Genomic DNA, 57671 nt, shown 5'->3' with positions numbered 1-57671 from the left:
TAGTACGCCAGCTATATCTCACTCTTTCTGCAGCGTCACTGTCAGTGAGAGACGGGCCATACTCACCCTAGTCAACCAGCAGTAAGATTCTGCATGACATCGACGATAAGCGGCCACACAACCTCGTTTCACTAGATCAATTAAGTGATTACGTTATTCCTACGTTAATTTCACCACATAACGCTTTTTCATTTAGTATGACCTCAATCAGTTAGGTTCATTACACCTTTTGAGAACAAGTTTAACATCCTGTTTTTTTATAATGACTGACTACTAGCACCGGGTGGGATTCTCTGCTGTAATCATAAAAGCCTGAGGGTACATCTTGGGCCTGATTTGAGTAAAAAGGCCATATAAATCAAATAGGGTGGCTTTATGCAATGGATGAGTAAACAAGCACTTCAGCTACCGGCCTATATCTTGGCGGGTATCGTAACCCTGTTAGCCATACTCGTAACCTACCCCTCACAAGTTCAAAATCGTATTGATGCGAAACAAGATGAGTTAGCATCAAAATTCAATACCGTTTTTATCGAGCTTGAGCACACCTTCAGCAGCTTGGAAGGCTTTTTTCGTCGCCAGGATAAACTCTCACTGAATTGTGATACGGATGTGTTGCACACGCTGCGTTCAGCCCATTTTGCCGTGCCCTTTGTGGCGGAGTTTGGCCTGGTGAGTAATATAGGTCAGTTACACTGTACCAGTTGGGGCAAAATTATCCCGTCACTTTCCGTTCAGAAACCGCCTGCGCAATACAATTTGCGCTTTCACGGTCCTGAATTGGTGAGCTTTATGCAGGAGTTTGCCTTGATTGTCGCCAAAACCCGCAGTGATGGCAGCGAAATCAACGCATTGGTTCCTCAGCCTGTGATGAACTTGATCTTGTCCAGTATTGGTCATGAGTCCGGCTATAACCATAGCCGTGGATGATTTTGGTACCGGTTATGCAGGTTTGCAGTATCTGCAGCAGCTGCCACTGGATATTCTGAAGATTGATCAAAGCTTTGTTTCTGCTATTGATACTGACTCACCACGCAGCAAGGTACTGGAAGCGATTATCTCGCTATCTCATAAGTTGAATCTGGTTATTATTGCGGAAGGCGTGGAGACTGAAGCTCAGGCTCAATACCTGAAGGAGAGTCAGGTGTTTATGCATCAGGGCTGGTTCTATGCCAAAGCAATGTCTGCAGAGCAGTTAATGGCTTTTGACTTGGAGCAGTTTGCGACTACCGCCAGTAACACAGTGTCTTAGCTACGATAAAAAAGTGGCCTGGCTATGATCCATGAGGCCGCAAACAAACCATTTCTTCATCATGGCTGAGGTGCTCTGCAGCTGCTGAGAAAGGGTTTTATTTAGTTGTTGCCCATTAAAGATGCTTGAGAGTATGGCATTAATGGCAAAAAGCACTTAAATTCAGTGGCCTGTATCCTTTTTGATTTGGCAATCGTTACAGTTATACCAAACCAGATAAACTGTTGTAGATCGGAAACACCGCAAGGTGCCCTCCGACAACAATCAGGTACCGGTGAAAGTGTCGGATGGCGCTTCGCTTATCCAAGCTACTCTGATATCAAGAAACTTATCGGGAATGGTATTAATTGTTTCCGCAGGAGTTATGATAATGAAATTGGTAGGTTCAACCCCATCCCCTTATGTGCGTCGTATTCGCCTGTGGTTGGCTGAGGCAGACTATGAGTTTGTCGATCTGAATATCTATAGCGAAGAAGGGCGGGAGGTGCTCAGAACCTATACTCCTGCTATGAAAATTCCGATGTTAGTGGATGGAGATCAGTCGGTATTTGATTCCCGTGTCATCTATCGATACCTGAACGATAAAATGCTGAAAGAGACCCTGACACTGGAGCAGGAAAATGCAATTAGTTTGGTGGATAGCCTGCAGGAGTCTTTTATTATTCAGCTGATGTCCCTTCGTTCAGGTATTGATATTGAGAGTAATATTCTGATTCTAAAGTTACAGGAAGAGCGTATCGACCAAACTCTGCCAGTATTAGAACAGATGGTAAGAGACGGTCTGTTTGATAACTGGCAGTATCCCGCCATATGCTTATTTGCACTGCTGGATTGGGTAACTTTCCGTGAGCTTTACGACTTTAGTGCTTACTCAGCTCTTGAGAACTTCCGTTTAGAACAGCTGCAACGTCCTATTGTCCAGAAGACCGACCCACGACAGGTAGCGTAGTCCTTATAAAAAGTTTTCTGCTCCCCGAACATAAAAAGAACTGAGACAAATAGAAAAAGGCGACTCAATGGCCCAGTTTAAAGAGCTATTAAGTTGCCTTTTTATTTGCGGACATGCAGCTGAACGTACTTAAAGGTACGGCTCAACTACACGGCTATATCATTGGCACTGTCTGAAGTAAAAATGCGTCAGGCCTGAACCTGAAAAGGTGGAGGGATCAAACCCGACGCTAAACAGCATAGACATACCGAGCGAAAAAATCGCTTTATCGCACTACCTTAAAAACGAAAGCCTATTTCTCGTCTTCTTTAGGCAGCTTAAAGGTCCAAACGGAACCACCCTGATTCAGGTGTTTCACACGCTTAGCCACTTCACCACCCCACAGAGGTACTGCACCACCCCAGCCAGACACGACAGAGATAAACTGCTCACCATCCTGCTCCCATGTGATTGGAGAACCTACGATGCCGGAACCAGTGTTAAACTTGTACTTCATCTCACCGGTTTTAGCGTCAAAGGCCATCAGATAACCTTCTGGGTTACCCGTGAAGACCAGATTACCTTTAGTAGCCAGTACGCCGCCCCACAGAGGTGCGTAGTTCTTATAACGCCACTTCTCTTCACCAGTTTTCGGATCGATTGCACGCAGAACACCGATGTACTCATCATTCGTAGGCCTAATGGTGAAACCCGCACCTAAGTACGCCGCACCTTTCTTATAGGCTGTTGGCTCATTCCAGATATCCATCGCCCATTCATTAGAGGGTACGTAGAACAGTTCGGTCTCCTGGCTGTATGCCATCGGCATCCAGTTCTTACCACCCAGGAAAGAAGGAATCGCTACGACAGCCTCACCTTTCTTGCCATCGGCGCTCTTACGTGGGTCACCTGGACGGCCATCAGCCGCATAGATCGGACGACCTGTTTTCTCATCCAGACCTGTGGCCCAGGTGATCTTATCAACAAATGGGAAACCACGGATAAAGTCGCCGTTTTCACGGTTCAGTACGTAGAAGAAGCCATTACGGTCAGCGGTTGCTGCTGCTTTAACCGTTTTACCGCCTTCTTTATAGTCAAAAGAGATCAGCTCGTTTACACCATCGTAATCCCAACCATCGTGTGGTGTGGTTTGGAAGTGCCAAACAATTTTGCCGTCATCTGGATCAATCGCCAGACGAGAGGAGGAGAAGAGGTTATCACCCGGACGCAGGTGAGAGTTCCATGGTGCAGGGTTACCCGTGCCGAAGAACATCAGATCGGTTTCAGCGTCATAAGTACCGCCTAACCAAGTCGCTGCACCGCCGGATTTCCACAGGTCACCAGGCCAGGTTTTGCCCGCTTCGCCACCGGAAATGCCATTTTCGGTTTTTTTGCCGTCTTTCCACACGTAACCCATGTGACCTTCAACGGTCGGACGGCTCCACTGAATTTTACCGGTTTTTGCATCATAGGCTTCAACCTTACCTACGATACCGAACTCACCACCGGAGACACCGGTAATCACCTTCCCTTTAACGACCATAGGTGCGGCAGAGATTGAGTAACCTTCTTTATAATCAGCGACTTTCTTCTTCCACTTCACTTTACCGGTCTTCTGATCCAGAGCAACCAGCTTGGCATCCAGTGTGGCAAAAATCACCAGATCATCATACAGAGCGGCACCACGGTTGATTACGTCACAGCATGGCATAATGCCATCTGGCAGACGTGCATCGTATTGCCACAGCTCGTCACCGGTACGGGCGTCGATAGCAAACAGGCGGGAGTAGGAACCGGTTACAAACATCACGCCATCTTTAACCAGAGGTTGAGATTCCTGACCACGCTGCTTTTCACCACCAAAAGAGAAAGACCAAACTGGGCGCAGATCTTTTACCGTATCGGTATCAATCTTATCCAGTGGCGAAAAACGCTGACCACGGTGCCCCATACCATTGGTCACTACGTCATTCGTGGTCGCCTGATCATTCAGGATATCTTGCTCGGTGACTTTGGCTGATGCTGTGCCTGCGATCGTCATGGCTGCGATCATGGCAGACAGTGCGAACTTCTTCATTGTACGCTCCTCTACGGATTGTTGTTATTGGCTTGCAGAGAGCCGGGAAAATTTCCCGAATCATGCATGTCATTGTTTTTCTTATGCCGTTTTGCAACAACTAACCGCCGGGAGTAGTTTTATAGTTACTTGGTAGTAATACCTCATTTAAGACACGGACTTTTATCCATGTTAATCAGTGCGATAAATAAGCCTCTCGCTACACATCAGGCTACAGGCCAGACAATACGGGGCCCGACAAAATACTGGACGACCAAGTGAGACACATGAGAAAAGCAAGCAAAATAGAAGCGAGATACAAGCGCGTTAGAAACAAGACTGGATGGAGATTGAACACGGGAATAAATCCCGATCTAAATCGGGCCAACCATCTTGATAAACACTACTATCGATAAAGTAAAAATATATAGAGCAGAATACACAAGAGCATGTATTAATCGCGGAATGCTGATAACACAGTCTGATCAGGCTATGTTGGCGAGACAACAAAACAAATGCGCCAGACAGACTGGCGCATTTGCGAGGTTTTAGCGTGCTACCACTGGGATAAGCACAGATAAAAAGCACTCATCCAGATCGTACAGATTATTCAGTTTCCGCACGGGTCTCCAACCATGCACGAATCGCCCACAGGGCTTCCTGGCTCAGGTGCTCCGCCATTTTCGGCATATAAACACGACCATCACGTACGGCACCGTTTACTACACGGTATTTGAACCACTCATCACCTTCAATTCCAGGCTCAAGGTAACGTAGGTCAGGGGCAATACCGCCAGAGATCGCATCCAGGCCGTGACAACGGGCGCAGTTCTGAGTATACGCAGACTCACCGATTTTTACCGCCAGGCCATGATTCTCATACTCGGTGGTATATGGGTTCTCATCCAGCCATTCTTCTCCCAGAAGCTGCAGACCTGTTACGTCGATTGCTTGAGGCACGACATCGCCGTGTGCCATAGCTTGTGAAGACAAAGCTGCCGTCAGCAGGCCAGCCGTTGTTAAACCTAAGAGCTTCTTACTAATAGACATCGTAAATTCACCACTTTGTTTTTATATTATTTGCCGCCAGCAGTTGCGTTTCTGCAAATCTGCACCTGTTACTCTCCGTCTTATGCCTTTATTTCGGAGCTTATTTGAGACTGCCATCGGCTCAAAATAGAGAACAGTAAACGCGGCTAAGCTTAATAACTAAGCTGAAGCCTCCACCTCAGCAGCGATGTCTATATGATATGCCTCACGCTTCAGGTCAGAATTGTACTTTGGAGCCCCCAAATAACTCCCTTGGTAGCATTTTCCAGCCGCATTACTACCTAAGTACGCCTTTATACCTATAGAAGCAGTACCCAAGCACTAATCCTCGTTAATTACTACGGGTTTTTTCCCTAATACTAACGGGAATATTTCCCCCATAAACGGGATCTGTACCCGAGATACCAGGGCATTCTGCCGTTGTCGTGCCTGACCTCAAGCCTAGAGAATGGAAGACGCAATTTGCTGATCACAGCGATGATTAAGAGCGTCTGGACAAAACGAATTCCGAGTGCAAGCTCAGAGTCATGTTGTCCAGACAGGTACAAACCATAGGGTTTATAAAAATGACAAAAAAAATGAACATCAAAGGCTTAAAACCTCTTTGCGCGGCTATCGGATTAAGCTTGGTTGCCGGTGCAGCAGTCGCTAAGCCTGTGACCTGGGACGACATTAAAAACGACGCGACCACACCTGAAGATGTACTGGGTTACGGTATCGGTCCTAAAGCTCAGCGCTGGAGCGATATGACCGAAATCAACGACAAGAACATTCACAAGTTGGTGCCGGCCTGGTCGTTCTCTTTTGGTGGTGAGAAACAACGTGGTCAGGAAACTCAAGCTCTGGTACATGATGGCGTAATCTATGTCACTGGCTCTTACTCACGTATGTTCGCGTTAGATGCAAAAACAGGTAAACGCCTATGGTCATACTCCTATCGTCTACCAGATGATATTCGCCCATGCTGTGATGTAGTAAACCGTGGTGCAGCTATCTTCGGTGATTATGTTTACTTCGGTACGCTGGATGCAGCGATTGTTGCTCTGGACAAGAAAACCGGTAAGCGTGTTTGGAAGAAGAAATTCGCAGATCACACTGCGGGCTACACCATGACAGGTGCCCCGACGATCGTTAAAGATCAGAAAACCGGTCGTGTACTGCTGATCCACGGTAGCTCTGGTGATGAGTTCGGCGTAGTGGGTAAACTGTTCGCCCGTGATCCTAAGACTGGTGAAGAAGTGTGGATGCGTCCATTTGTTGAAGGTCACTATGGCCGTCTGAATGGCAAGAAAAGTACCCCTACTGGTGATCCAAAAGCACCGTCCTGGCCTGATGATCCAAACTCCCCAACGGGTAAAGTGGAAGCTTGGAGCCACGGTGGTGGTGCACCTTGGCAGTCTGCCAGTTTCGACGTTGAAAACAACCGCATTATCGTAGGTGCTGGCAACCCTGCACCTTGGAATGGTTGGGCGCGTACTGCACCTGGCGGTGATCCTGCAGACTACGATAGCCTGTACACTTCTGGCCAGGTAGCGGTTGATCCAACCACAGGTGAAGTGGATTGGTTCTACCAGCACACGCCAAACGATGCCTGGGACTTCTCCGGTAACAACGAACTGGTACTGTTCGAGTACAAAGACAAAGGCAAAACTGTAAAAGCGACCGCTCACGCAGACCGTAACGGTTTCTTCTACGTTGTTGACCGTAAAAACGGTGACTTTATCCGTGGCTTCCCATTTGTAGATAACATCACCTGGGCCACACATATCGATGAGAAAACCGGCCGCCCGGTTGAAGTAGAGGGTCAGCGTCCTCCTCTGCCGGAAAAAGGCGAGAAGCGTGGTAAGTCTGTTGAAGTATCACCGCCATTCCTGGGCGGTAAGAACTGGAACCCTATGGCTTACAGCCAGGATACCGGCCTGTTCTACCTGGGCGCTAACCACTGGAAAGAAGACTACTGGACTGAAGAGGTACACTACAAGAAAGGTGCGGCTTACCTGGGGCAGGGCTTCCGTATCAAGAAAATGTACGATGACCACGTCGGTGTGCTGCGCGCGGTTGATCCGGTAAAAGGTGAAATTGTTTGGTCTCACAAAGAAAAGCTGCCTCTATGGGCAGGTGTTCTGGCCACTAAAGGTAACCTGATATTCACCGGTACCGGTGACGGTTATATCAAAGCCTTTAACGCCAAAAACGGTAAGGAGCTTTGGAAGTTCCAGACGGGCTCCGGCATCATCTCCTCCCCTATCACTTGGGAACAGGATGGTGATCAGTATATCGGTATTGCCAGTGGTTACGGTGGTGCAGTACCACTGTGGGGCGGCGACATGGCTGATTTGACCAAGCCTGTGTCACAGGGTGGTTCCTTCTGGGTATTCAAACTGCCTAAGTTCTAATTAATAGCAGTTGCCCCCTCTGTTTAGCCCGCACTTACTCCCCTCCTGTAACGTTTAAGTGCGGGCCTTTTTTAGAGCCACTTTGCTCTGGAGTTAATCATGAAAAAAGCACTATTGCTCAGCACCTGTCTTAGCGCCTGCTTGGGTACTATGCTAGCCTCTCAATTCGCTCTGGCGGAAGATGATCTGGTGATTAATGGCTGCACCATTGCTCCAGAAACACAATGCCCTGGAGTTGATCTGTCCGGTGCTGATTTAAAGAACCAAGATCTGACCGGTGCGGACCTGACCGGTGCTAATCTGGCAGGTGCCGACCTGCGCCACACCATTTTAAAGAATGCTAAAATCGAAAAAGCCAATCTGACCAAGGCTAATCTGGCCCGCGCGGATCTCAGGCATGCCTCGCTGCGTGGCTCTAATCTGACAGAAGCCAACCTAGAAGCTATTCAGGGTTGGGCGATGTTTGCTCAGGGAGCTAATTTCTACCGTGCGAACCTGCGTGGTGCTAATCTCGAATTCTCCCGCCTGAGTGCCGCAAAAATGCAGTATGCCGACTTACAGGCCGCCAACCTTGAAATAGCCTGGATGACCAAGGTTAATCTGAAAGGTGCTAACCTGAAAAATGCTAATCTTCAGGAAGCTAAACTCAATGCAGCAACGCTGGAGGATGCGGACTTTACCGGTGTAAGAAGACACTATGCGACTTTCCAGGCGACTTATATGAAGGGATGTAAAGGCTGTCCTTTTGACTGGGCCAAGAATGGCTTGGTTGAAAACCAGTAAAGTGTTTGTAGAGGCTTAATATACGGGCAACTGTACTAACCCCAACTTGATCTGACCGTTATTGGCTTTCAGGGCGGTGGCTTTCAGGCCATATTCAGTTTACAAGCTTAGCCCGCCAGATCTTTTTTCTTTCAATATTGGCATCGGTGTTCCGCAGTTTCGGATAATACCGCTTACTCTGATGAGAATGTATCTCTGGATACTCTCATCATCGTGCAGGCTTTAGAAGCGTTATCTCTGTTCAGCAAGATTGAGTAAGCCGGTTTTGTGTTGAGTGATTTTAACGTTAATATGAAGCATAAGAGTTACCTCGGTTGTATTTTGATTACAGGTTTGATCACCATCAATCAAGACAGGTAACTCTCACTTCTTCATTGAGCGGTGTCAGATTTGATCTGAACCAATACACTTAAGATAAGGAATAGGGATGTTAAAAGCCGCTCTGCTCACATGTTTAGCACTCACGGCACTGGCAGCCAACTCTGTATTGTGCCGATTAGCCCTGGGTGACGGCTCAGTTGACGCGATCAGCTTTACCCTGATCCGCCTAGGCTCAGGTATCGTGATGCTGTTATTAGTGGCTTGCTGGTTTCTAAAACGACAGACTTCTTCAGTTGACACATCTGTGACCGGTCCAGTTGTCATCGCTTCATCTGAAGCTTCGGCAAACCATCAGGCTGATAGCAACACATCGTCTGGTTCAAACAGCAACTTATTCGCCTTATTAAGTAGCAAAGGTAGCCTGAAAGCCGCCAGCATGCTATTTCTCTATGCCATCGCCTTCTCTATCGCCTACCTGGACCTGGATACCGGCACCGGCGCACTGATTCTATTTGGCGCGGTACAGCTGACTATGATTATTGTCGGTCTGCTCTCCGGTCAGAAACTACACACAATAGAGTGGGCGGGTGTGATTATCGCTTTTGTTGGTTTTATCTATCTGGTCTTACCGGGACTTACCACGCCATCTCTAATAGGCTTCATCCTTATGACTCTTGCAGGTATCGCCTGGGGCTTTTATACCCTGATGGGCCGGGGCTCTGAAAATCCTATGCTGGATACTGCTGCCAACTTCATGCGTACCTGGCCTATGCTGCTGGTGCTGACGTTATGGCTGCTATGGCAGGGTGCTGACATCAGTACACAAGGCTTTATGTTAGCGGTTACCTCTGGCGCGATCACCTCTGGCCTGGGCTACATTATCTGGTATGCAGTATTGAAATATTACTCCGCTACCCAAGCTGCTGTGCTCCAATTATCGGTACCTGTGATTGCTGCATTTGGTGGTGTGCTGTTTGTCGCAGAAGGTATCAGCCTAAATCTACTGTTATCGTCACTGATGATTCTGGGCGGTATCTTATTAGTCATTGGTGGCCGTTGGTATCTGGCAAGGAAAGCGGCAAGAGATTGATCTGTTACAGACTTTGGTGAGGCCTGAACCTCAGCGCGAATCTTGGGTGTTGTTGTCGCTTGTTTATGAAGCTTGTGTCCAACTTTATACTGCCGAATGACCATACTCAGAATATCTCTGGCAGCAAATAGAGGATAACTCTTTTTCGCGACCTGATCACCCGGGACCCGACATCGGATGTTAGTCCGGGTCAATCGCCTCTCATTACCGATCCGACATAAAACAGATTGCCCTGCTTAAAAGCATAAGCGGCGTTCTCGGGCATCTGTTTCATCATCTGCTTTTTCTCTTGGTTAAACCATTCAGGCACCTGCTGATTTTGGCTCACCAGGTCATAACGATTCATTACCAGACCTTTGCGGCTGTAGGTGCCATCCCGTTTCAGTTGGCGTTGGCCTTCGCTGAAGGCATCACCGGCTTTAAATAGGGTTTGTTCGCTGAGTTCGAGACCTTTTTCTTGCCATTTCTGTAGCTGTTGAAACCCACCGATAGCGGCAACCCCCAGGCGCAAGCGGGCTTCGTAGCCATCGGACTTTATGTAATCCAGCTCACCGGCGGCGGATTGTTGTTGCAGAATCTGCATGGCCATTTTAAAGCGGTGGCTATCTTCGCTCTGGCCTTCGACATAGAGGCTATGCTGCTGGCTCTGAAAACTCTCGTAACTAATCGATATACTATCATCGCGAACTTTAGGGACATCACTGCCTTGGTTCTTGTCTGTTTGGACAGCATTGCTCTCGCCCTTGTCTGCAGCGGGAGCCGCTGTAGATTGGGAATGGCGCATAAGGCCTGATGTATTAAATAGATCTGCGAGCATAGCTTATATCCGTAACCAAACTGACTTTGCAGCCCCTGTCTGCAAAATTAATCATTTATCCATCATCAATTAAGCATTTATTGTGCCTGTTTTGTTTTTTGTCAACATTTTCGTTGATCAGATGGCGATCTTCTTTTATCTAGCAGATTTTTACTGACCCAACCCTCTGTTTTACCGGTAGCTTAACTCGCTTTTAATATACTAAAAGGCGGAGCCTTGCCGAAAAAGAGGCAAGGGTTGTTGCTCCGTTTGCTGTGCCAGGGTAGCTGCTCCCCATAGAACAGTGTGCCTCGCTCAAAGACTAACCTTGCAGCTGATTCCTTTCAGCCCCCCGATAACAGTCTCATGATAGGCTCCCTGATATTCGAAATATGAATAAATATCATAAAATGATTTAATTTTTAGAATATCAAAACTTTCGCTACTATATTGCCTATTCTTTTTACAAATTAATGAACAAGGGCCTGAGCCGAAGTCGGCATCTATTGTCTAACCAAAACGAGCCACTTGTTTGAGGAAAAGGTATCCCATGATCGATCTTTATTACTGGACGACACCAAACGGCCACAAAATTACGCTATTTTTGGAAGAGGCGGGTTTAGAGTATAGCGTTAATCCGATCAATATCGGTAAGGGGGATCAGTTTGATCCTGAGTTTTTAAAGATTGCGCCCAATAATCGTATTCCAGCGATTGTTGATCATGTGCCAGCAGACGATGGGGAGCCAATCTCTCTGTTTGAGTCTGGTGCAATTCTGGAATATCTGGCAGATAAAACCGGTCAGTTCCTGAGTAAAGAAGCTCGTCAACGTTATGAAACCCTGCAATGGCTGTACTGGCAGATGGGAGGTTTAGGGCCGATGGCGGGTCAGAACCACCACTTTAGTCAATACGCCAATGAGAAGATCGATTACGCCATTAATCGTTATATCAACGAAACAGCGCGTTTATATGGTGTGCTGGATAAGCGTCTGGCGGATCGTACCTTTGTTTCCGGAGATGAATATACCATTGCGGATATGGCCTGTTACCCTTGGGTGGTGTCGCACAAGAAACAGTCGCAGGACCTGAATGACTTTCCTAACCTGAAGCGCTGGTTTGATACTATCTCTGAGCGCCCTGCCACGAAAAGAGCCTATGCCCTGGTGGATGAGGTTAATCCAACAACACGTCCCTATAGCGCTGAAGAAAAAGCACTCCTATTCGGCATCAAGCCCGAAGAGCAAGCTTAGTATTATTGGTAGTCGCCACGATAACTGACAATATTTCTTTATCCCTCAGTTCTAATACGGTTCAGCCTCTCGCTTAGTCTCCCTTAAAGGTCTGCCTCCAGGCTTTGGGAGACACGCCAAAAGCTTTGCGAAACTGCTGGCGCAGCGAGACCGGCGATCCGAAGCCTGCTAACTCAGCGATCTGTTCGATGGATTGATCTGTACTCTCCAATAGCCTTTGGCAAAAGGCCAGACGCTCATTAAGTAGCCATTGAGTGACGGTAGTGCCTGTCATTGCTTTAAAGTGTCGGGTAAAAGTACGACGGCTCATTAAGGCTTTTTCTGCCAACGAGTCCAGATCATGCGGCTGTTGCAAATTAGCCCTAACCCAGTCGATCAGTTCGGCCAACCTGGAATCCGAAGGCGTTGCCGGTAGCGGAAGATCGATAAACTGAGCTTGCCCTCCCTGTCGATGGGGCGGCATGACTAACAGCCTTGCAATACTATTAGCGGACTCTGCGCCATATTGCGCCCTGAGCATATGCAGACAGCAGTCGATTCCCGCCGTTGTACCTGCGGAGGTAATCAATTGCCCCAAATCGATATAGAGCACTTCTGCATTCAGCTCAATCTGGGGATAGCGCCTGGCAAAATCCTGCGCATAGGCCCAATGAGTCGTTGCGCTTAGACCATCCAGCAACCCAGCCTCAGCCAGTACATAGGCCCCTAAACACAAACCAACAATTTGAGCACCTCTGGCATGGGCTTGTTGCAGGGCGTCTAACAGTTCCTCTTCTGGTCGTTCGCCCGGGTTACGCCAGCTGGGTACGATGACGATATCCGCTTGCTGGATCGCCTCAATACCATAATCAAGATTTAGGCTAAAGCCTGCTGTCGTCGTTAATGGCCCTTTTTCTACACTGCACACTCTTAGATCAAAAGTGGGTAAGTGGGGCTTTTTATCACCAAAAACCACACAAGGTACGGAGAGGTGAAAAGGTGTGATCTGGTTAAATGCCACTACCGCGACAATAGGTAGCTTATTCTTAGTCAATTCTGAGTCACTGTAGACTTCTGGCTTCACTGTTGAATCCATTGCAGCATAAATAAGTTTAAATTGAATGATGTCAGCTTAGTTTGTAACAACAAGTCATATAAAAGCTTTTGGCCCAATAACAGCGCTTTTTGTCAATCAGGCCACTCACTGAGCTGACCTCCGATCAGCATAATAACTCCACGTTCAACGAAGGACTCGATCAAAGCAACACAGACTTCGCTTTGAAGACGCCTATTAAACCATTTGATCTGTTTTTGATTGGAGAAAAAGATGACTCACACCAATAAAACATTAATCGTAATTGACCTGCAAAATGACTACTTTCCTGATGGTCAATTCCCGCTGTGGAATACAGATACCGTGTTAAACAATATTAAGCAGGTCATGACAAAAGCCAATGAACTAAATATTCCTATTGTGCACGTTCAACATGTGGCGGATTCCAGTAAAGGTAAAGCACCTTTCTTTAATGAGGGCACGACGGGTGTAGCCATTCACAATGAGATAATGGCATTAGCACCAGATGCCCCTGTTGTTGTAAAGCATTTCGCAGACGGTTTTCTGCAAACTAATCTTGAACAGATTCTGCAGGAGATGGGTAGTGAAGAGCTGTTCATCTGCGGCATGATGACCCAAAATTGCGTAACCCATACAGCAATGTCTGATGATGCAAAAAAATATCAAGTGAATGTGCTGTCAGACTGCTGTACCACAGTGAATGAGATGATTCACCTAATCGCTCTAAATGCGATGGCGCCCAAAATTAATCTGTTGCCTTCAGCAGAAGCTCTGGCTTAACCCGGTTTCCCCTACTCTTGACGGGCTGCCTGATAAAATAAATCTGATCAGACAGCCTGATACACGGCATTGGCAATAATCCGTACACCTTGATCATTGATCAGGGCTTACCTCTCTTGCCATCAATATTCCATCACAAAGCTGATAACGGATACTTTTAGTTTGTCTCGGCAATGGCTTACCGCTCTGCCAGAAGAATATTGCCGTTTAAAGACCACCTCTCTGGAATATTTTCGCGTCAAGGCTGGCCTGAGCCCCCGTATTATCGGAATAACAGTTTCCTGGCACAGTTTTTTCATAACCCTATTCAACTTAGAGTAAGAACACTATGGAATAAAGCAATGTTAAGAATCAGCTCTTCGCAACTCGATACATCTATGCTTCACTCAACCAGCAATAGCCTGTTCAAGGCAACCAGCAACCGTAGTGTTGAGGAGGCGGGCTCTGCAGGTACAGCATCTGAAAATAAAAATGTCTCGCTTTCAGGCAGAGCTCTGAGTGTACAGAAGCTTAATCAGGAGTTTTTCTCTAATGGCACCCGAGGCTTCCAGATCACCTCTGACTTTGTTGCCAGACTTGAAGAGTACGGTTTAATCAACAGCACAGAAGCATCCCGTTTATCGCCGCTGATATCGCCCTTGTCTCGTTTTAAAAGCCAAGATGATAAAGGTGATCACAGCTCTCTGGATAAGGTCACTCAGTTTATTAACGACTTCCGCGACGAGTTAAAAGAAGAGAACCCTGAGAGCAGCCTGATCAATATCTTAAACAAAGCAGAAACCATCATTGATGACTTTGATGGCTCTCTGTCTGATACGACTAAAGCAGACATAAAATCGGTACTTGCAGAGCTAAACAGCTTTACTAAATCAGATGCCGCTGAAGGACTGTCGGAAGATAATAAAGAGTCGCTGAATCAGTTAGGGCTGACCTTAAGAATTGCAGACCGATTAAATCCATCAACTGTCACATCAGGTCGGGTTAATAGCTACCTGTCTGTGATGAATCGTTTTGCGTAATCTGAAATATATTTTGTCAGACTATGGCACTGGAGCCGGTGGCAATGTAAAAATAAAAACAAAAGCAAGCCGCCTATATCGCCTGTCGGTAATAACTGCTGTCCTTACCCGGTGAAATAGTTTGAGTTTGTGGTTTACTGTAAGTCACCAGGATTTTCCCTAAAGCCCGTGGAAATACCACCTGCAATGCAGATTGTTGCGCGGGATTATTATCACTGTTGATAAAGCCTGACAGCTCAGCTCTTAGATAATGTTTACGATCATCTCCGGTGTGTGTGTGATTGGCACTATTGTGCTTCGAAGACTGCTGTAATGCCTGCTCGGCCACCTCTGCCCGCACCAGCGCCTGTAAATCAGCCAGCGCAGGCAGTCTCAGGCGACGATTTTTTAGTGGATACTTGCCTGCCTGTACAGGAATCGGCTGTAACAGTTTAATAATGGCAGAGCGAAACTTCCCAAAAACCTGTTTATCTGCAGCCGCCAGATGCAATAAAGAAACAGGTTTCCCCGCCCAATCCATTTGTTGAAACAGATCATTAAGAGAAGTACGAATGGTGATCGTCAGATGATTATTGCGCCGAAGGGCGATCTCCGCCGTGGTCATGCGTAGGCCATGGGCCGTTGCCTCCAGGGAGATAAGCGACAGAATCAAGGTAAAAAATAAGATTAAACGTTTCATATTGGCGTGTACTTATTACTTGGATCAAAAAGCGATAAATCCTGAAACAGCAGTGACTCAACACAGTCGCAAGACAGAATCGGCTCGATAACTGCTTTGATACACACTGACACAAAAGTGTTTCGATATTCTTCGCCCACGGGCTGAAAATGAAGTCATCAGCTAAAGATAAACTTTTGCGTGGGCGCTTATAGCAGTTCGCAAAAGCGAGCATTTTCCAGTGTTGAGTCGGAAAATGCCCGGCGCTCTTGTTTAACTGTTTAACTGTTTAACTGTGTTTAACTGCTTGACCTTTGTTTGGCTTTGTTGATTTTTAGACGAATCCGTTAACGGCAATGAGTCGTCACTGTATCACCACTGCCATCTGTTTGAGTGGCATCAATACGATAGCGGAAGGTGTAACAATCCAACCCGGCCTGATAACCCTCTTCACCTTCTTCCAACAATCGGTAGATCAGCTGAGCGGTATTCTCCTGAGGGATATTCTTATTTTCAGGCTTGGGTTCTGCCGTTACAAACTGCCACGTTTTACTATTAAAGGTCATGGTATCGTAATCGGTTAATGTCACCTCTGTGCCAAAGGTGAAATCATCCAGACGGTTACCACCCTGGAAGTGCCTTGGGCCATCAATACTGCCACTTTGAGAAGCTTGCGCACGATAACAGCCAATGGTGTAAGGCGCGGCTGCTGTGGTGTAGTAAACGTACTCACTGCCATCACCATGCAGGTCATAGGCATTACACTCATCCAAACTGGCAGAACCATTTTGCACCGCTTGTGGCAGGTAGTTCAGATGGGTATAACGACCGCTGCCATAGTCAGTACCCTCAGTTGTCATCTGGCCCCCACCAGTACCGTAGTACAGGGGAATACCATCAAACATCCAGGCAATGGGTTGGGATGGGTTATGAGTATCCATCATACAGACAGGGGCCATATGATAGTGGTAGTCCTCACCGTTACCGGCATGTGCACCACATTGATCAACCTCTCCTAGCAAAATGGTATCTCTGTCGCTGTAATCCTGACCCAGCTGGGCGATCTCATCGGGCTCATTCTCTTTGGCATAGTGCAGAATGGGAATACCATCAACCGCAATACCAATGGGATGATGGATATTAATATTGCTTGTCGGTTGCGACAGATAAACCGGATTCATTGGTACGGACCAGGAAACATCATCCCTCAGTGGTACACGGCCAATCCAAGCCTGAATGCCCACATTCTCTTTATCGTTATTCAGCAAAGAGCGTTCTGGCAAACTGGTTGCGGCACTGACCACCATCTCAGAACTGGAACAGCTGATACTGATCAGATGGTTATAATCTGATGCAGCGGCCTGCTTTTCTTCACAGGTAGAAGGTACGCTGGTCGGTACGTGATCATCGTTTGCCGGATTATAGCGAATACGACTGACTTTAAGCTCTTTTGTTGCCAGCGTACTGCCGCTGGCAGCAGTAAAGAAGGTTTGCAGGTCTGTGCTTGAGCCTGTCAGCCCCAGGCCACCTGGCGGTGTCGATAGCGCATGCAGGGTAATAATATATTCATTATCCCCGGTGCCTTTTGAGCAGGGCGCAGAAAAACTTTGTTGATCATTAACGCTGTTGGTGCCTAAAACACCAATATCCGTTTCAGCCTCTTCCATCTCAGTTTCTGTCGCCTGAATATCATAGAGCACCAGATAGGAATGAGCACCAGAGATATCTGTATCATCAGGGTTAGGGAAGTGATGCATTGTCAGTGCCAAAGACTGGGTACCTGCGGGTACACCACTCCACTGCAGTGGAATCATACGGCCATTATCAGCGCCATCACAGGTTGCGCTCATAGGTAAAATAGCGGCAGACTTCAGAGCAGGACTACTTAATGTCAAATTATTCTCGACAGGATCTGCAGGCGGCGGCTCGATTTCCGATGCCCCATCCGTATTTAGCGTAGCGCTACCGCCATCAGCAACCCCTGAAGAGGGCACTGCCACACTGAGAATATTGCTAACAAAGCTACTATAATCATAGCTATTGCCACTCTGGCCACTTAAAGGATCACCACCGATCATATAACTCATACTGCTGGCACCCAGTACAGTCACTACGGCCCCGTTACTCAGCGTCAGTTCTAAACTGTCGGAAGCAATTCTGGAACTGGAAACCTCTAAGCCTGCAGTCAATTGAATAACATTACTGCCTTGAGTATCGGAAACAGTGATGCTGGCATTGACATCAACCAGATTAGGCGAGAACACATAAGTATCATCACCAGCACCTTTACCTGTTATACCCCGTTGCACAAAGGTAGTATCGTTGCTGGCAATGGCCTGACCTATCGATAAAGACAAGGCACATGCGGCAAAAGCAGATGGAATCATTCGATTTAAAAAAGTCATATGAGCTACTCTGTTTCCTTACTAATGGGCATCCTAATTCCCAATGGCCTGAATTCTATGATGCCTTGATCGACAGCACACCAATCCAGATAGTGCTTAATAGCACGGGACAATGCAGGAGCCATATCGATACCATTACTGACATGATTAACAGTATTACAGGTGACGACCTGAGCCGTATGAGATTGCTGCATCTGACGATAAGCACTGCCGGCAAATAAACCATGGGTGCCAATACAAGTCACCGGTGGCATATCCGCTTTATGCAGATGCTGAATAGTTTCTAACATGGTATGACCGCTGGAGATAATATCATCCACTAATACAGGATTATGCTGCCGATATTTCCCCACATGAGGTAAAGAGACTTTGACATCTCTATCACCAAAGCGCTCTTTCAACAGAATTTCAAAAGGCGCATCGGCCATACGGGCCACCTCTGCCACCCATTGTTCGCTCTCGATATCCGGGCCTATCAACAACGGCCGTTCAATATGCTGTTTAATCCAAAGCGCGACACTTTCTGACGAAGCCACTACGGTACTCGGAATGCTATAAATCTCATCCAGACTGTGGTAACGATGCAGATGTGGGTCAACGGTCACCAGCACGTCAAAACTATTGGAGATCAAGGCTGCAAAGTGTCGTGAGGTCACACTTTCACCGGGGTGGAAGCGCTTATCCTGCCGCATATAAGCCAAGTAAGGCGCAACCAGGATCACCTGTTTAGCCCCCATCTCCTTTAATGTTTCTGCCAAGTAGATCATCGGCAAAAACTTTTCATTCGGTTGATAGAGTGTACACAACACAATGGCATTCCGGCCGTTTGCTTCGCTTTGCACCTGCAAATAGCTCTCGCCATCCGGAAATTGACGTTGACTGAGCTGGCCTTCTTCCGCCTGAAGCAACTCGCATAGACTGTTTGCCAGGCTGCTGCCATCATTAAGATCAAAAAGTAAGGGGGTATTCACTGTATTTGTCATGGGCATATCTTAATAATTTCTGCACGATCCGTTAAAAACTCAATGGCATAATTCAACGCACCAGGGCTTTCCGCATGAATCGCCAGTAGCGGTTCTCCATGCTCAACAGACTGTCCCAGCTTCACCTCTAAGGTAACACCTGCTGCCAGATCTTCCGGTGCACCAGCCAATTTGGCCAGTTTTGCCAGGTTCCGATTATCAATACCACTGACAACCCCTGACTCAGGGCTGCTCCATATATATTGATAGTGTGCCACTGGCGGCTGTTTAAAACCGCCTTGAACTTCACAAATTTGATAAAACTTATCCCAGGCTTTGCCATTTTTAAGGGTCTGTTCTGCCATAACGTAGCCCTGACCGGCTTCAGCCAGCTCTGCCATCTCCAACAAACGTCCTGCCAGTAAAAGCGATCTGTCTCTTAAATCACTGGGCGCATCAGTCTCATCTTTTAACACCTTGATGATATCCAGTGCTTCAAGAGCCGGACCGATACCACGGCCCACCGGCTGACTACCATCGGTACAAATCACTTCTACGGTCAGGCCTAAAGCCTTACCCGTTTCCACCAGTAACTGTGTCAATGTTTGCGCCGCTTCCTGAGAACGGACCTTAGCAGTTGGCCCTATGGGAATGTCAATCAACACATGACTGGAGCCTGCGGCAATTTTTTTCGACAGCACGGAAGCCACCATCTGCCCCTCACTGTCCAGATCCAACTCTCGCTCTGCACGGATCAGAATGTCATCGGCAGGGCTTAAGTGCACCGAACCTCCCCAGGCTAGACAACCACCTTCCTGATTAACCACCTGCTGTAATACAGACAGCTCCAGCTCAACCTCTGTCATGGTACTCATGGTATCAGCAGTACCTGCTGGCGAGGTGATCGCCCGGGAAGAGGTCTTAGGCATCACAGCACCGCATGAGGTCAGAATGCTGACCACTATGGGCGCGGTTCTATTGCCGGGCAAACCACCCACACAGTGTTTATCTACTACCCGGGGCTGTTGCCAGTCCAATCGATCACCCGCTTCAAGCATGGCTCGTGTCAGACTGATAATCTCTTGTTGGGACAGGTTGTCACCGGCGCAGGCGGTGATGAAGGTTGCCAGGTGCACGTCAGCATAATGACCCGCCACAATATCCTGAATAATGCTGTTCATTTGATCTTGCGTCAGCTCATGGCCGTATACCTTATGGCGCAGGTGGCTCAGTGACTCAATGGGCTTGGGATGACAAACATGAACGATACACTGCTCGGCAGACTTGAGGCTTACAAAAGCGGACTCCGATAAACCGATCTCGCCCGGTGCCAGAATATCACTGTCAACAATATGCAAGGTGGCAATAATGGTATGGTTATCGGTACCGACCTGTACCCGAGATGCGGTGGCGAACCCCTCTGCCCGACAAACATGACTGTTACGACGAAGGTAAACTGTAGGCTCTTGATGGGTATCAATTCCCAATCGTTTGATCACCAGTGGAAAAGGTTGGCTCTCAGTATCAAAAGTTGCCGTCATATCAAGCTCATTTAGCCAAAATAAACCTCTATCTTAGTCTGGGTGCTCTAGCTAAACAATGACTTATATCCTGGGGATGACTAAGCGGCTATGCCTGATCAGCTTTACTCAAAATGCATAATCAGCTGACCCTGTTGCAAGAGATTACCGGCAGCATCAACACTTTGGGAGTCCACATCACAACACAATACCAGCGTTTGATTACCGATATTAAAAGCCATTGAGAAAGTCACATCAATACTCGCATCGGGCAGAGCTAAATAAGGGCGTGAGATATACACTCGCCCTGGGGCTTCTATCGCCCGCTGGAAATATTTGCGTCGAGCCCAGTTAGCACCTTGAGCCTGTTTTAATGGGTGATAATGATTGGTGCTAACGCTGTGTTCTGATGATATTGTGTGAGTGACTTGATAGCCCTCTTCATTGAGCAGAAAGATACGACGACACCCCAGCTGTTTGATCAGTGCCTGACAGCTGTCTTCAAAAGAGTGGCCCAGCTTGATTAAATCAGCGCAAGCCGTCAGCATCGACTCAAACGTCACCAATTGGGAATGAAATACCTGACGCCCGGATTTTTGCTGCTTAGCATATTGATGATGCAAACGGGATATCTGCATCGGTAAATCGGGGCGATCCGCTCCGGTTAAACTGGGACGGGCAAAAAAGTAACCCTGCACCATATCTGCTTCGGTATCCATCGCCAGCAGGGCTTCCTCTTCGTTTTCTACCCCTTCAATTAAAACCAAAGACTCCGTTTCACGCAGCAGGCTGACCAGGCGGGGAAATATGCGCCGTGCCCGAGGTTGCTGCTGGGCGTTACGAATCATAGAGCGATCTAACTTTACGATATTGGGATTGATCTTCCAGATACGATCAAAATTGGATTGCCCTGTGCCAAAGTCATCAATGGCGACCAAAAATCCAGCCTGACGGAACTCCTGAACAAACTCGGCCAGTAACATCTCATCGTGTACTGCATCTTCCAGGATTTCCAATACAATCTGTTGCGGTTGGAAACCGTGCAGAGCCAGGGTGCGCTTCACCTGCTGTGCATCCATATTGCTCTTGCGAATCTCTTCCCCGCGAATATTGAGGAATAACCAGCAACCATCGGAATCCAGCAAGTTAAAGTTCAGGAGATGCAAAGCACGACTTAACCGGTCCAGTCGAGTAACAGAGACACTGCTATGGCACTGGCCAAAAAGATCCAGGGGAGAACAGGGTGTACCATTTTTTGACGGGCGCATTAACGCCTCATAGCCCACCACTCTTTGGTGAGTCAGAGAGATAATGGGTTGATAGTGACTATCCAGGGAATAACCGTCGAAGCTACCCTGAAAACGCTGTTTAAAGTAGCGCACCTGCTGAGGGTGCACACCCATCTCTCTTAGTCGATCTGGAATCAGTAAATGTGGTGCCATAAGATCTTTCTGCTGTGGTCCTAATACTTGTAAATGCAGGAAACAGGCCAAGCATGTATTACGAAGCATTTATCCTAATAATTCATGAGGTTAGGTGCATAATGTTGCGCTTTGTTACAAAGACATTGCATATAAGAGGAGTGAGCGCCACAAATAAGTGCACGCTTTTTGACAGGATGCTCATTTATGGTGCATTTTCTGAACCATAAGAGATATGTCTACAAGAAGACAAGTCAGAGAACATGCTCAGACCTGCCTCCGGGCTTAATTAACTGAATCTACTAAAGTTTAAACTTAGACACTAACGCCTGTAATTCATCCGCAGTGGACTTGATGCTTTGGCTTGAAGAGACAGTTTCTGTCACCGCGTGCGCGCTTTGCTCTGCAATGGTGCGCACACTGGTGCTACTTTGGTTAATCTCTTCCGCAACCTTACTTTGCTGCTCTGCGGCACTGGCGATTTGAATACTCATATCGTTAATCGTCGCTATAGCTGATGTGATCCCTTCCAGAGTCTGTTGTACATCCTGAGTCAGACTCAGGCTGGTATCAGCAATCTGCCTGCCCTCCTGCATCGCTTCAAGCACTTCATTAGCGCCTTCCTGCAAACGTGCGATCAGCTGGTGAATTTCGCCGGTGGACTGGCGGGTGCGTTGTGCCAGCGAGCGCACTTCATCAGCTACCACAGCAAAACCACGCCCCTGATCGCCAGCCCGTGCGGCTTCAATCGCTGCATTCAGTGCCAGTAGATTGGTTTGTTCGGCAATATCCTGAATCACATCAATAATACTGCCAATATTCTGAGTTTCCTGCTGCACACTTTCCAGACGCTGTTCTGTCTGACTCACACTCATATGCAGATTCTGAATATTGTTCAGGGTACGGCCAACAATTCGGTAGCCATCATCCGCCTTACGACGGGCTTCCTCTGTCGCTCCTGCAGTGTGTTGAGTGTTATCGGCAACTTCGACGGCGCTATTGGTCATCTCATTGACAGCACTGGCAACCTGATCCGTTTCCAACAGTTGCTGCTGTGTACCATTCATTGCCTGAGTGGTTAACGCCGACAGCTGAACAGATGCGCTGCTCATGTTATTACTGGCACTGGAGATCAATCCCAACATGTTTTTCAGGCTCACGCCGGTTTGATACAAGGTTTCCTGCAGATGTCCGATCTCATCTTTACTGAATGTCTCTTTTTTCAGACGCAGATCACCTTTAGCAATCTGTTCAGCCACTTTAACCGCTTTACGCAGGCGGAAGGTGATCTGACGTCCGATCGTAATGGCAGACACGGTGCCAACCAACAGCGCAACCACGGACATAATGCCCATCAGGTTTTTAGCATCTTCATTGCCACTTTGCAGGCGGGGTCCCAGATGCTCCTGGTCAGCAATCACAGAGAGTTTGACCTGCTCAATGTTCTCCGCAATGGCTGGCCCCGCTTTCTCTAACACGTTTTCAGCTAATGACGCCTGTTGGCGCATCGCCTTAAAGGTATCGTCCATGGCAACTAAATAAGTTTGACGCAGCTGAGAGAAACGTTCCAGCTCTGCTAAATATTGAGGGCTAAGGCCCAACTGGTGCAGGAGTACCAGATCATTGTCCAGCACCTCGGTGAGTTGCTTGCGTGCGGTCTGGTAATCGTTCACGTCATGAGTATCAAAGTATTTCAGCAGATAGAAACGTCCCAGGATCAGGCTTTCCTGTAAGTTGCCGGAGTAATGGCTCAGTCGGGTTAAGCCATTATCATAGCTGTACTGGCGAAGCCCGGTCACTATCTTGCGCATTTCAGGGCCCTTTATAACCAGCACCTGATTGACCCTGTCGTTGCGAATCTTGATCTGTTCCGCAATTTGGTTGGCTGCACGCTCATACTCTTCTACCAGTTGCAGTATTTCTCGGATCAGGGCAGCGCGTTCAGGTTTCTGAATCTCCTGTTGCGCTTCTCGTAGATAGCCTTTCATTGTTTCCAGGCGGATCTGATAACGGTTTAACGTTTCTGGATTGTTTTTGATCAGATAGCTTTTAAGCTCGGTTTGCATAAAGAGCAAGTTGGCCTGTAGACGACCGGCCAGATTGCTGTCACGGGCCAACTCCCGGTACTGATCAAAACCCAGATCAGAGCGGGAAAGTCCCTTATACCCCGTAAAAGAGGTGATGAGTAATAACGATAGAATTAAGCCAAAGCTGAGCATCAGTTTCCGGCTGATACGGAGATTGTTAAAGGTGTCATTTATTCCGGCCATGGTATCAATTTCTCGCGATTATTTATGAAATTGTGATGGCAGCGAGTCTTCACCTGTTTCATTGTTATTAGACGGTTGGATTGCGGACTGGCTGAGGTTATCTGGTTAAGTGTTTTATTTTTGTCAGGTTTTGGAGATATATTGTTTTTTATGATACTAATTATCAAGTGAGAATTGCTAATGCACTATTATTAAATAAGTGAAAAATCCTTTCATATTGTGCAGCTTTTGAGTTTATCCAATAGGAAAGGCTCTCGTGTCAGTGAAATAAGAGAGACTCATACAGGTTTGGCTATCGGACAGATAACAACGGTATGTCCAATAGCTCTGCAGCCATGTTGAAGCTCGCATTCAGCTTTGCGCTTAATCGGGGCATAAATGAGTGCAACATAAGAGGAATGATGTAGAATCAAGCGCTTACTTTGGTTTATAAAATCAAAAATTAGACGATCTCTAGGTAAGCTCTGCCCCCTGCGGATGTCCCCCTATTAATAAGTAGGTAACAGACGTGAGGTTTGGCCATTAAACAAGCATTTAATGGTCTGAAGGCAGATCTTTCCCAGTCATATAGTAAAGCTTAGGTTAAATAGCAGATATGGAACGGACATATACTCTGGTAATCTCGTGCCCGGATCGGGTAGGCATTGTGGCAAAAGTCAGTAATTTTCTGGCGATGTATGGCGGCTGGATTACAGAAGCCAATCACCACTCAGACCTGCCGTCTGACTGGTTCTTTATGCGTCATGAAATTCGTGCAGACTCTCTGCCATTCGGCTTGGATGAGTTCCGTACTGCTTTCTCGCCCATTGCACGCGAGTTTGAGATGGATTGGTATATCTGCGACTCAGATGTGAAAAAGCGTGTCGTGCTGATGGCAAGTAAAGAGTCTCACTGCCTGGCGGACTTGTTGAACCGCTGGCAGAGCGGTGAACTGGACTGTGATATTCCTTGCGTGATTTCCAATCACGAAGATTTCCGTGAGCTGGTAGAGTGGCATAATATTCCTTACCACTATGTACCCGTTGATAAGAACAACAAACAGCCATCCTTTGATCGCGTAGAACAGATTGTAGAGGAAGCTAACGCAGACTGCGTGGTGCTGGCGCGCCATATGCAGATTTTGCCACCTAACTTGTGTGAGAAATACGCAGGTCGTGTGATAAATATTCACCATAGCTTCCTGCCTTCTTTTGCCGGTGCCAAGCCATATCATCAGGCTCATGTGCGGGGCGTTAAACTGATCGGCGCTACCTGTCACTATGTCACAGAAGAACTGGATGCGGGCCCTATCATTGATCAGGATATTCACCGTGTGAATCATCGCCATACCATCGAAGATATGGTGCGTTTGGGCAAAGACGTTGAGAAAACTGTTCTGGCCCGAGGTTTACGCTGGCATCTGGAAGACCGCGTGTTAGTTCATGGCAATAAGACCGTCGTGTTTAACTAACCCCCATCTCGCTTTATTCTTGCTGTGCTCTGTTACTGATCCATTCGGCGATGTTCAGAAGCACAGCATCCCGCCTTTTGTGATCTTGTTCACGCTCAGTCATTTTCTCTCTTGTTGCCGTAATCTTTTTCCTTCAATGATGACAAATAGTACTGGAAATCTCTCCGCTGTGTTCTTTACTTTAACTTAGAGGTGCAGCACAGAACAGCGTACTGCTTCCCATAAAAAGCAAGGAGATATGACTATGCTTAAGTCAGTAAAAGTCAGTGATTATCTACCAGATCGGTTAATAAAATTCACTCCGGATATGAATATATTCAGGGCAGTTGATCAGATGCTTGAGTATAAAATATCAGGCGCGCCTGTGGTTGATAGTACAGGCAAATTGGTGGGGATTCTTTCGCAACGGGATTGCCTGCAAAATGTGATTGAAGGCAGTTTCTATGATGATTCTGCCGTCACTGTGGCTCATTACATGACCAAAGAGGTGGACACTATACGCACCGACGATGATGTAGTCTCTGTAGCGCAAAAGATGATTCGTAATAATCGACGCCGTTTTCCGGTGATGGATGATGCCGGTCACCTGGTAGGCATGATCACCTTGGCAGAGATTTTACGTGTAGTGCGTGATTTTGCTGAGCACCGCTAATAGCGGGTATCAGGAAAAGGGCGTGAGTCATGCCAGTATCATTTTTCCAGTGACGTAATTGCTGTAGCAGTAATGTTAGGCTGTCTCATTAAGTCTGTCATTATTTGAAATGACTTAAGCTAATAAAAGTGATAGTAGGGTCTATGTTGTAGGACATATCCTACATTGATCAAGGGTAATCACTTCTGTTGTGTACAAGGGCTTTATCTTACTATTAAGTCTCTCGGGGAAATGTAGAAAAGCGCAATGGATGCGAGCCAATGGAATTGGCTGTTGTCGAATAATGAAGGCCTCCAAGGATTGGGGGCTTTTTTTTGCCTGCAATTTGCCTGTGCTACTGCTTCTCTCAATATTCATCCCTCCTTAATCCTACAACAAATCAGTAGATCGCTCCCATTCAACGATCTATGTGTGCTTTGTCTAGAGCCGCTCTTTTATCGTATAAAGCTTGTCAGGACTCAATTTTTCCAGCCATCACTTTGTTAGCGTATGGCCTATCTTGAAATATTCTTCTTAAGTGGTGTTGAGCTCTTGGCCAGATAAGAGTAAAAACAGCTGCATTTTTAGTAGGTTAAACAATATGAACTTTATTTCATCCAGCATTGATGGACCTTGGGTGTGGGTGGCCAATGTTATTTATCTGGTCGCCATCGTATTGGCCTTTAGATTGGCCAACTGGAAAGAACTGTTCAAGGAACCCACCTTTCAGCATGTCTATCTCGGGGCCACTGTATTTGTGGCCCTGTTATGGCAGATGAAGGCGGACCTCACCACATTGGTGTGCATCCACTTCTTGATGTCGACCACCCTGACGGTGATGTTCCGCTGGCCGCTGGCGATGATTGCCAGCAGTTTAGCGCTGGCAGGGCTGTGTTGGACAGGAAAAACCCCGTGGCATCTGTTTGGGGCTAATGCGCTGACAACAGCCGTTGCCCCTGTAGTCGTCAGTCATGTCCTATTTCATCTGGCCGATAAAAAATTACCAGATAACTTTTTTGCCTTGTTTTTTATCGGTGGTTTCTTCACCAGTGGTGTGGCAGCATTCTCATCCGGTTTAACCCTGATGACCGGTTTATGGCTGGGCTCAAGCAGCTGGGATTTCCACCGTATTGTTGGTGAATACCTGCTATTTCTCCCTATGATTTTAGGGCCTGAGGCGGTGATCAACGGCATGATACTCAGTTCTTTGATGGTGTTTAAACCAGACTGGGTAAAAAACTTCGACTACCATCGTTATTTTGATAACAAATGATGCTGACTCCCCCCACGACATTTTGCTATAATCCGGGCCGTCCGGGGGAGTAGTCGCTCTTACGAGGTTTGTATCAACATAGTTGGTCCTCAATGACCATGGTACAAACAGCCCTTCTTTAGTCGTCCAGCAATCTGGATGGGCCTGACGAGACCTGTGACATATTACTCTAAGCCGGGCCGGTGGGGAGTAGTGTGTCATGGTTTCTGATATTTACCGGCCCAGTAGGATTTTTAAATGGATGCATTTCTTTTTTCGACTTTTTCTGTTGCCCTAGCTGAGATCGGCGACAAGACTCAGCTACTCTCTTTTCTATTGATTTCCCGTTTTCGCAAACCCTGGCCAATAATATGGGCTATCTTGATTGCAACACTGGCAAATCATGGCATCGCTGCCTGGTTAGGTGCTGTGGCCGCAGACTGGTTACAAGGAGAATGGTTGATATGGGTTGTTGCACTCTCCTTTATTGCCGTGGGTCTCTGGATTTTAATTCCCGATAAAATGGAAGATGAAGGCGAAAGTACTTTAAGTAAATACGGTGCTTTTGTCGCGACTCTGGTGCTGTTTTTTATCGCTGAAATTGGTGATAAAACCCAGGTCGCAACTGTGATCCTTGGTGCTCAATTTGACAGCCTGTTCTGGGTTGTTATGGGAACCACGCTGGGCATGATGCTGGCCAATGTACCTGTTGTGGTGATTGGTCATCTGGCAGTAGATAAGCTACCGTTAAAGTGGATTCGAATCGGGGCCAGCAGTGTTTTTATCATTTTGGGGATATGGGTGCTACTGAGCGACAGCGCTGTTCTGACACAGGGTCTATAAGCTAAAAGCTGTAGCGACCGCTAAAAGAATCATCTGAGGCAGTATGGTGTGTCAACCTGAAGTGCCTCCTTTTTAAACTTAAGAACGCGCAAACTAAAAAAAGCGGATGTCTCAGGCATGCGCTTTTTTTATAGCCAAAATAAGCGCCTATAATGATTAAAGCAGGCATCGAATTGATTGAATTAATCGGATGATTGAAAGTAATCGCATGAAAAAAATCAAAACTTTAGTTATTACGCTACTTGGGGTGTTCCTTGCCTACTCTTCAGTATTCGCTCAATTTAAGGTGGCAGTGGTAGGTAAGACCAAAAACGACAGCTTTTATATGCAGGCATTTGATGGCTGTCTGCAGTTTGCCGCTACCGTTGATGACCTGACCTGTATATACGATGGCCCCGCAGACTATCAGGACCCTCGCAGTCAGGTCCGTGTTGTTGAACACTTACTGGAGCAGGATGTCGATGGCATTCTAATCGCTACCACCAATTCTGACTTTCTGGTGGAGCGTATGCTAAAGCTTACCGATAAAGTCAATATCCCGGTGATTACCTTTGATTCAGACCTGTTACCGGAACATCAGCGCTATCGTTTAGCCTATGTTGGCACCAATAATTTTGATTTTGGCGTAGCATTGGGAGAGTATGCGAAACGCTATAAAAAAAATGATCAAACCGAGATCTGTATTCAGTCTGGAAGTGACTCTACACCTAACTTGAACGATCGTATCCGTGGCGTGCGTTTTGCTCTATCGGGAGACTATTCCAATGAAAGATTAACCGGGCAGTCCGGCTGGATAGAGCATTCCCGCTGCCCGTTCTACACCTTAGGCAAAAGAGATAATGCCCTGAAACAACTGAAGTTTATCCTTTCGCAAGAGTCTCCACCTCTGTTTTTAGCGGTAGCGGGCTTTGCTCAATTTTCACCAGACTATATAGCTGAGATCATGCAGTATCAACAACAGATCAGATCCGGTAAACATGTTGTGATCTCCGCCGATGCTGAAGCGATACAGCTTGAAGCACTAAAGCTTAATCTCTCAACGGTGAATATAGGCCAACGCCCTCAGGAAATGGGGCGCTACAGCGCTGAACTCATGTACGACGTACTCAAACATAATAAGATGCCAGAGCAGCAAATTAATTATCTGGGTTTCTATTATTGTACAGCTGAAGGGCAGGTAAACTGTTCAACTTCTGATTCTGCGCTCTCTCGCTGAACGAATTTACCTGATTATGACCCGCTCTACTTCAACATGGTGAACTCCAACGGCTATGCACTACCCGCATCATAGCGAGGCTTATTGCATGAGCGAATCTAACGATCATCCGGCATATTAAGCATTAGCCGTACCTAAACAGGATAAAGAAACCTTGCTGCTATTGGTAACCAGCTCAATCGCATTATGAACAGCCTCACTGAAGCTGCGCCCTTCAGCTAATAAAAGCCGCTCTCCGAAGCGTATCTCCACAAGCCAATAAGCTTGACCACTTGCATCTAGATGAGATGTAAATTTCATAACAACTCCTGCGGGCATGATATGCCACATGCTGCATGATAAAAGCTAATGCATCGTCATCCGCTGGCAAACACCTAAAGCCCTGCTTAATCAATCTCTTACAACACGTTACAGAAAACCTTTACTACTCTTCAGGCTTTTTCTGGACAGCTAGTAACGCGGTTAAATCATAATAGCCAGATACTGTATCAATGTACAGTATTTATTTAACCTAAGAGAACATACCAAAAACAGCGACCAGAGAACGGGGCAGCTCAAATGCAAGCAGAAGCCTAAAAGCAAAGAAGGGACTACTGAAGAAAGGAGAGCAAACGGAAAAATATGAATTCGGATAACAGGATCAGGAATTTTAATGACTTACCAAACGGCCAGCTTTTGGTTTTCACAACCCATCTGGTAAACTAATTTCAGTTTTTTTGGTTTACAACTCAAATAACAGGTTTATATATGCAGGATACTAGGCTGTGGTTTCCCTATGCGCAGATGAAACATCTGGAAGTGAACTATGAAGTAGACACAGGAGAAGGCCCTTACATCCAATTTACCAACGGTATGCGCTTACTGGATGCCACTTGCTCCTGGTGGTGTATGATTCACGGCTATCGTCATCCTGATATCACCCAGGCGATTCACGAACAAGCGGATAAGCTGGCCCATGTCATGTTAGGCGGCTTAAAAAACCGACCAGCCGTTGAATTGGCGAACAAACTTGTGGAGATCACGCCAGAAGGCCTGAACCATGTATTCTTTAGCGACAGTGGTTCTGTCGGAATGGAAGTGGCCATGAAGATGGCTGTGCAATACTGGCAAAACCAGGGGCGTACAGAAAAAGCTAAACTGGCATCCCTGATTAAGGCATATCACGGCGATACCACAGGCTGTATGTCAGTCTGTGACCCGGAAGAAGGTATGCATAGCTTATTCAGCGGGTTACTTCCAACACAGCACTTTGCCCCTGCACCGGAAGCTGGTTTTGATGCCATTGCAGAGGAGGTGACACAGGATATTGCCAATCTGAGAGCCCTGTTTGAACAACATCATCAAGAAATTGCAGGCTTTATAGTTGAACCTCTGCTGCAAGCGGCAGGCGGTTTAAATATGTACAGCCCTATCTATCTGCAAGAAGCTCGCAAACTGTGCGATGAATTTGAAATTCTGTTTATCTTTGATGAAGTCGCAACAGGATTTGGCCGTACAGGAAAACTATTCGCGGCCGATCACGCAGGTATCACACCAGATATTATGGTGCTTAGCAAGGGCCTGACCGGCGGTTATATCGGCCACGCTGCAACTGTCGCCAATGATAGAGTTTTTGACGGTTTCTGGGATGATGATGCGGGGAAAGCCTTTATGCACGGCCCCACCTTTATGGGTAATCCTCTGGCCTGCGCCGTGGCATTGAAGAGCATAGAAGTATTTGAACGCGATGACTATCTTGGCAAAATTGCTCAATTGAACCAAGTTTTGCAACAGGAACTACTGAGCTTTAAGCACCCTGAAGTAAAAGATACCCGAGTGCTGGGCGCGACCGCTGTAATCGAAGTGCACGATGCAGCCAGCCTGAAAGATGTGCAAGACTTTGCCATTAGCCAAGGGGTTTGGTTACGCCCATTTGGTCGATTCCTATATACCATGCCTCCGTACATTATCACCGAAGATGAGCTAAAACAGATCACTTCGACTATGAAATCCTGGTTTACAGAAAAGTAAGCGATCTATAATGCAGGCCCTACACTTAACTGTGAAAGTTTAAGTGCAGGGCCCCGCTTCTCCGATCAACAAAAGCCAAGTACAGGCAGTAACACAACAAATACGAACGACTTACGCTGACTCTTTTTCCTGCTTCAAAGGATTCCACTGAGAGGATAGCCACTCCACAACCTGCTGCTTCGGTGCCGGCTTAGCAAACATGAAGCCCTGCCCTTGATGACAGCCTTGTTCACGCAGGAACTCCAGCTGTTCTATCTCTTCGATCCCTTCAGCAATCACCCTCAAGCCCAAACCTTTAGCCATAGCGATAATGGTACTGGCTAAACGGGCATCATCCCGATTATCAGGTACTTCCATCACAAAGGCCCGATCAATTTTCAGTGCATCCAGTGGCAAACGGCGCAGATAACTCAATGAAGAGTAACCCGTACCAAAATCATCGATAGAGATGCTAATCCCCTGGGATCTTAACTCATGCAGAATCTCCGCAATACGCTCTGCTTGCTCGGGAATAAAACAACTCTCAGTCACCTCCAATTCCAACCAACCCGGATTAGCACCTGTCTGCTGTAAAATCCTCTCAATAGTCTGAACCAGATTACCCTTCATCAACTGCTGAGCGGAGATGTTCACGGCCACAGGCAAAACAGGCAAACCGGCTCTTTGCCAATCGACCAAGCGACTACACACTTCATTAAGCACCCACTCCCCCAGAGTGCCGATCAAGCCTAAACGCTCAGCAACAGGGATAAACTCTGCCGGAGAAACCCAGCTATCGCTACTACGATCGTGCCAGCGCAACAGCGCTTCAAAGCCTAAAGGAGCGCCACTTTTCAGGTCAATTTTTGGCTGATAATAAAGCTCAAACGCATCTTCTTTAATGGCTTTACGCAGACGTGTTTCAATGGTTAGTTCACGGACAGAATCATGATGCAGAGCATCAGTGTATCTGTGATAACTGCCTCGTCCATCTGCCTTCACCCGATACATTGCTGCATCCGCATTTTTAATCAACTCATCCGGATTCCTACCGTCATCAGGATAGATACTGATCCCGATGCTACCGGAGATATATAGCTCATGTCCGCCAACAGTAATTGGCTCGCACAAAGCGCTATTGATGCGCTCTGCCAGTGCCATCAAACCTTCTACAGACTCCAGTTCAGGGACCATCACAGTAAATTCATCACCGCCTAAACGGGCAACGGAATCCCCTTCTCTGACCGTATGCGCCAAACGCCCAGCTACGACTTTTAAAACTTCATCGCCTACAATATGCCCTAGAGAATCATTGATGCGTTTAAACATATCCAAATCAAGGAAGAGTACGGCTAAACGATGCTGATGACGATGAGCATTGGCAATGGCCTGTTCCAAACGATCCTGGAACAAACGTCGATTAGCCACACCTGTTAAGTCATCAAAAAACGCCAGACGACGGATACGCTCTTCGTCTTTTTTACGATCAGTAATATCACTGAAAATGGCTGCAAACTGGCTGATCTGACCTAAATCATCGTATATCGCGGTAATTGTCAGCCACTCAGGATATACCTCGCCATTCTTACGCCGATTCCAGATCTCACCCTGCCAATATCCATTGTGGAACATCTCATTCCACATATGATTGTAAAAGTCCAACGAATGGCGACCAGAACTGAGTAAACGGGTGCTTTTACCAATGACCTCATCAGCAGTATAACCGGTTACCTGAGTAAACTTGGGGTTAACGGACTGAATCACACCTTTATCATCCGTAATAATGATACCGTCGAGGCTGGCTTCAATTACCCGCTGCGCCAGGCGTAAATGCGCTGTTGACGCCTTTAATGCCTCATCCCTTGAGTGCAAAGCCTCCTGTAGACGATTAACATACTCATACTCAACACTGTCGAGAATATCCCCATAGGATAGAATACCGATCAGCTCACCTTTTGAGTCGATCACCCCAAGGTGACGAAATCCCTTACGCTTTAAGAGATTACTGGCCTGCAATAAACCCGTATCCGCGTTTACCGCATAAATCTGATGTTCACACACCTCACGCAAGCTGAGATGAGTTGTGCCATCAGCAATCCAACGCACTACGTCACGCTCAGTAATAATGCTATATCTGTTATGACCACTCAGACTAACTGCGGCACAATCTCTCTGCCGCTCCCTGAGCCTATGTACAGCAGAGGCAATTGACATACTTCCATCAAGAATCAGAGGTTCGGATTTCAGGGCCGAACGTACATTGCGCATGCATAAATAATGTTCCAGCCCCTGAAACCGAATAATATCGGTTTGGGAGACAATGCCCAAAGGTTCACCAGACAGGCTTTTTACCAAAAAGTGACGGCGACGCAGCTGCTGAAATTTAAGAGCAATCTCACTTAAACTGATATCTTCATCCACGGAATCAACCGGGGAGCTCATAAAGTCACTGATACTGCGCTTTTCCAGAGAGGGGTCTGTTAAATCTAACTTACGGGCATCAGCTTCTGTCCAAATACCAATCGGCTCATTATCCTCGATAATCAGAATCGAGCTGACATGATTCTTTTGCATCTCTCTGGCCGCAGCGACCAGCAAGTCATCAGGTGAACAACTGAGCAGGCTGTGCTGAATAACCTCCCCCACAGGCACATCTGTGGTAAAAGTCATTCGGTTCACATAGGTCTCAGCTTCTGCTGCAGTACGTTGTTTCAACTTAAACACCATCCAACTTCTCCGGTCCCGGCACGCTCCCTGTACGCCACCGGATATTAACTTATTGTCGCTATTTTATTTCATCGCTAAAAAGCACCCAGCGATCTAACCATCGAGTAAAGAAGCTAACAAACCCTTAACTTGAGTCATCTCAAAAGGTTTATCACACAACGCAGAAACACCCGCCTGCTTAATAGAGCTCAGCCGGGTTTCATTCTCTTCCGAAGTGACCATCAGAATTGGCACGTGCGACAACTCACTTTCATTACGCACATAATTGATTAGCCCTTCACCGTCCATATTAGGCATATTGTAATCTGTCAGGATCAGATCAAAGCCCTGCTGTTCGATAATTTTAACAGCTTCAACGCCATCAGACGCTTCAGCAATATCAGAAATTCCGATCTGTTGCAGCACCCGACCTAAATGTCGTCGAGCCATACGACTATCATCTACAATCAGCACCCGGAGGCTTTCCGCATCATACAGATCCAGCTCAAGCTCATCAGGATTAATATATTCCAGTGTAGCAACCAGTGCTCGATGCAGGTCCAGCTGACTAAAGGGTTTTGGTAATAGGGCAACAATCTTGGACTGACGCACAGCTTCCAGGTTTTCATAATTTTGTTCGCTGGAAACCACCATAACCGGAATATCAGCAGTTTTAGGATCCCGCTGCAGTAACTCAACCAGCTCTGCAGCCGTGGCATCAGGCAGGTACATCGCACTGATCAGCAGGTCAGGCTGAAAGGTTTGCAGTTGGCTATATGCCTCCCGCGCACTTCCCACACCCTCAATGGTTGATACTCCTTCATCACTAAGCTCATTAATAATGATCTTTCTCTGAGTCGATGAAGGCTCAACTAATAAAATGGAAAGATCTTGAACAGCTAGGTTTTCCATAAACACACTTCCACAAGAACGAACAATAATGACTGAATTTTAAATATTCTAATCCTATGCTTTTTTAGAAGAAATATCACTAGGGTGTCTGGAAGAAGGAAGGATTCGTCAGAATAAAGTGAGTTGTTCGCCCGTCTGCTCCTGCTCAGCAAAACGTAAGCCAACACCAAGCAAACGGATATTGCATTGACCACGACGAACAGCCTCGTGTAACAGGGGTAAAAAACAGGTCATATCCAGTCGTCGGTGTAACTGCCTACTCTGAGCATCGGACAAACCAGTTTCAACCGTTGTCGTAGTAAAATCTGCAAACCTGAGCTTTAAAAACACACTTTTCACTACTCGATCCTGATAGGGCAAAAAACGCTGCTGCAACTTGCTGACTTGTTGTTCTAATTCCTGCTCAATATCGAACAGGACTGTTTTATTACTGGCAAAGGTATGCTCAACACTAACCGATTTACGTACCCGCTCAGTCACTACTTCCCGGTAGTCTTCACCTCGACACCTCTGATGCAACATAACGCCCAGCTTACCGTATCGCTCCACCAGTTTTTGTAAACTCAGGACCTGCAGCTGACCACAGGTTTCAAGGCCCTGAGCCTGCAGCTTCTGCTCCGTCACCTTACCGACGCCAGGAATCCTACCCACTGGCAAATCAGGCATAAAACTATTTATGTCCTCAGGGCGAATAACAAATAGACCATCAGGCTTTTGCCAATCTGAGGCAATTTTGGCCAAAAACTTATTCACAGATACACCGATAGATAATGTGACTCCGGTTTGAGCCACCACTTCCTGCTTTAGCCACTGCGCCATACGGGTAGCACTGCCCTGAAAGATATCAACATGCGTCACATCCAGATAGGCCTCATCGATAGAAACAACTTCAACTCTATCCGTTAGCTGAAAAAAAATTTCACGGATCGCTTGGGCCGCTTCTTTATAAACCAGCATTCGGGGAGGACAAAGAATAAGGTCAGGACATAATTTCAGTGCCTGAGCCGTTGGCATAGCAGAACGCACACCAAAGGCTCTGGCAGGGTAGTTACAGGTAGCAATCACCCCTCGCTTATCTGCAGCGCCACCCACTGCGACAGGCTTATCTTTTAACGAGGGGTTGTCACGCATCTCCAGCGCAGCAAAAAAGCAGTCGCAATCCGCATGAAGAATTTTATGCATACCCAACACTTCAAAGAGATAACAAACACTATTCCTCCAGCTCAGCAATATCCGCTACTGCATCCGACCAAGCCAAAGACTGAACATAACTCTCGGTGAGCACCTCTTTATCAAAGGCACTTTGCTCAACAAAATCCCAATTGGCATTTTCATAGGCTTTCACAATCTGAAGCACCTCCCCGAGACTCCCCTCGTGATCCAACAGAGCTTGCACAATGCGGGGATGGAGAGGCAGTTCATCCAAAATAGCTTCCATCGGGCGGCTAAAAAATGCATCCAGCATAGATAACAGACCTACCGTGAAATAGTTTTCTACTGGCAACAGCCCCTGCTCTTCTGCCAGAATCTCACACATTTTGGCTCTTAGCAAAGCGATTGGCATCAGTGTCGCGCTACGGCGTGAGGAGCCAGCCAAAATCATCATGCTGACGAGGGAACGCAGATTTTCAAACCCCAGTAACATAATCGCCTGACGCAAACTTTCAATCCTTCGAGGCAAAGAGTACTGGGCAGAGTTGATATAGCGTAGAATACGGTAATACAACTGAGGATCCCTGGAAATCTCTGCCTCGATATGTTTAACATTGGGCTCTTTCTGATGCAGCATCGCTAGCAGCTTAGTCAGAATCAGTCCGGCAGCACTGCGATTCTGATTATCCATGATTTCAGGGCGGGAGATAAAATAGCCTTGAAATAGCTCAAACCCTAAACGCTTACAGGCCTCAAACTCCTCCCAAGTTTCCACTTTTTCAGCCAATAAGGTTACTTTGGGCAAGCGTTTTAAAATACTCACTCGCTTTGCCAAAACCTCCATGGAGGTATTCATTACATCCAGCTTGATAATATCGGCATAGGGCAGGAACTGTTTGGTTTCCTGTGTCAACACAAAATCATCCAGTGCGATACGGTAGCCCTGCTCACGCAGTCTCCGAATACTTTGGATCATGTCCGAAGTAGGCTTAATATCTTCCAATACTTCAAGGACTATACGCTCTGCTGGCTCTGGAAGCACCTCCCCCTGCAGCAGCCATTCATCGGTCATATTGATAAAGACCGGATGCTTATCAGCCAGTCGATCAATACCGATATCCATAAAAGCTGTCATACACACCCGCGCTGTAGCCTGATGCGGACTACTGACCTTAGCATACTGAGCATCTGCGCTATTTCTGTACAACAACTCATATGCTGCTAGCTTTTGCTCGGAATCACAAATGGGTTGTCGGGCAATACAATAATTATCCTGATGATTATAAACGCCCATCAAATTCTGCCCCGTAACCATTAAAACCTCAAAACGACCCAGATCTTACTCAATAGCAAGAAACCGGCTAACACCTGCTTGCCCAATTGTCATCACAATAAACCCAATGGACAACAATGCCCTACTTAAGTAAGCACACAGTACTTTTCCCGTATACAGCCCGTATTTTCCGGCCGATTCAGCCGGAAAATATCGGAATATTTATGCTCGGGTACTTAAAGCTAACGCAATTATTATCTTCAACAAAACAAAGATACTCATAATGACCACATTTTATGACTGACCATCCTGAGAAGGTAGCTCAGGATATTTTTTGTCTCGCTGAGCCAATAACAAAAAAACCCTACACAACATAGGTGTAGGGCTTTCTACTTCAATGCTTTCAATCATAACCGTCATCTGAACTTTATCTGGTTAACTGAATCCAGTTCAGAGACAGGCCAGATTATAATTTTGGATAACTCATTTTGAAAGCACTGGGGTTTATATTGACGATGATTTAGCTTAGTGGCTGTCGATATGCTTGGGTAGCACCAAGTTCAGCACAACACCCAAGATGGCACACAGACTCACTCCTTGCAGGCTAAACTCACCACCGCCCAGGTACATGCCTCCGATGCCAAATACCAGAATCAGCGCCACAATACTCAGGTTACGGGGCTGAGTCAGATCATCACCGGACTTCACCAGAGTGTTCATACCCACTACCGCAATCGAACCAAACAGCAGGGTCATAATACCACCCATTACCGGCGTTGGAATGGTTTGCAGCAGCGCGCCCATCTTACCGATAAAGGCCAGCAATACCGCAAAGATTGCGGCCCAGGTCATGACACGGGGATTGAAGTTACGGGTCAGCATTACCGCACCGGTTACTTCAGAATAAGTAGTATTCGGTGGACCACCAAACAATGCGGCACTGGAAGTGGCCAGACCATCCCCCAGCAAAGTGCGATGCAGACCAGGTTTTTTCAGAAAGTCCTTACCGGCAACCTGGCTCACCGCGACCATATCACCCACGTGTTCAATGGCCGGGGCAATGGCTACAGGAATCATAAACAGAATCGCTTGCCAGTGGAATTCAGGCATAGTGAACGCAGGCATCGCTAACCAGGCTGCTTCACCTACAGGGGCAAAGTTTACCAGGCCCAGCATCAGTGACAGCGCATAACCTGCCACAACACCGGCCAGAATAGGAATCAGTTTAAAGATACCTTTGGAGAATACTGCCACAGCCAGCGTTACCACCAAGGAGAACATAGAGACCAGAATCGCCTGATCATAGCCCACCAGTTCAATGGCACCATCACCACTTTTGCCCATTGCCAGATTCACCGCAACAGGAGCCAATGCCAAACCGATCACCATAATCACAGGACCGACAACGATTGGTGGCAAAATACGGTGCAAAACTTCTGTACCCTTAGCGCGTACCAGTGCACTCAATAGGATATAGGCGAAACCCGCAGCCATCAGCCCACCCATGGTTGCAGGAATCCCCCAAGCCTGCACACTGGCAATAATAGGCGCAATAAAAGCAAAAGAAGAGGCTAGGAAAACCGGTACCTGACCACGAGTGACCAGTTGGAACAGCAAGGTACCAAAACCTGCGGTAAACAGGGCTACATTCGGGTCCAAGCCAGTTAACAAAGGCACCAGCACCAGCGCACCAAACGCTACAAACAGCATCTGAGCGCCGGTGAGAATGGTTTTCGGCGAAGTCACCGAACCAAATTCAGTTTCAGTTGTCATATCCGTCGCCCGTTACAGAGTACCAAAGATCTTGTCACCCGCATCGCCAAGACCCGGTATAATATAACCTTTGTCATTCAGACACTGATCCAGACCTGCTGTAAAGATCTCAATATCGGGGTGCGCTGCCAATGTTTTCTCAACACCTTCAGGAGCTGCTACCAGTACGATCACTTTAATATCTTTACAACCCGCTTTTTTCAGCATGTCGATGGTTGCGATCATCGAGCCACCGGTAGCCAGCATAGGATCGATCACCAGACTGATACGCTCATCAATCTTACCCACCAGCTTTTCAAAGTAAGGCACTGGCTCCAAAGTTTCTTCATTACGCTGCAGACCAACCACACTCACCTTAGCACTTGGAATCAGTGTCATTACACCATCCATCATACCCAGACCGGCACGCAGGATAGGGACTACAGTAATCTTTTTGCCTTTGATCTTTTCAACCTGGATGTCGGAACCGTCCCAGCCCTCAATGGTAACTTGCTCAAGCTCCAGGCTCTTGGTCGCTTCGTAAGTCAGGAGTGTCCCCACTTCCGAAGCCAGCTCGCGAAAACTTTTAGTACTAATGCCCCGTCTGCGCATTAAACCAAGCTTATGCTGAACTAAGGGGTGGTCGATTACGTGAATTGTCATGGGGACCTCAACTATTGCCAATATACTTTCTAGTTACACTCATAGACCCAAGCAATTACTCTAACTTAGGCTCTGAGGCGTAATTATGCGATAGTCTTATATTCGAAGGTATAGTTGAGGGCAAAAAAATCAGGAATTTTTCTGATTTGCGGTTTTTCTGTCGGCAGAGTAGACATGATCGCGGTAAATCAATTGCTTATTAGGATTAACCGTACGGTCTTCAGACAGCTTCATAATAGCAGACTCAAGGCGCGCCTTTCTCAACTGGCTATTCAGATTCAGTCCTTGCCAGGCATTACGCGGCAACGGAGGGAGTTCAAGCTCTTTCCGGTCACTTTCCATTGTCGTGCCTTTATCCAACATAACGTTCAGCAAATTACGCTTACCAGTTACCAGCTCCGATAGGAGTACCAGCCCTAACAGTCTTTTTAAGCGCGTTTCGCGAACTTTAGGCGAGTCAGTCATCAGAAACCTTTAAAAAACATTAAGTTAACCACATAGCCCGCACACCATGCGAAAGATATTCCCGCAAGATGATAACCTGAATTAAACCAGTTGCCTACGTTGCAAGCCATTAATATTTCGATATTAAGCACAGAAACCGATATTCCCATAGCAAAAAATGCCGTTTTCACCATTACAGAGCGATTTTAGTCAACTCTCATTCTGTCTTGGCTTGTACACGGACGACCAGAAACAATCTCTGTCTATTTTCATCTCAAACGTATAACAGCATTTTTTATTTGGGCGCCTAATACGATTTGTTTATCATAAATGGTTAAGCATGCTCTGGAGCTACCGTAGACAACTCTGCTAACTCCATCACAACATGATCGTTTGCTTGCGTTAGAATAAGTGACGCAACAGTTAAAAAAGGTAGCCTAACGGCAAAATCTCTGGCATGCCATAGTAAACTATGGTCAATTAGCGATAAGTCGTTCTGCTCTTTTGTATATAAGGGACTGTTATGAGCCCACAGAATAAAGAAAGCAACCATATGGATGTTACAGAAGAATTACAAAATGATCAGCAATCGCTGCAAACTGTTGATCAGACTACCGATGACGCAGATCAACAAGCTCAGGAGGAAGAGTCTGACGGCCTGGAGTTTTTTGCTAACGAGACTGAAACACGCCTAATCGCGCTATACAAACCAGCATCGAGAGCACTTACCATAACTGAAACTCAGATTCGTGAACGCTTGGATGAACTGGGTTTTGATGAAGAACACTATCCTCTGTACCCTGAACGTATTGCTGACTTAATCAAAGGGGTTCAGCAGCGACGACACTTTGAGATGGAAATCGGCGGGCCGCTGGATGCTGTTATCAGTGTACACCTGTCTTGTGACCAGACGTTGGCTGGGGTGCAAATTACGCCGCCGCTGGGACGAGGTCTGCCGGCATCAAAAGATATGCTCCTAAAAGCTTTGACTGATAACCGGGTTCGCCATGGCATCGATAGCAAACTTATCGATAAGCTATTTGCTAAAGGGCCTACATTGAATCTGCAACAGACCTGCTGCTATATCATCGCTCACGGTAAGAAAGCGATTGATGGTCAAGATGCAGAGATGATGCCTTTAGTTGAAGAGATCTCCGAACGCCGCCCTAAAGTTCTTGAAGATAATAATGACCAGGTCGATTTTAAAGAACTAGGAGACTTTCCGGTTTACGAAGCCGGCACACCGCTGTTCCATATCACTGAACCTGTTGCAGGCCAGAATGGAATGACCGTAGTAGGTAAGCCTATTCGGGCATATCAGGGTAAGGACAAGAAAGTCAAACTGGACCAGAGTGTACGGGAAGACCCGGAGCACCCCAGACACTACTCTTCTGCTGTTAAGGGCATGCCAGTATTTACCGAACAGGGCGTTCATATTGAAAATGTACTTAAACTGGATGAAGCCAGTCTGAAAACTGGCAACGTACGTTTTGATGGCAGCATCCAGATTAAGCAGGGCGTTGATCAAGGTATGCTGATTGAGGCCAGTGGTGATGTAAAAGTAGGGGGGTTGGTCGAAAACTCTACAATTATCGCTGGAGGAAGTGTTGAGATTGGAGGCGGTGTTCTGGGTAAGAAATCTCCAGACCCAGCCGCAAAGGAGCCCACCAAAGACAATGCAGTTATCCGTGCTAAAGGCGACGTGACAGCGCGGTTTATCAAAGATGCCTGGGTATTTAGTGGTGGCACGATCAGCGCCCAACGACAGATTCTTCAATGCCGATTACATGCTGGTAACGCCATTAAAATGCCTGCTATGGGTCAACTGATTGGCGGTCATTCCACTGCCGTCAAGTATATTGAAGCCGGTCAGCTTGGTGTCCCTGCAGCTGTAGCCACTGTACTGGAAGTTGGACCACTGGATGCTGTACGAGCCGAAATGGCCGAGGTACAAGAAAAAATCAAACAGGGTTTTGAGCAAACAAAACAGATTAAAGCGCTGATTCATCGCCTTAGAGAAGAGAAGCGCCGTATTTCACCCGAGAAAAAAGAACAAATTCTTAAAGCCAGGGATACGGTCATAAAAGCGATGGCAAATCTGGAAAACCGTCGTCAGGAGCTGGAAGATGAAGCACAGAGCCGCAAAAAGTCTAAAGTTAAAGCGCTGAAAAAGGCTTTTTCGGACTGTACTATCATTATTGCCAACACCCCATATACGGTTAAAGAGGGCTTTGGAAAAACCACCTTCTATCTTGATGGCGGCGAGGTCAAAATTCGCTAACACTTTTGCCGAATATAAGATAAAGATCCCCAAGCCTGTGCTGAGTACAAAATCAGGGAAGGACTTTTTAAGCATTAAGAAAAAGCATTGCAGTATTCTCCAATCATAATGGACTGGAGAATACTTCTATTTTGAAGTCATAATAAAGGCAGGAAGATTAATTACAGGATAAATTCAGGCACCGGATCGCCTGCGTCACTATTTTAACTCCACGGGCCATCTCCACATCATCATCCTGCGTAAAGCCCAGCACCAGCCCCCGGGCAGGCTGACAGCTGCGGTCATAGTGACTCAGTGCTCTGCCCCCCACACCTTGCTGCACAAGGGGTTCAACTAAAGCCTGATCATCGCAATCATTTGATAGTTTGATTACCAGATGCATACCTGCTCCGGCATCAATAACAGGAAAATCCTTCAACCCCGACTCGGCCAGCAAATGCTCAAGGCTCTGCCTCCTCTGAAGGTATAACTGACGCAGCTTTCTGATATGCCGACTGTAATCACCATTTTCCATAAAACGCGCCATAGCAACCTGAGGCACCACAGATAACCCGCCATCCATAAAACGACGGGCTTTACGAAATAAAGGTACCAGAACTTCAGGCAACACCATATAACCCAGCCTTAAACCCGGATACATTGTGCGGCTGAAAGTACCTGTATAAATCACCCGCCGCTCCTTACTTAGAGCAAACAAAGCCGTTACTGGTGAACCCACCGCAAATTCACTGTCATAATCATCCTCTACAAGCCAGCTATTATTTTGCTCCGCCCAATGCAAAACCTCTAAGCGAGCGGATAAAGGCAAAGTGTGCCCTAAAGGGAAGTTGCGTGATGGCGTAATAAACAGCAACCGTCCCCGTTCCGGCAATTTAGCCTGCTGTAACATCTGCCAGTGAAGATGCCGCACTTCAGCTCCAGCTGCACGGATAACCCCCTCTGTCCCTGGATATCCCGGCGTCTCGATCCAAACAGAATCCCCCTGCCCTGTTAGCAGAGAAGCGATCATATAACTGCCTTGCTGAGAACCCGAGGTGATCAGGATCTGCTCTGGTGAAACCTGCATGCCACGAAAAGCACTCAGATGACGCGCAACTTGTTGGCGTAAAGGCAAATAGCCCTCTGCCGGATGACTATATAAAGCCTCATTATCAGCCGCAGCAGAAATACAACGTTTCCAGCGCTTGCGGGGAAAATCACTTAATGCAGGTACCGCAGGTTGTAATAACAAACGCCCAGGGGGATACATACTTTGGCTCTGTAATAAACGATTAGCTTTCTCAGATAACTCAGGTAAGCGATCGCTATTCACGCTCGGTTTAGATTCTGGTTGTAGCAGCTCAGCTGGCAGCTCTGTCACAAAGCTACCGGCACCTTGACGGCTCTGTACATATCCCTCAGCAATCAGCTGCTCATAAGCCGTTTTGACAGTATTGCGGGAAACCCCTAACTGGTTCGACAAATCACGGCTGGAAGGCAGCTTCTCAGCGCCGGATAAGCGACCAGATAAGATGTTTTGTCTGAACAGTTCAAACAGTCGACGATACATGGGCAACTCTTGCGCATCAGAACTGAGACTCTGAAACAGATCAGGATAAAAGTCAGCCATCGATTTACCTGGATTATTTTACGTAGCAGAAACACATACAAATGCCACAAAGAATAAAGGCTATAAGTCATAGCAACACCATGATTATATTAACATTTGTTTCATACTTATAACTGTATCATGGTGGTTGTATTGTCACATTCCCACTAGAATTAGAGTATCCCCACACAGCCTAGGTTTAGGCTAAAGCTTCAATCTAAGAGAGATGCCATGGCAAACCTTGTATCCGATACATCTGTTACCAAGCTATATGTCGCCACTTTTAACAGAGCCCCTGATTCAGCCGGGCTTGATTACTGGGTCAATAGCTCTGATCTGGACCTTGCAGGGATAGCCGCCAGTTTTTTTGACCAACAGGAAACTCAACAAACCTATCCAGCGGAAACCACTAACAGAGATTTTATCTCCTCCGTTTATCAAAACTTGTTTAATCGCTCTCCAGATAATGAAGGCTGGGATTACTGGGAAGACCAGCTGGATCAGGGAGCCTTGACTCGCGATGTTTTTATCCAAGCCATCATTGATGGCGCAGAGGCCGAAACGGGCGATCCAGACGACGCCGCTATTTTAGCCAACAAAACAGAAGTCGGTCTTTATTACGCAGAAAATGGCTTATCAGACAGTGAGCAAGCCAAAGAGGTGATGGCTCAGGTTAACTCTGAATCCGCTACCGTTATCAGCGCTAAAAACACCATCAGCGAACTGGCTGCAGCCAACACCATCATAAATAATCAACTACTACAGTTCAGTCGTATAGAGAGCGGTATCGACAGCAGCAACCTACTATCCCTTGGGGACACCCCCGGTGTATCACTGGAATCCGATGAGTATTGGACAGATAACAATATAACGTTTGGTTTCAATCAAATAATTCCTGATGAATACACCGACCCGGATCTTGAGCTAAACCTGACTGGCTGGAGTCCTATATCGGAAGCTGCCGAACAAGTCGCCCGTACCGCTATTACTGAATTACAAACCTTCAGCCAGTTAACCCTCAGCGAAGATAACTCCGGCAATGCCGATATTCGCTTCAATGCCTTACCCCTTGAGGATGCGTCAGGTTTTGCTTATTACCCATCGACAGATCCTGTCGGCGGCGATATTTTTCTCGATTCAGCCACGATGTCATCAGAGGATTATCAACCCGGTACTTTCGCCTATCATACTCTGGTTCATGAACTCAGCCATGCTCTCGGCCTTAAACATCCTTTTGAAGATCCAAACAGAATAGCTACAGATCTGGACAATAATGACTACACAGTGATGTCCTACACTGAAGCTAAAAATCTGCGTATCAGCATTAACTATGATCCCGAGGACTTATCTATTGGCGCCAGCTATTCATGGAGTGCCATGCCTCCCTCTTACTCAATACTGGATATCGCCACGCTACAAGCCATTTACGGGGCCAATACTGCCTCAGAAACGGGCAATAACACCTACTCCCTCAGCTTTAGCGACTACACTTACCTTACAATCTGGGATGCTGGCGGTGAAGATACAATCGATATTACCACCACTACAGGCAACAGTGACATTGACCTGAGAAGCGGTGAACTGTCTTCGGTTGATGTTAATAGCCTTGATCAGCAAATTGCTGAAAAGCTCGCTGAACTGGATAGCATGAGAGCACCTGATTTCTCAATTTTTATTACCAGCGCCTACCAGGATGAAGCAAACAATCTCTACACAGGAGAAAATAATCTGGCAATCGCTTACGGCGTTTGGATTGAGAATGTACTCACAGGTTCAGGAGACGACACCGTGCGTGATAACGGCGTAAATAACAATATTCAAACCGGAGCAGGTAACGACCTGATTCAGCTATTTGATGGCGGCTTTGATACTGTCGACGGCGGCAGCGGCAGCGATACCGTGCAATTGGATGAAGCGTCCAGCCAGGTGACAATCAATAATCAAGGTGATGGTAACTATCTGCTGATAGGCCAAAACTTTTCTGCACAATTGACCGGTATTGAAACCTTAACCTTCACTGATACTACGATGCAGCTTGGCTAAAAAGCTTAGTATTTTTGGTCAGAATGGTTGCTCAGCGTTACAGCTTAACGCTGAGCAACCAGACAAAGCTCTGGAACTTAAGACCCGGAAGAATTAAACCGGGTTAGGAAGGATTAACCGACCAAGCGGTTTGCCCAGTCTTCAATCCACGGCAGTGCAGGTTCAGTGGCTTCAAAGTATTCTGCACAATCAATATCCAAACGTCGGCCAATACGCATGGCACCAAACCCTTCCAGCGTCGCGTCAATTTTTTTACCAGCATCACAGAAAGTTTCATCATAAGAGCTGTCGCCCAACGCTATGACACCATACTTTAGATGAGATAAAGACATGCCCACCTGTTGAATCGAATCGTAAAACTTCTCAAAACCAGGGGGGAAATCACCTGCCCCTGTGGTAGAACAGCTAATCAGGATCGCAGCATTATCGGTATCCGTCAGATCAGCAATCTCTGGGTCTTCTGAGATATCAACCTGATATCCTTTTTGCTCCAGAACAGGCTTAATACCATCTGCCACATCCCTTGCACCACCGTATACAGTGCCTACCAGAATTTTAATTTTTGCCATGCTTGGACTACCTTTACTATATCCAACTATTTTACTCGGAATTATATACTGAAGCCGGGGTAGATTTCACGAGCAAAAGGTGTAATTGTGTTAACTCGACACAGAAATTAAGATTATGCTGAGAAAAGTTCCCTACAACTAAGGAAAGAGCTATGTACGCGCAGGATTTCAATGAGTTGGGCTTTATCTGTTCTAACTGGCCACTTAAATCTGAACAACCAACCTTGCTATTTGTACATGGAGCAGGACTCAATCATGCTCAATGGCAAGCCCAGATGATAGGTTTACGTGACAAAGCAAATCTGGTCGCAGTCGACTTGCCTGGCCATGCTCTAAGCGCCCATCACGATGGAGAGCAGTCCATTACGGCCTATGCAGATACTCTGGCAGAGCTGTCTGAATACCTGAACTGTCAACAACTGGTACTGGTCGGCCACAGCATGGGCGGAGCCGTTTGCCTGGAGTTTGCCATACGTCATTTGCAGCACCTTTCAGGCCTTGTACTACTGAATACCGGTGCCAGACTGAAAGTGATGCCGGAAATACTGGAGAAAATCCACATGGACTATCCTGGATTTGTCCAAATGATGACAAATCAGGCAATGACAGACGGTGCCGATATCGAGTTACTTGAGCCTGTATCAGACCTGATGCTTCAGAGCGATCTGCAAACCGTGATCAATGATTTCAGTGCCTGTAATCGGTTCGACCGTATGGATAATCTATCTGAGATTACTTGCCCCACACTGGTCCTCAGCGCTGAAAAAGATATGATGACACCGCCCAAATACGGCAAGTTCCTATCCGATCAATTACCTGATAGCCATTTTGAAGTGATTGATGGCGCGGCTCATTTAAGCCCTATTGAACACCCACAAGAGGTCAATAGTGCGATAGGCCGCTTTATCCATTCCCTTTAAAGCTGCGTCCCATCCTTATAGCCAGACTCAACACTTTAGCATCTCTTAGATTCAAGTAATAAGTCTTCCGACGCAGTCAGAAGACTTACAAGATTACAATACAAAAGCTGATGATAAGAAATGATCTTTAGCCACTGCTCTGTGCTCTGTGCTCTGTCCAAAAAACTACAACATTTTTTTCAAAGTAAACGCACCACGCAGATCCCCAGCCTTGAAGCCAGTCGCGCTATCATATGGATAGAGTTCATCTAACTTTGCCTTGATGCCAGGCTTTAACTGACCGCCATGACAGGCCAAACATTGCTTAGAGACAGGAATGGCTTTCATCATACGAAATACTTGTCGACCAGATTCATCCGTTGTGATCTCACTGTATGCCAGAGTTTTCAAATCAGCACCCAGTGTTTTTTGTGTCGCAAAATATTCCAGCACCCGACGCTCCCAGGCATCGGGGGCATTGTTTGGATTACGCAGTTTCAAACTGGTACGGGACACATCCCACCCTTTAGCATCAGAAACCTGTTGAGTAATCGGCTGCGCCTGGGTATTACACACCTTAATGGCTGCAGGTAGCCCTTCGTTTTTAGCGGTAGCTTTCAGTTCGTTACCTAACTGAGAAGCCAACGCTTTAATCACACCCTTGCCTTCCTGCTCAAGGCTCTGAGTAGAAACAGTATCAGCAGAGTTCGATTGTGCAGCTACCAGAGTTGATAACAAGATTGTAAGGTTCAGGGTACGCTTTTTCATTGAGTTATCCTGTTATTGTCATGTGCCGCAAACCGACACTCACATTAGAAAACCCCAATACTAATAAGCACCCCAAACATTAGCAATGACTTAATAAAAAAATAGTGCAACAGATACCTTTCACTCTCGCCTCAATCGATTTGTACTGATAAGTAGGCATACAGTACTTTTCCCACATAAAGCCCGTATTTTCCGGCCACTTCGGCCAGAGAATATCGGAATATTTATGTTCGGGTATTTACCCTCTATTCACTTCTTTTTGATATTAACGTCAATCTGCTGGTAAGCGATCTGAATGTCATGTGCCCTGAACGCTTCTGCAATCGCCTGATTAACCTCATGAGTGACAATAAGTCGGTCATCCATATCATTGACAAACAACCTTAATTCCAGGTTCAAAGTACTTGGACCAAACTTCATAAAGAACGCATTGGGTTCTGGATCTTTCAGCACTTTCTGATTTTTAGATGCCACATCCAGCATCAGTTTTTTCGCCAATTCGGTATCAGAGCCATGGGCAATGCCCACAGAGAGAATAACCCGGGTTATAGGGTCCGTCAGAGACCAGTTGATCAACTGATCGGTAACAAAGTTTTTATTAGGGATAATAATCTCTTTTCTATCCCAGTCTGCAATCGTCGTCGCTCTGATCTGAATACGCGTGACGGTACCGGAATAATTGCCGATGGTGACCGTGTCCCCTATGCGAATAGGTTTTTCAAACAGAATAATCAAACCTGAGACAAAGTTAGCCACAATCTCCTGCAAACCAAAACCAAGGCCAACACCTAATGCCGCCACGAGCCACTGTAGCTTCGACCAATCCAACCCCAACTGCCCTGTACCAGCAATAAAGCTGGTCATAATCAGAATATAACGGGTGATCGTAGTGATCGCGTAAGAGGTTCCTGGAGACAGAGTCAAATGTCTGAGCACCAACAGCTCCAACAAACCAGGCAGGTTGTAAGCGGCCAAGATACACAGACCAATAAGAATGACACTGACCAATATACTTTTGAGCGTAATGGGTTCGGGAATAATCCCCTCAGACGTCGTAATATCATTGCTCCACAGCACGATACTATCCAATACATCAAAAGCAGGCAGGGCATTTTTCAGAAACGCCCAGAACAAAAGGAAAAAAACGATTCCGGTAGTAGCCCGAAGCAATACCCGTGCCTGATCAGAAATTGTCTGCAGATCCAGATAGTTTTCATTCAGAGGAGGCACCTCTTCATTTTTCTCACGGGCTTCAAGAATTTCATTACGTCGGGCTCTCGCACGCTCAAAAGCCAGGCGCCGCTCCTCAATCAGTAGCCAGCGGTTACAAAAACGATAAAACAGGAACGTCAACACGCTGATACTGGATAGAACCAGTAACATGTACATAAATGTCTGACCAGTGAAGGTATAACCCATGATTGCAGCAATGACGATCAGAAGGTGACCTCCGGCATTGAGCCCAAGCCAGGGCCTGAGCTGTTGCCACAACGGTGCCCCGGATGAGTTATGCACCGGAAGTGAACGGTATAGAGAGATACAGAACAACGTCACCATTAATGCCAGCGCCATTAGCGCAGCTCGACCGGCACCCGAGCGCAGGCTGACATTATCAGTCTGTTCTGTCGCCGCAATAACCAACACTAAAAACGCACCAAACCAGAAAACCAAATGTAATCGTTTTCTGATACGTGAACACAAGCCTTCAGACACAGAAAGATGGGCTGGTAGCAACCCCTCTGGTGTTTTCAGCCAATAGATCAGAGCTAAATAGATACCGCTGGCCAAAGCTCCTACAGGAGCCAGCACGGATAAATCGACCTGCCATACCTCCGTGTTAAACACCTTCCCCAACAGCAAGTACACGCCAGCAGGAACGGGCAAAATGACGACCAGAGGCATCCAGGTCGCCTGAAAGGTGTGCAGAAACCGATCATTGACAACATTCCCAATATATTGGGCCCAGAGTCCCTGTTTTTTTCTCAGTTTAGGATATAACAGCAAAGAGACCGCCACCAGAATCAACCATAGCGCTAAAGATGCGATCCAGTCATCCGAAGGAAGCACATACTTCTGATCCGACGAAATAGTCGGAACAAGTATCGAAAGAACAGAAGGAATACCCTGCAGCACATCAGAAAACCACTTGGGTGACAGAGGCGGGACACTTGGAATCCAAAGAAGCTGCTGTGAGATCAGCTCTTTACCCTTATTGGCCTGCTCTGAAAACTGCTCCTGTACGGAGAGCAATTCGGATAGCTCATTCAGAGCCTGATTAATTGTCTCCTGTGTTTTAACCGCGATACTCCTGTAATCATATTGCAGATCTTTCAGGCGACTCAGCTGTTCATCACTCAGTCCGGGAGATAACAGCCTTTCATCTGATGTGTCGATCATCAGTTCTGAGCGGGAAATATCCAGACTCATCAAACGCAGCTCATTGAGCTGTTTTTTCGTCGCCAGGGTATCCACATCCGCTTCAAGATGCTGAGTAAACCGACTTAACTCCGGACCTAATGGTTGTCGGCTTAACTCTGTTTGCAGCTGCAAAGCCATATAACTCTGCTTAAACAGATCCAGTTTTCGCTCCAGTAATCGACGCTGCTGTAGCGTATCTTCCGCCAGAGTAACAACGGCTCTCAGATTTTGGCTCAGCTTTTGATTACGTGCTTGCTGCTCAATAATAGGAGCGGGAAGGTCGTCGCTATCAGATTCCGTATGCACTTGCTCAAGTGTTTGCTCCGCCTCAGTCCGGCGCTTATCCTGCAACAGATCCTGCAATGTTTTAATCAAATTTCTCTGATGCTCAAGCTGCTTGGTTAAACGTTGCGCCTTAATCTGATTTAGCTCATTAATACCCGGCAATGTCAGCAATCTAAACTCCAGAGCCTGAATTCTCGCCGCCCGCGCCGCGAACTCTGCATCATTCAGCGCACTGCTTTCGCTGCCTTCCGTAATCTCCTGCTGTTTCAGAGATGCAAGTTCAGTACGCAAGGTAATTAAGGTGTCACTGCTTTGCTTAATTTGCTTCTGAACCTGCTTTTCGCCTTGCTCTAATTCCAGTAGCTTCGCTTTTTCCAAAGTCAGTTTCTGCTCCAGCTCTGAAGCACTTTGCTTCTTAAGCTGCTGAATATTCAGAGACGGGGCAGACTCGGATAAACTCTGCTGAATTTTTTTTATTTCTGCCGGAATCCGCTCTAATTGATTACGGCTTTGCATCGCCTGCTGCTCAAAAAGTACAGCATCCTGCCAGGCTGCAATAATCTTCTGGTACAACTCTCTTTGTTCTTTATCCTGAGAAGTGGTTGCAGTTGCATCCAGCTGCTCCAAACGCTGCTTATAGAGTTCGAGGCTCTCCTGGGAGTTACTGAAAGCTAAATTCGAAAGTAAAAGCAATGCCAGAAGGATAAGACTTCTGATAAACGTTGGCATAGAGTCCCTGTCAATCATAGGTTGGTGACGATGGTCATTCTGTTAGAGAGAAGTTGAAACACAAAGGAGAAAAAGATCAGAACAAACAGTGCTGTAAACAGGATTACAACACTGTAAGTGCCAAATATTCTATAACAATTGAAGCCTACAGGAACAGACCAGCATGACGATGAGCTACCGCCATAGCCATACCAAACGCACCAATCGCACCTACCGCCAGCACCAGTTGCATCGCTTTAGCCTGGGTTTTCAGCGCAGCAATAGCCAATGCAATATAACCGATCAGAGCAAACAATTTTTCCGTTAACCAGCCGTCCGCAAATGGGAACTGGCCTGTGGTAACAGCCAATGTGCCAGCAGTCAGTACCACCATCAGCATAGAGCCCAGAGTAGCCATCAGTGCCAGACGGCTTTCGGCTGCCTTAGAGCCTGTAAGAGATAACACCAGACGGATAACAAAAATAACAAGACTCAGAATAACAAACGCTAAATGCAGTTTTAACGCGATAGGATACATTTCAGCCTCTTTAAATCACGGTAGAAAGTTTTAGGAATAACTTTAGAGCCGCGATACTACCATAAGTTTCATGAATAAGATCTTCGCTGTAGCGGCATTATCTTGTTGTTACAGACTGATAAATAACAGGTATTCCCCTACCTGCTCCCTTGACCATCAGAGAGGTTCTCTACGGCGCTGCAGCATAAACATCTGAACCGATTAAAAAGACTACGTTTAACTAATGGCCGTTACACAGAGTTATGAATAGTCTCATTTGCTGGAACTGTTTATTATCTTTGCACTGCGCACGCTGATTACGTTACCGGTTATCGCAGGGGTTGCTCACCTGGTATTTTAACGGCCAGCCCCAAAGTCTGGCTTTGGGGCTGCTTCTCTTAAACGGGGCTACCACCCTTTGTATCGGTTAAGATCATAATATCCCGCCTGCCGGGGCTGTTCCGACTCCATATAATAGCGAAAGCTGTGGAATATCTCCCAGAAGTTGGGATCAGTTCTGCGTACTCCCCAACGGTCCACAACTTTTCGGCGATCTTTTATCCGCTTCATATTCGCGAGCTCACCCACAAATGCAGAAACCTCCCGCTGCGGCACCCTGAAAATAAAGTTAGGGTAGCTGCCAACAGGCTCTCTGAAAATAGTGACGCTATCTTTCTCCGGTTCATAGCGAAGCTCTTCGCCCAGCATGAATGCGACATTGGAATGTGACCGGTTACGTATCAATGTATAGACGGAGAAATCACCGCCCGGTAAATCAACTCTTAGAAAACTAACATCGGGCAGCAGATCAATACCGGGAATATCCTTTGCCCGACCTTCGGTCAATGAGGCCAGCTGTTTATCGATCTGGTTTTCATGCGTCAAACCCAAACGTAAACAATCAGGATCACGGCATCCATCAAGGGTGCGATTATCAATGATATGATGATTAGCACGCCAGATCTGCTCAACAATCTGCAGTTTGGTATCGCGTCGCGAAGACAGCAACAGCGCTGAAGGGGTCTTGGTATCAAGATCATGGTAACTGATCAGCGTTTTAATAAGACCGCTATAGCGATACCAGTCTTTATACATAGCCTCCCTCTCCTGAGGCGGGGCCAGGCGGAGAAAATTGGTTTCTCCACCATTGCGAATAAGATCAAAGTAAAGTCGTGTCTGAGCCTGATGAGAAACACTGCCAAATACATTGAATCCCACTACCAGCTCATAATAGGTACGCTCAAATAATGGGTAATCCATCAGCCAAAGCGTGCGGGGTAACGCCCCTTGAAACCCTTTCATAACTGAAGCACTGTCATGATGTCGGAAGACCGACAGAAAAGCGTTGTCGTTGTGGCCATCGCCATCCCATATCTGTTCGACAGCCGCGCCCTTGGGGAAAGCCTTGCGGTACTGCTTCTGGCGATGTTCCAGGTATTTATTGCGCTTACCACTGTATTTGAACCAGGCAGAACCCAGCGCCATCATGTCCGAATTTTCACCGGGTAATCCCAACAGATTTATCACTTGTTCACGATAGTCTGGCTGGCCGACATACTGCTCGTAGTCTGGATCTTCAAACATGACCCAGAACTGATCGCGGATCACATCAGTCGCGATCTGACCACGGCAGACAGGGCCTCGAATGAAGTTACGAACAAAATACTCTGCTTCATCCAGCATAAATTGATAGCGGGATCGTGAGGGAATGGCCGCAAAAGTAACGAACGGATTCGATGCGTATTCATAACCGTAACCGGGTAATTGATCGACTCGCCATTCGGTCTCCAGAAAAAGGGCACGGTAGCGATCCATCCTGTCTTTACTCAACTCGTAAACGATATGGGTTTTATGGACAAGGGTGTCAACCAGAGGGCGCAGACGATAGTAAAACTTGCCGCCCGGATCTCCATTCGGACGGACTGTTGCGACTGGAACAATTTTCCCAGGCGCTGCGGTGCGTGATCTCACCAATTGAAAATAGGTGCCAGAGTGATCGCCTTTAAAATACAGGTGCCCCAGAAACAAATGCTCAAATAAATAACGGGCAACCAGTTGATGACGTTTATCGTCATGATTTAAAAATGCTTCCCACTGATTTACCTGATCTGTTGTCGCGTCTGATATTACTAAAGAAGACTCTTCGACCTCCGCCCCCTGCTTCAGCCAGGTGGTAAGACGATGATATTCATCATCCGTTAGTCCCGTCACCCCATAGGGCATTCCGGCGAGAGGATAGTTTTCGCGATAGTCGGCAAAGTCTTCCGGTTTCGGACACTGGTTTTCACGGTATATGCCCAGAGAATAGTCATCTGACAGAGGCTGACCAGGAGCAACCGGATTCTCCCTACCCAGCTCCAGCATACCCAATAGCAGGGAAGATCTCTTATCTTCCTCTGTATCGCCGTCAACGGAACGTATAATGGAGAAAAAACCTTTTTTGCGCCAACCTTCCTCTGTCAAAGCGTCCAAGTGAAGCCGGGTAGGACTCATATCACCAGTTCGGACGCCATTGTAAACCGACGCCTGACTTGCACCCCGGAGAACCCCGGAAGCGGACTCCAGCTTGAGCTGACAGGGCGCATCATAGCAGGCATGACAGGCAATACATTTTTGATCAAAGACAGGCTTTATATCACGGCTAAAAGAGAAAGCCTCTGCAGGAGCCCCTATTGCAGTCGGGCTGGTAATGATGAGTAAAATTGATGAAAGAAAAACGACTAAATACAAGCCCGCCAAACGCCCTATTCGATAAAAGTTCCACATAACCTAGCAACTCCTGTAGAGGGCATGCTTCTGGCAGACTTCATTTCAGAGCACAGGAAAACCCAACGCCCAAAACATCCTGATCATCAAAAAGCTCCATCCGACTGGCCCTTTTTGAGACATACTAACTCTGCCAAATCATACGTAAGTTTGCAGCACAGCGCAAAACGAAGACGAACAAACGGCAAAAACAAAGCAAACAGGCAAAACAAACGATGACCGCCGTTTTTTATCTTTCAGCCACTGATTCTTGGCTTCAGGCTCTATCAGCCACTGAAGAAATACCTGACTCAGCCTCTAGGTTTCTTTGACACTAGATAACATATTAAGTATATTTTTAATTAACATATTAACTTTAATAATAACTGAACAGCACAGCAATCTTGCTCATTCTGTTTGGTGTGATGCCCTGGTCATTCCAGGCCCTCTACTGCAAAAGACAATTAGGTAGCTACAAATGGGTAAACTTGCACTCGCAGCTAAAATCACTCACGTTCCATCCATGTATCTTTCTGAATTAGATGGTCCACGCAAAGGTTGTCGCCAAGCCGCTATTGATGGTCATATCGAGATTGACCGCCGTTGTCGTGAACTGGGTGTTGATACGATAGTTGTGTTTGACACCCATTGGCTGGTAAATGCGGGCTACCACATCAACTGCGCACCTCACTGGCAAGGCACCTATACCAGTAATGAGCTGCCACACTTTATCAGCAATATGGAATACGATCTTTACGGTAATCCTGAACTGGGTAATCTGCTGGCAAACGTGGCCAATGAGCAAGGTGTCGAAACCCTGGCACACGACAACACTACTTTGGCCCCTGAATACGGTACTCTGGTCCCTATGCGTTATATGAATAAGGACAACCATTATAAGGTGATCTGTGTTTCTGCCCTGTGCCAGGTGCATTATCTGAATGATAGCGCCCGTCTGGGGTGGGCTTTCCGTGAAGCCATTGAGAAACACTACGATGGCACAGTGGCTATTTTAGCTTCAGGTTCCATGTCGCACCGTTTTGCTCAGAATGGTCAGGCGCCTGAGTTCGCCGATAAAATCTGGAGCCCGATGCTGGAAACCCTGGACAAGCAAGCCATTCGTATGTGGGAAGAGGGTGACTGGTCAACATTCTGCGAAATGTTGCCGGAATATGCGGCTAAAGGCCACGGCGAAGGCTTTATGCACGATACTGCCATGCTGTTAGGCGCCTTGGGTTGGTCAGAATACGAGGGTAAAGCGGATGTGGTTACACCGCTGTTTGGCAGCTCTGGCACCGGGCAGATTAATGCCATTTTACCAGTAACCGAGGTGTCTGGTACTGCGGTTCCCAAGGCTCAGGCAGCGCAACAAAAAGACCTGGTGTACGGAGAGAGCCGTTTGTAAAACGCTCTGTTATTACCGAAGGGCTCTTTAGGGCCCTTTTTTATGTCACCTCTTCTTTCAAGCGCACAAATACAAATAAGCCCCTCTTTATAATTTCAGGCTGAACCCACTCTTGCCTTGAGCGTCTTTTACATAAAAGATTGATACAGGGCCTTTGCTCGATGTTTTTTTTGCGAATGTTTCCTCTGCGCTACATTCGCAAAACAAACTGCAACATTCTCACATTGGATTATGCTTAAGATAATCCATGATCCGCCGTTATTTAAGTCATTGAATTTAACTGAAGAGGAAAATAGAAATGGATGCTATGGGCAGTGTGGGTATTGTTGCCAGCAATATGGGCCATCAGAATGCTTCATTGGGAGTGCAAGCCTCTCTGATTCAATCTATTCAGGAAACGCATAAAAATGCAGTCGAGACTCTAATGAGTGGTGTTGCCCCTGTACAACCCTCCGTTGAACCCCATTTGGGTAACAACATCAACGTCAAGGCTTAACTCTTAGTCCGAGAATACGGCTCAATAAGCCGATTGACCGTAGAGCGTGCTTTATCGCTCTGCGGTCGCTTTGGCTATATCACTCACCACCAAACATCCCTATTAATCCCTTAAAAAGTCCACTGCTTCATGCTTTGCTTCCACCGAGAAGCTGCGCAATTCGGTTTTTGGAAACAGTTTATCCTCAAAACTCACAACCTTATGCAGCCACTTTTTATCCGTTATCACTGCTGCTTTATGAATATCCGACACGCCATGACTTACCAGAAACTTTAGCTTTTCTACAATAGCTTCAAACTCAACACCGCCGAGACTTTCAACCTCCTGATACAGACAGACTTCACCAAAATCATCTATCTTGGCCGTTATCTTCTGCAGCACTTCGTGCATCTCATCCTGACTTATCTTCCCTGAAATACGATAAGCTACTGCTTTTGGTACACCAATCTCCAGGAACTCAATCATATCGCTTCCTCTTGTCTATGGGCACACCTGACCTATTATCGTACCCGGCTCGATTCACTTCAGTGTTTACGTAATCTGACACTCCATTTGCCATCATGCTCCGCAGTACACTCTTCTTCGGTATCAAAGCATACATGCCGGGCAACATCGCTGATGGCGATATTTGCCGCTTTCAGCTCTCGGCCAAT

At 46.8% G+C, this 57671-nt stretch carries 46 protein-coding genes and 1 riboswitch (1 of these 47 only partly in view); of the genes, 20 read left to right on the top strand and 26 right to left on the bottom strand.

The window, feature by feature from the left end; translation table 11 throughout:
* Nucleotides 1–375: 375 nt before the first annotated feature.
* The 3 genes from H579_RS0107330 (at nt 376) to H579_RS0107315 (ending at nt 2201) form a co-directional block, all read left to right on the top strand.
* On the top strand, nt 376–930 hold the full coding sequence (locus H579_RS0107330) for a CSS-motif domain-containing protein (protein ID WP_036565622.1): 555 nt from the start codon (nt 376–378) through the stop codon (nt 928–930).
* Nucleotides 899–1252: an EAL domain-containing protein gene (locus tag H579_RS0107325; protein WP_084624007.1), complete on the top strand. Its 354-nt coding sequence runs from the start codon at nt 899–901 to the stop codon at nt 1250–1252. The genes H579_RS0107330 and H579_RS0107325 overlap by 32 nt, the downstream gene beginning before the upstream one ends.
* 370 nt (nt 1253–1622) lie before the next feature.
* Nucleotides 1623–2201 (top strand): glutathione S-transferase family protein, encoded by a 579-nt coding sequence (locus H579_RS0107315; protein WP_028300135.1) that lies wholly within the window; start codon nt 1623–1625, stop codon nt 2199–2201.
* A 292-nt stretch (nt 2202–2493) separates the two neighbouring features.
* Here the strand turns inward: H579_RS0107315 and H579_RS0107310 are convergent, their stop codons facing one another.
* Nucleotides 2494–4257, bottom strand: coding sequence for a PQQ-dependent methanol/ethanol family dehydrogenase (locus H579_RS0107310; protein ID WP_028300134.1), 1764 nt, complete (start codon nt 4255–4257; stop codon nt 2494–2496).
* A gap of 585 nt (nt 4258–4842) precedes the next feature.
* Nucleotides 4843–5286, bottom strand: a complete 444-nt coding sequence (gene pedF / locus H579_RS0107305) for a cytochrome c-550 PedF (protein WP_028300133.1) — start codon at nt 5284–5286, stop codon at nt 4843–4845.
* Between the two features lie 566 nt (nt 5287–5852).
* Here pedF and exaA point away from each other — a divergent pair.
* The 3 genes from exaA (at nt 5853) to H579_RS0107290 (ending at nt 9876) form a co-directional block, all read left to right on the top strand.
* Nucleotides 5853–7682 (top strand): quinoprotein ethanol dehydrogenase, encoded by a 1830-nt coding sequence (gene exaA / locus H579_RS0107300; RefSeq protein ID WP_028300132.1) that lies wholly within the window; start codon nt 5853–5855, stop codon nt 7680–7682.
* Between the two features lie 99 nt (nt 7683–7781).
* Nucleotides 7782–8465 carry a pentapeptide repeat-containing protein gene (locus tag H579_RS0107295; RefSeq protein ID WP_028300131.1) on the top strand — a complete coding sequence of 228 codons (684 nt, stop codon included), beginning with the start codon at nt 7782–7784 and terminating at the stop codon, nt 8463–8465.
* A gap of 427 nt (nt 8466–8892) precedes the next feature.
* Entirely contained in the window at nt 8893–9876 is a 984-nt protein-coding gene (locus H579_RS0107290; protein WP_028300130.1) for a DMT family transporter, read from the top strand.
* Nucleotides 9877–10066: 190 nt separating this feature from the next.
* On the opposite strand, the gene H579_RS0107285 is transcribed toward H579_RS0107290, so the two are convergent.
* The gene (locus tag H579_RS0107285; RefSeq protein WP_028300129.1) at nt 10067–10693 is read right to left on the bottom strand and encodes a hypothetical protein; all 627 of its coding nucleotides are present in this window, start codon (nt 10691–10693) and stop codon (nt 10067–10069) included.
* 529 nt (nt 10694–11222) lie between these two features.
* On the opposite strand from H579_RS0107285, the gene H579_RS0107280 reads away from it, so the two are divergent.
* Nucleotides 11223–11924, top strand: a complete 702-nt coding sequence (locus H579_RS0107280) for a glutathione binding-like protein (RefSeq protein WP_028300128.1) — start codon at nt 11223–11225, stop codon at nt 11922–11924.
* Nucleotides 11925–11997: 73 nt separating this feature from the next.
* On the opposite strand, the gene H579_RS0107275 is transcribed toward H579_RS0107280, so the two are convergent.
* The gene (locus H579_RS0107275; protein ID WP_211224682.1) at nt 11998–12987 is read right to left on the bottom strand and encodes a GlxA family transcriptional regulator; all 990 of its coding nucleotides are present in this window, start codon (nt 12985–12987) and stop codon (nt 11998–12000) included.
* Nucleotides 12988–13230: 243 nt separating this feature from the next.
* Here H579_RS0107275 and H579_RS0107270 point away from each other — a divergent pair, with 243 nt between their 5' ends.
* The gene (locus H579_RS0107270) at nt 13231–13758 is read left to right on the top strand and encodes a cysteine hydrolase family protein (protein WP_028300126.1); all 528 of its coding nucleotides are present in this window, start codon (nt 13231–13233) and stop codon (nt 13756–13758) included.
* A 341-nt stretch (nt 13759–14099) separates the two neighbouring features.
* On the top strand, nt 14100–14777 hold the full coding sequence (locus H579_RS0107265) for a hypothetical protein (RefSeq protein ID WP_157834570.1): 678 nt from the start codon (nt 14100–14102) through the stop codon (nt 14775–14777).
* A gap of 73 nt (nt 14778–14850) precedes the next feature.
* Here the strand turns inward: H579_RS0107265 and H579_RS0107260 are convergent, their stop codons facing one another.
* The 6 genes from H579_RS0107260 to H579_RS0107235 form a co-directional block, all read right to left on the bottom strand.
* Nucleotides 14851–15456 (bottom strand): hypothetical protein, encoded by a 606-nt coding sequence (locus tag H579_RS0107260; RefSeq protein ID WP_028300124.1) that lies wholly within the window; start codon nt 15454–15456, stop codon nt 14851–14853.
* Nucleotides 15457–15782: 326 nt separating this feature from the next.
* Entirely contained in the window at nt 15783–17840 is a 2058-nt protein-coding gene (locus H579_RS0107255) for a YHYH protein (RefSeq protein ID WP_084624006.1), read from the bottom strand.
* A gap of 5 nt (nt 17841–17845) precedes the next feature.
* Complete coding sequence (locus tag H579_RS24655) at nt 17846–18823, bottom strand: ribose-phosphate pyrophosphokinase (RefSeq protein ID WP_084624005.1); 978 nt, start codon at nt 18821–18823, stop codon at nt 17846–17848.
* Nucleotides 18820–20343: a thymidine phosphorylase family protein gene (locus H579_RS0107245; RefSeq protein ID WP_051227404.1), complete on the bottom strand. Its 1524-nt coding sequence runs from the start codon at nt 20341–20343 to the stop codon at nt 18820–18822. The genes H579_RS24655 and H579_RS0107245 overlap by 4 nt, the downstream gene beginning before the upstream one ends.
* Nucleotides 20344–20447: 104 nt before the next feature.
* Complete coding sequence (locus H579_RS24650; RefSeq protein ID WP_051227403.1) at nt 20448–21764, bottom strand: sensor domain-containing phosphodiesterase; 1317 nt, start codon at nt 21762–21764, stop codon at nt 20448–20450.
* Nucleotides 21765–22045: 281 nt separating this feature from the next.
* Nucleotides 22046–24013 (bottom strand): methyl-accepting chemotaxis protein, encoded by a 1968-nt coding sequence (locus H579_RS0107235; RefSeq protein WP_028300121.1) that lies wholly within the window; start codon nt 24011–24013, stop codon nt 22046–22048.
* Between the two features lie 595 nt (nt 24014–24608).
* Here H579_RS0107235 and purU point away from each other — a divergent pair.
* The 5 genes from purU (at nt 24609) to H579_RS24645 (ending at nt 29405) form a co-directional block, all read left to right on the top strand.
* Nucleotides 24609–25463, top strand: a complete 855-nt coding sequence (gene purU / locus H579_RS0107230; RefSeq protein WP_028300120.1) for a formyltetrahydrofolate deformylase — start codon at nt 24609–24611, stop codon at nt 25461–25463.
* Between the two features lie 244 nt (nt 25464–25707).
* Nucleotides 25708–26115: a CBS domain-containing protein gene (locus tag H579_RS0107225; RefSeq protein ID WP_028300119.1), complete on the top strand. Its 408-nt coding sequence runs from the start codon at nt 25708–25710 to the stop codon at nt 26113–26115.
* A 580-nt stretch (nt 26116–26695) separates the two neighbouring features.
* On the top strand, nt 26696–27367 hold the full coding sequence (locus tag H579_RS0107220) for an energy-coupling factor ABC transporter permease (RefSeq protein ID WP_028300118.1): 672 nt from the start codon (nt 26696–26698) through the stop codon (nt 27365–27367).
* Between the two features lie 44 nt (nt 27368–27411).
* A riboswitch (yybP-ykoY riboswitch) is annotated at nt 27412–27593 on the top strand.
* A gap of 11 nt (nt 27594–27604) precedes the next feature.
* Complete coding sequence (locus H579_RS0107215) at nt 27605–28189, top strand: TMEM165/GDT1 family protein (protein ID WP_028300117.1); 585 nt, start codon at nt 27605–27607, stop codon at nt 28187–28189.
* 208 nt (nt 28190–28397) lie between these two features.
* On the top strand, nt 28398–29405 hold the full coding sequence (locus tag H579_RS24645; protein ID WP_084624010.1) for a substrate-binding domain-containing protein: 1008 nt from the start codon (nt 28398–28400) through the stop codon (nt 29403–29405).
* Between the two features lie 117 nt (nt 29406–29522).
* Here H579_RS24645 and H579_RS0107205 read toward each other — a convergent pair whose 3' ends face one another.
* On the bottom strand, nt 29523–29705 hold the full coding sequence (locus H579_RS0107205) for a PDZ domain-containing protein (protein ID WP_028300116.1): 183 nt from the start codon (nt 29703–29705) through the stop codon (nt 29523–29525).
* Between the two features lie 447 nt (nt 29706–30152).
* On the opposite strand from H579_RS0107205, the gene bioA reads away from it, so the two are divergent.
* Nucleotides 30153–31415: an adenosylmethionine--8-amino-7-oxononanoate transaminase gene (gene bioA / locus H579_RS0107200; protein WP_036565620.1), complete on the top strand. Its 1263-nt coding sequence runs from the start codon at nt 30153–30155 to the stop codon at nt 31413–31415.
* A 111-nt stretch (nt 31416–31526) separates the two neighbouring features.
* Here bioA and H579_RS24640 read toward each other — a convergent pair whose 3' ends face one another.
* The 7 genes from H579_RS24640 to H579_RS0107165 form a co-directional block, all read right to left on the bottom strand.
* Nucleotides 31527–34121: an EAL domain-containing protein gene (locus H579_RS24640; protein WP_051227402.1), complete on the bottom strand. Its 2595-nt coding sequence runs from the start codon at nt 34119–34121 to the stop codon at nt 31527–31529.
* A gap of 93 nt (nt 34122–34214) precedes the next feature.
* Nucleotides 34215–35012, bottom strand: a complete 798-nt coding sequence (locus tag H579_RS0107190; RefSeq protein WP_028300114.1) for a response regulator — start codon at nt 35010–35012, stop codon at nt 34215–34217.
* A gap of 108 nt (nt 35013–35120) precedes the next feature.
* Nucleotides 35121–36194 carry a DNA polymerase IV gene (gene dinB, locus H579_RS0107185; protein WP_036565618.1) on the bottom strand — a complete coding sequence of 358 codons (1074 nt, stop codon included), beginning with the start codon at nt 36192–36194 and terminating at the stop codon, nt 35121–35123.
* A gap of 28 nt (nt 36195–36222) precedes the next feature.
* Nucleotides 36223–37458, bottom strand: a complete 1236-nt coding sequence (locus H579_RS0107180) for an EAL and HDOD domain-containing protein (RefSeq protein ID WP_028300112.1) — start codon at nt 37456–37458, stop codon at nt 36223–36225.
* A 504-nt stretch (nt 37459–37962) separates the two neighbouring features.
* Nucleotides 37963–39210 carry a uracil-xanthine permease family protein gene (locus H579_RS0107175; RefSeq protein WP_028300111.1) on the bottom strand — a complete coding sequence of 416 codons (1248 nt, stop codon included), beginning with the start codon at nt 39208–39210 and terminating at the stop codon, nt 37963–37965.
* 12 nt (nt 39211–39222) lie between these two features.
* Nucleotides 39223–39852, bottom strand: coding sequence for a uracil phosphoribosyltransferase (upp, locus tag H579_RS0107170; protein ID WP_028300110.1), 630 nt, complete (start codon nt 39850–39852; stop codon nt 39223–39225).
* A 129-nt stretch (nt 39853–39981) separates the two neighbouring features.
* Nucleotides 39982–40317, bottom strand: coding sequence for a hypothetical protein (locus H579_RS0107165; RefSeq protein WP_028300109.1), 336 nt, complete (start codon nt 40315–40317; stop codon nt 39982–39984).
* A gap of 502 nt (nt 40318–40819) precedes the next feature.
* Here H579_RS0107165 and H579_RS0107155 point away from each other — a divergent pair.
* Complete coding sequence (locus H579_RS0107155; protein ID WP_028300108.1) at nt 40820–42577, top strand: flagellar assembly protein A; 1758 nt, start codon at nt 40820–40822, stop codon at nt 42575–42577.
* A 157-nt stretch (nt 42578–42734) separates the two neighbouring features.
* Here H579_RS0107155 and pdxR read toward each other — a convergent pair whose 3' ends face one another.
* Entirely contained in the window at nt 42735–44186 is a 1452-nt protein-coding gene (gene pdxR / locus H579_RS24635) for a MocR-like pyridoxine biosynthesis transcription factor PdxR (protein ID WP_051227401.1), read from the bottom strand.
* A 210-nt stretch (nt 44187–44396) separates the two neighbouring features.
* On the opposite strand from pdxR, the gene H579_RS0107145 reads away from it, so the two are divergent.
* Nucleotides 44397–46208 (top strand): DUF4214 domain-containing protein, encoded by a 1812-nt coding sequence (locus H579_RS0107145; protein ID WP_028300107.1) that lies wholly within the window; start codon nt 44397–44399, stop codon nt 46206–46208.
* Between the two features lie 113 nt (nt 46209–46321).
* Here the strand turns inward: H579_RS0107145 and H579_RS0107140 are convergent, their stop codons facing one another.
* Entirely contained in the window at nt 46322–46777 is a 456-nt protein-coding gene (locus H579_RS0107140) for a flavodoxin domain-containing protein (RefSeq protein WP_028300106.1), read from the bottom strand.
* A 152-nt stretch (nt 46778–46929) separates the two neighbouring features.
* Here H579_RS0107140 and H579_RS0107135 point away from each other — a divergent pair, with 152 nt between their 5' ends.
* Nucleotides 46930–47697, top strand: a complete 768-nt coding sequence (locus tag H579_RS0107135; protein WP_051227400.1) for an alpha/beta fold hydrolase — start codon at nt 46930–46932, stop codon at nt 47695–47697.
* A 165-nt stretch (nt 47698–47862) separates the two neighbouring features.
* Here the strand turns inward: H579_RS0107135 and H579_RS0107130 are convergent, their stop codons facing one another.
* From H579_RS0107130 to H579_RS0107110, 4 genes are all read right to left on the bottom strand, one after another.
* Nucleotides 47863–48444, bottom strand: coding sequence for a Tll0287-like domain-containing protein (locus H579_RS0107130; RefSeq protein ID WP_028300104.1), 582 nt, complete (start codon nt 48442–48444; stop codon nt 47863–47865).
* A 249-nt stretch (nt 48445–48693) separates the two neighbouring features.
* Nucleotides 48694–51876, bottom strand: a complete 3183-nt coding sequence (locus tag H579_RS0107125) for a mechanosensitive ion channel domain-containing protein (RefSeq protein ID WP_028300103.1) — start codon at nt 51874–51876, stop codon at nt 48694–48696.
* Between the two features lie 145 nt (nt 51877–52021).
* Nucleotides 52022–52393: a SirB2 family protein gene (locus H579_RS0107120; protein WP_028300102.1), complete on the bottom strand. Its 372-nt coding sequence runs from the start codon at nt 52391–52393 to the stop codon at nt 52022–52024.
* A gap of 387 nt (nt 52394–52780) precedes the next feature.
* A complete protein-coding gene (locus H579_RS0107110; RefSeq protein ID WP_051227399.1) occupies nt 52781–55138 on the bottom strand; it encodes a fatty acid cis/trans isomerase in 2358 nt (785 codons plus the stop codon).
* A 457-nt stretch (nt 55139–55595) separates the two neighbouring features.
* Here H579_RS0107110 and hpaD point away from each other — a divergent pair, with 457 nt between their 5' ends.
* Together hpaD and H579_RS0107100 are read left to right on the top strand one after the other, a co-directional pair.
* Nucleotides 55596–56522: a 3,4-dihydroxyphenylacetate 2,3-dioxygenase gene (gene hpaD, locus H579_RS0107105; protein ID WP_028300100.1), complete on the top strand. Its 927-nt coding sequence runs from the start codon at nt 55596–55598 to the stop codon at nt 56520–56522.
* A gap of 298 nt (nt 56523–56820) precedes the next feature.
* Complete coding sequence (locus H579_RS0107100; protein ID WP_028300099.1) at nt 56821–57018, top strand: hypothetical protein; 198 nt, start codon at nt 56821–56823, stop codon at nt 57016–57018.
* Between the two features lie 102 nt (nt 57019–57120).
* On the opposite strand, the gene H579_RS0107095 is transcribed toward H579_RS0107100, so the two are convergent.
* Both H579_RS0107095 and H579_RS0107090 read right to left on the bottom strand, forming a co-directional pair.
* Entirely contained in the window at nt 57121–57483 is a 363-nt protein-coding gene (locus tag H579_RS0107095) for a SpoIIAA family protein (RefSeq protein ID WP_028300098.1), read from the bottom strand.
* Between the two features lie 59 nt (nt 57484–57542).
* Nucleotides 57543–57671: the final stretch of a hypothetical protein gene (locus tag H579_RS0107090; RefSeq protein ID WP_028300097.1), read on the bottom strand. 219 nt of this gene lie beyond the right edge of the window; 129 of the gene's 348 nt are visible here — the last part of the coding sequence; the start codon falls outside the window, past its right edge; its stop codon occupies nt 57543–57545.

The organism is Oceanospirillum beijerinckii DSM 7166, from assembly GCF_000422425.1.
Lineage (GTDB): Bacteria > Pseudomonadota > Gammaproteobacteria > Pseudomonadales > Halomonadaceae > Oceanospirillum > Oceanospirillum beijerinckii.
This window is presented reverse-complemented; position numbering and strand designations above follow the sequence as displayed.

Excerpts from the sequence above, each read along its gene's own strand:
- H579_RS0107330 (WP_036565622.1), top strand. The coding sequence starts at position 376 with ATGCAATGGATGAGTAAACAAGCACTTCAGCTACCGGCCTATATCTTG.
- H579_RS0107325 (WP_084624007.1), top strand. The coding sequence starts at position 899 with ATGAGTCCGGCTATAACCATAGCCGTGGATGATTTTGGTACCGGTTAT.
- H579_RS0107315 (WP_028300135.1), top strand. The coding sequence starts at position 1,623 with ATGAAATTGGTAGGTTCAACCCCATCCCCTTATGTGCGTCGTATTCGC.
- H579_RS0107310 (WP_028300134.1), bottom strand. The coding sequence starts at position 4,257 with ATGAAGAAGTTCGCACTGTCTGCCATGATCGCAGCCATGACGATCGCA.
- pedF (WP_028300133.1), bottom strand. The coding sequence starts at position 5,286 with ATGTCTATTAGTAAGAAGCTCTTAGGTTTAACAACGGCTGGCCTGCTG.
- exaA (WP_028300132.1), top strand. The coding sequence starts at position 5,853 with ATGACAAAAAAAATGAACATCAAAGGCTTAAAACCTCTTTGCGCGGCT.
- H579_RS0107295 (WP_028300131.1), top strand. The coding sequence starts at position 7,782 with ATGAAAAAAGCACTATTGCTCAGCACCTGTCTTAGCGCCTGCTTGGGT.
- H579_RS0107290 (WP_028300130.1), top strand. The coding sequence starts at position 8,893 with ATGTTAAAAGCCGCTCTGCTCACATGTTTAGCACTCACGGCACTGGCA.
- H579_RS0107285 (WP_028300129.1), bottom strand. The coding sequence starts at position 10,693 with ATGCTCGCAGATCTATTTAATACATCAGGCCTTATGCGCCATTCCCAA.
- H579_RS0107280 (WP_028300128.1), top strand. The coding sequence starts at position 11,223 with ATGATCGATCTTTATTACTGGACGACACCAAACGGCCACAAAATTACG.
- H579_RS0107270 (WP_028300126.1), top strand. The coding sequence starts at position 13,231 with ATGACTCACACCAATAAAACATTAATCGTAATTGACCTGCAAAATGAC.
- H579_RS0107265 (WP_157834570.1), top strand. The coding sequence starts at position 14,100 with ATGTTAAGAATCAGCTCTTCGCAACTCGATACATCTATGCTTCACTCA.
- H579_RS0107260 (WP_028300124.1), bottom strand. The coding sequence starts at position 15,456 with ATGAAACGTTTAATCTTATTTTTTACCTTGATTCTGTCGCTTATCTCC.
- H579_RS0107255 (WP_084624006.1), bottom strand. The coding sequence starts at position 17,840 with ATGACTTTTTTAAATCGAATGATTCCATCTGCTTTTGCCGCATGTGCC.
- H579_RS24655 (WP_084624005.1), bottom strand. The coding sequence starts at position 18,823 with ATGACAAATACAGTGAATACCCCCTTACTTTTTGATCTTAATGATGGC.
- H579_RS0107245 (WP_051227404.1), bottom strand. The coding sequence starts at position 20,343 with ATGACGGCAACTTTTGATACTGAGAGCCAACCTTTTCCACTGGTGATC.
- H579_RS24650 (WP_051227403.1), bottom strand. The coding sequence starts at position 21,764 with ATGGCACCACATTTACTGATTCCAGATCGACTAAGAGAGATGGGTGTG.
- H579_RS0107235 (WP_028300121.1), bottom strand. The coding sequence starts at position 24,013 with ATGGCCGGAATAAATGACACCTTTAACAATCTCCGTATCAGCCGGAAA.
- purU (WP_028300120.1), top strand. The coding sequence starts at position 24,609 with ATGGAACGGACATATACTCTGGTAATCTCGTGCCCGGATCGGGTAGGC.
- H579_RS0107225 (WP_028300119.1), top strand. The coding sequence starts at position 25,708 with ATGCTTAAGTCAGTAAAAGTCAGTGATTATCTACCAGATCGGTTAATA.
- H579_RS0107220 (WP_028300118.1), top strand. The coding sequence starts at position 26,696 with ATGAACTTTATTTCATCCAGCATTGATGGACCTTGGGTGTGGGTGGCC.
- H579_RS0107215 (WP_028300117.1), top strand. The coding sequence starts at position 27,605 with ATGGATGCATTTCTTTTTTCGACTTTTTCTGTTGCCCTAGCTGAGATC.
- H579_RS24645 (WP_084624010.1), top strand. The coding sequence starts at position 28,398 with ATGAAAAAAATCAAAACTTTAGTTATTACGCTACTTGGGGTGTTCCTT.
- H579_RS0107205 (WP_028300116.1), bottom strand. The coding sequence starts at position 29,705 with ATGAAATTTACATCTCATCTAGATGCAAGTGGTCAAGCTTATTGGCTT.
- bioA (WP_036565620.1), top strand. The coding sequence starts at position 30,153 with ATGCAGGATACTAGGCTGTGGTTTCCCTATGCGCAGATGAAACATCTG.
- H579_RS24640 (WP_051227402.1), bottom strand. The coding sequence starts at position 34,121 with ATGGTGTTTAAGTTGAAACAACGTACTGCAGCAGAAGCTGAGACCTAT.
- H579_RS0107190 (WP_028300114.1), bottom strand. The coding sequence starts at position 35,012 with ATGGAAAACCTAGCTGTTCAAGATCTTTCCATTTTATTAGTTGAGCCT.
- dinB (WP_036565618.1), bottom strand. The coding sequence starts at position 36,194 with ATGCATAAAATTCTTCATGCGGATTGCGACTGCTTTTTTGCTGCGCTG.
- H579_RS0107180 (WP_028300112.1), bottom strand. The coding sequence starts at position 37,458 with ATGGGCGTTTATAATCATCAGGATAATTATTGTATTGCCCGACAACCC.
- H579_RS0107175 (WP_028300111.1), bottom strand. The coding sequence starts at position 39,210 with ATGACAACTGAAACTGAATTTGGTTCGGTGACTTCGCCGAAAACCATT.
- upp (WP_028300110.1), bottom strand. The coding sequence starts at position 39,852 with ATGACAATTCACGTAATCGACCACCCCTTAGTTCAGCATAAGCTTGGT.
- H579_RS0107165 (WP_028300109.1), bottom strand. The coding sequence starts at position 40,317 with ATGACTGACTCGCCTAAAGTTCGCGAAACGCGCTTAAAAAGACTGTTA.
- H579_RS0107155 (WP_028300108.1), top strand. The coding sequence starts at position 40,820 with ATGAGCCCACAGAATAAAGAAAGCAACCATATGGATGTTACAGAAGAA.
- pdxR (WP_051227401.1), bottom strand. The coding sequence starts at position 44,186 with ATGGCTGACTTTTATCCTGATCTGTTTCAGAGTCTCAGTTCTGATGCG.
- H579_RS0107145 (WP_028300107.1), top strand. The coding sequence starts at position 44,397 with ATGGCAAACCTTGTATCCGATACATCTGTTACCAAGCTATATGTCGCC.
- H579_RS0107140 (WP_028300106.1), bottom strand. The coding sequence starts at position 46,777 with ATGGCAAAAATTAAAATTCTGGTAGGCACTGTATACGGTGGTGCAAGG.
- H579_RS0107135 (WP_051227400.1), top strand. The coding sequence starts at position 46,930 with ATGTACGCGCAGGATTTCAATGAGTTGGGCTTTATCTGTTCTAACTGG.
- H579_RS0107130 (WP_028300104.1), bottom strand. The coding sequence starts at position 48,444 with ATGAAAAAGCGTACCCTGAACCTTACAATCTTGTTATCAACTCTGGTA.
- H579_RS0107125 (WP_028300103.1), bottom strand. The coding sequence starts at position 51,876 with ATGCCAACGTTTATCAGAAGTCTTATCCTTCTGGCATTGCTTTTACTT.
- H579_RS0107120 (WP_028300102.1), bottom strand. The coding sequence starts at position 52,393 with ATGTATCCTATCGCGTTAAAACTGCATTTAGCGTTTGTTATTCTGAGT.
- H579_RS0107110 (WP_051227399.1), bottom strand. The coding sequence starts at position 55,138 with ATGTGGAACTTTTATCGAATAGGGCGTTTGGCGGGCTTGTATTTAGTC.
- hpaD (WP_028300100.1), top strand. The coding sequence starts at position 55,596 with ATGGGTAAACTTGCACTCGCAGCTAAAATCACTCACGTTCCATCCATG.
- H579_RS0107100 (WP_028300099.1), top strand. The coding sequence starts at position 56,821 with ATGGATGCTATGGGCAGTGTGGGTATTGTTGCCAGCAATATGGGCCAT.
- H579_RS0107095 (WP_028300098.1), bottom strand. The coding sequence starts at position 57,483 with ATGATTGAGTTCCTGGAGATTGGTGTACCAAAAGCAGTAGCTTATCGT.